At 66.1% G+C, this 56048-nt stretch carries 54 protein-coding genes (2 of these 54 cut by a window edge); 16 read left to right on the top strand and 38 right to left on the bottom strand.

Translation table 11 applies throughout. From position 1 onward, the window contains the following. Positions 1-1611, bottom strand: the 5' end (the start) of a protein-coding gene (locus M6E97_RS09640; RefSeq protein ID WP_033938800.1) for a DEAD/DEAH box helicase. It extends 2736 nt beyond the left edge of the window; 1611 of the gene's 4347 nt are visible here — the first part of the coding sequence; its start codon is at positions 1609-1611; the stop codon falls past the left edge of the window. Positions 1612-1679: 68 nt separating this feature from the next. Continuing rightward, positions 1680-2063, bottom strand: a complete 384-nt coding sequence (locus tag M6E97_RS09645; protein WP_016562133.1) for a hypothetical protein — start codon at positions 2061-2063, stop codon at positions 1680-1682. A gap of 166 nt (positions 2064-2229) precedes the next feature. Here M6E97_RS09645 and M6E97_RS09650 point away from each other — a divergent pair, with 166 nt between their 5' ends. Further along, a complete protein-coding gene (locus M6E97_RS09650) occupies positions 2230-2517 on the top strand; it encodes a hypothetical protein (RefSeq protein ID WP_003091615.1) in 288 nt (95 codons plus the stop codon). A 78-nt stretch (positions 2518-2595) separates the two neighbouring features. Here M6E97_RS09650 and M6E97_RS09655 read toward each other — a convergent pair whose 3' ends face one another. The 13 genes from M6E97_RS09655 to M6E97_RS09715 form a co-directional block, all read right to left on the bottom strand. Then, positions 2596-2925: a YnfA family protein gene (locus M6E97_RS09655; protein WP_033938802.1), complete on the bottom strand. Its 330-nt coding sequence runs from the start codon at positions 2923-2925 to the stop codon at positions 2596-2598. Further along, positions 2922-3344 (bottom strand): hypothetical protein, encoded by a 423-nt coding sequence (locus tag M6E97_RS09660; protein WP_003091617.1) that lies wholly within the window; start codon positions 3342-3344, stop codon positions 2922-2924. The genes M6E97_RS09655 and M6E97_RS09660 overlap by 4 nt, the downstream gene beginning before the upstream one ends. Before the next feature lie 232 nt (positions 3345-3576). Then, a complete protein-coding gene (locus M6E97_RS09665; RefSeq protein ID WP_033938806.1) occupies positions 3577-4389 on the bottom strand; it encodes an SDR family oxidoreductase in 813 nt (270 codons plus the stop codon). 124 nt (positions 4390-4513) lie between these two features. Then, positions 4514-4813 carry a hypothetical protein gene (locus M6E97_RS09670; RefSeq protein ID WP_003091621.1) on the bottom strand — a complete coding sequence of 100 codons (300 nt, stop codon included), beginning with the start codon at positions 4811-4813 and terminating at the stop codon, positions 4514-4516. Between the two features lie 168 nt (positions 4814-4981). Next, on the bottom strand, positions 4982-6304 hold the full coding sequence (gene oprP, locus M6E97_RS09675) for an outer membrane porin OprP (RefSeq protein WP_003122437.1): 1323 nt from the start codon (positions 6302-6304) through the stop codon (positions 4982-4984). A gap of 458 nt (positions 6305-6762) precedes the next feature. Then, complete coding sequence (oprO, locus tag M6E97_RS09680; RefSeq protein WP_003104423.1) at positions 6763-8079, bottom strand: outer membrane porin OprO; 1317 nt, start codon at positions 8077-8079, stop codon at positions 6763-6765. Between the two features lie 246 nt (positions 8080-8325). Beyond that, positions 8326-8916: a DoxX family protein gene (locus M6E97_RS09685; RefSeq protein ID WP_033938810.1), complete on the bottom strand. Its 591-nt coding sequence runs from the start codon at positions 8914-8916 to the stop codon at positions 8326-8328. Positions 8917-8918: 2 nt separating this feature from the next. After that, entirely contained in the window at positions 8919-9653 is a 735-nt protein-coding gene (locus M6E97_RS09690; protein ID WP_019484735.1) for a DNA-binding domain-containing protein, read from the bottom strand. After that, positions 9650-10504: a DUF692 domain-containing protein gene (locus M6E97_RS09695; RefSeq protein ID WP_003091624.1), complete on the bottom strand. Its 855-nt coding sequence runs from the start codon at positions 10502-10504 to the stop codon at positions 9650-9652. Before M6E97_RS09695 ends, M6E97_RS09690 begins: the two co-directional genes overlap by 4 nt. A gap of 18 nt (positions 10505-10522) precedes the next feature. Continuing rightward, positions 10523-10837, bottom strand: a complete 315-nt coding sequence (locus M6E97_RS09700; RefSeq protein ID WP_033938812.1) for a hypothetical protein — start codon at positions 10835-10837, stop codon at positions 10523-10525. Positions 10838-11242: 405 nt separating this feature from the next. Further along, positions 11243-11482 carry an anti-sigma factor family protein gene (locus tag M6E97_RS09705; RefSeq protein WP_003091627.1) on the bottom strand — a complete coding sequence of 80 codons (240 nt, stop codon included), beginning with the start codon at positions 11480-11482 and terminating at the stop codon, positions 11243-11245. Continuing rightward, positions 11476-12087 carry an RNA polymerase sigma factor gene (locus M6E97_RS09710; protein WP_003091628.1) on the bottom strand — a complete coding sequence of 204 codons (612 nt, stop codon included), beginning with the start codon at positions 12085-12087 and terminating at the stop codon, positions 11476-11478. The genes M6E97_RS09705 and M6E97_RS09710 overlap by 7 nt, the downstream gene beginning before the upstream one ends. A gap of 2 nt (positions 12088-12089) precedes the next feature. Continuing rightward, positions 12090-13211 carry a beta-ketoacyl-ACP synthase III gene (locus M6E97_RS09715; RefSeq protein ID WP_003104436.1) on the bottom strand — a complete coding sequence of 374 codons (1122 nt, stop codon included), beginning with the start codon at positions 13209-13211 and terminating at the stop codon, positions 12090-12092. A gap of 490 nt (positions 13212-13701) precedes the next feature. Here M6E97_RS09715 and M6E97_RS09720 point away from each other — a divergent pair, with 490 nt between their 5' ends. After that, positions 13702-14217 carry an ankyrin repeat domain-containing protein gene (locus tag M6E97_RS09720; RefSeq protein ID WP_003091630.1) on the top strand — a complete coding sequence of 172 codons (516 nt, stop codon included), beginning with the start codon at positions 13702-13704 and terminating at the stop codon, positions 14215-14217. Between the two features lie 3 nt (positions 14218-14220). On the opposite strand, the gene M6E97_RS09725 is transcribed toward M6E97_RS09720, so the two are convergent. Further along, on the bottom strand, positions 14221-14724 hold the full coding sequence (locus M6E97_RS09725; protein WP_003130147.1) for a cysteine hydrolase family protein: 504 nt from the start codon (positions 14722-14724) through the stop codon (positions 14221-14223). Positions 14725-14803: 79 nt separating this feature from the next. Here M6E97_RS09725 and M6E97_RS09730 point away from each other — a divergent pair, with 79 nt between their 5' ends. Then, complete coding sequence (locus M6E97_RS09730) at positions 14804-15217, top strand: hypothetical protein (RefSeq protein WP_003091632.1); 414 nt, start codon at positions 14804-14806, stop codon at positions 15215-15217. A 39-nt stretch (positions 15218-15256) separates the two neighbouring features. On the opposite strand, the gene M6E97_RS09735 is transcribed toward M6E97_RS09730, so the two are convergent. The 8 genes from M6E97_RS09735 to M6E97_RS09770 form a co-directional block, all read right to left on the bottom strand. Further along, positions 15257-17905, bottom strand: coding sequence for a T6SS phospholipase effector Tle1-like catalytic domain-containing protein (locus tag M6E97_RS09735; protein ID WP_071534415.1), 2649 nt, complete (start codon positions 17903-17905; stop codon positions 15257-15259). A 14-nt stretch (positions 17906-17919) separates the two neighbouring features. After that, positions 17920-18474 (bottom strand): DUF3304 domain-containing protein, encoded by a 555-nt coding sequence (locus M6E97_RS09740; RefSeq protein WP_015502596.1) that lies wholly within the window; start codon positions 18472-18474, stop codon positions 17920-17922. Then, positions 18462-18665: a DUF3304 domain-containing protein gene (locus M6E97_RS09745; protein WP_071534414.1), complete on the bottom strand. Its 204-nt coding sequence runs from the start codon at positions 18663-18665 to the stop codon at positions 18462-18464. The genes M6E97_RS09740 and M6E97_RS09745 overlap by 13 nt, the downstream gene beginning before the upstream one ends. Next, complete coding sequence (locus M6E97_RS09750; RefSeq protein ID WP_170869240.1) at positions 18662-19012, bottom strand: DUF3304 domain-containing protein; 351 nt, start codon at positions 19010-19012, stop codon at positions 18662-18664. Before M6E97_RS09750 ends, M6E97_RS09745 begins: the two co-directional genes overlap by 4 nt. Continuing rightward, positions 18997-19518, bottom strand: coding sequence for a DUF3304 domain-containing protein (locus tag M6E97_RS09755; protein ID WP_071534412.1), 522 nt, complete (start codon positions 19516-19518; stop codon positions 18997-18999). Before M6E97_RS09755 ends, M6E97_RS09750 begins: the two co-directional genes overlap by 16 nt. Then, a complete protein-coding gene (locus M6E97_RS09760; protein WP_003138322.1) occupies positions 19515-20330 on the bottom strand; it encodes a DUF4123 domain-containing protein in 816 nt (271 codons plus the stop codon). The genes M6E97_RS09755 and M6E97_RS09760 overlap by 4 nt, the downstream gene beginning before the upstream one ends. 9 nt (positions 20331-20339) lie before the next feature. Further along, positions 20340-22406, bottom strand: coding sequence for a type VI secretion system tip protein TssI/VgrG (tssI, locus tag M6E97_RS09765; RefSeq protein WP_031635902.1), 2067 nt, complete (start codon positions 22404-22406; stop codon positions 20340-20342). 228 nt (positions 22407-22634) lie between these two features. Next, on the bottom strand, positions 22635-23072 hold the full coding sequence (locus M6E97_RS09770) for an HIT family protein (protein ID WP_003091638.1): 438 nt from the start codon (positions 23070-23072) through the stop codon (positions 22635-22637). Positions 23073-23276: 204 nt separating this feature from the next. On the opposite strand from M6E97_RS09770, the gene phoA reads away from it, so the two are divergent. Further along, positions 23277-24707: an alkaline phosphatase gene (gene phoA, locus M6E97_RS09775; protein WP_003112133.1), complete on the top strand. Its 1431-nt coding sequence runs from the start codon at positions 23277-23279 to the stop codon at positions 24705-24707. A gap of 72 nt (positions 24708-24779) precedes the next feature. On the opposite strand, the gene hrpA is transcribed toward phoA, so the two are convergent. From hrpA to fadD2, 4 genes are all read right to left on the bottom strand, one after another. Beyond that, positions 24780-28760, bottom strand: a complete 3981-nt coding sequence (hrpA, locus tag M6E97_RS09780; RefSeq protein WP_033939285.1) for an ATP-dependent RNA helicase HrpA — start codon at positions 28758-28760, stop codon at positions 24780-24782. A gap of 175 nt (positions 28761-28935) precedes the next feature. Further along, a complete protein-coding gene (locus M6E97_RS09785; RefSeq protein ID WP_009876833.1) occupies positions 28936-29145 on the bottom strand; it encodes an addiction module protein in 210 nt (69 codons plus the stop codon). Between the two features lie 122 nt (positions 29146-29267). After that, the gene (gene fadD1, locus M6E97_RS09790; protein ID WP_033939284.1) at positions 29268-30956 is read right to left on the bottom strand and encodes a long-chain-fatty-acid--CoA ligase FadD1; all 1689 of its coding nucleotides are present in this window, start codon (positions 30954-30956) and stop codon (positions 29268-29270) included. Between the two features lie 234 nt (positions 30957-31190). Next, positions 31191-32879, bottom strand: a complete 1689-nt coding sequence (gene fadD2 / locus M6E97_RS09795) for a long-chain-fatty-acid--CoA ligase FadD2 (RefSeq protein WP_034005758.1) — start codon at positions 32877-32879, stop codon at positions 31191-31193. 246 nt (positions 32880-33125) lie between these two features. Here fadD2 and M6E97_RS09800 point away from each other — a divergent pair, with 246 nt between their 5' ends. The 3 genes from M6E97_RS09800 (at position 33126) to M6E97_RS09810 (ending at position 35869) form a co-directional block, all read left to right on the top strand. Then, positions 33126-34076, top strand: coding sequence for an alpha/beta hydrolase (locus M6E97_RS09800; RefSeq protein WP_003138291.1), 951 nt, complete (start codon positions 33126-33128; stop codon positions 34074-34076). After that, entirely contained in the window at positions 34073-34543 is a 471-nt protein-coding gene (locus tag M6E97_RS09805) for a MaoC family dehydratase (RefSeq protein WP_003091647.1), read from the top strand. Before M6E97_RS09800 ends, M6E97_RS09805 begins: the two co-directional genes overlap by 4 nt. 150 nt (positions 34544-34693) lie before the next feature. Then, complete coding sequence (locus tag M6E97_RS09810; protein WP_003130346.1) at positions 34694-35869, top strand: MFS transporter; 1176 nt, start codon at positions 34694-34696, stop codon at positions 35867-35869. Here the strand turns inward: M6E97_RS09810 and M6E97_RS09815 are convergent. The 7 genes from M6E97_RS09815 to M6E97_RS09840 all read right to left on the bottom strand — a co-directional run bounded on the left by M6E97_RS09815 (position 35850) and on the right by M6E97_RS09840 (position 40611). Continuing rightward, on the bottom strand, positions 35850-36707 hold the full coding sequence (locus M6E97_RS09815; RefSeq protein ID WP_003091654.1) for an HlyD family secretion protein: 858 nt from the start codon (positions 36705-36707) through the stop codon (positions 35850-35852). The genes M6E97_RS09810 and M6E97_RS09815 overlap by 20 nt on opposite strands. Before the next feature lie 27 nt (positions 36708-36734). Next, positions 36735-36938, bottom strand: coding sequence for a DUF1656 domain-containing protein (locus M6E97_RS09820; protein ID WP_033939282.1), 204 nt, complete (start codon positions 36936-36938; stop codon positions 36735-36737). Further along, the gene (locus M6E97_RS09825; RefSeq protein ID WP_015502589.1) at positions 36925-38919 is read right to left on the bottom strand and encodes an FUSC family protein; all 1995 of its coding nucleotides are present in this window, start codon (positions 38917-38919) and stop codon (positions 36925-36927) included. The genes M6E97_RS09820 and M6E97_RS09825 overlap by 14 nt, the downstream gene beginning before the upstream one ends. Before the next feature lie 207 nt (positions 38920-39126). After that, a complete protein-coding gene (ccoM, locus tag M6E97_RS31120) occupies positions 39127-39240 on the bottom strand; it encodes a cytochrome c oxidase subunit CcoM (RefSeq protein ID WP_003091657.1) in 114 nt (37 codons plus the stop codon). Between the two features lie 248 nt (positions 39241-39488). After that, complete coding sequence (locus M6E97_RS09830) at positions 39489-39650, bottom strand: hypothetical protein (protein WP_003091659.1); 162 nt, start codon at positions 39648-39650, stop codon at positions 39489-39491. After that, positions 39647-40249: an alpha-ketoglutarate-dependent dioxygenase AlkB family protein gene (locus tag M6E97_RS09835; RefSeq protein ID WP_003091662.1), complete on the bottom strand. Its 603-nt coding sequence runs from the start codon at positions 40247-40249 to the stop codon at positions 39647-39649. Before M6E97_RS09835 ends, M6E97_RS09830 begins: the two co-directional genes overlap by 4 nt. A gap of 53 nt (positions 40250-40302) precedes the next feature. Further along, positions 40303-40611 carry a hypothetical protein gene (locus M6E97_RS09840; protein WP_003122428.1) on the bottom strand — a complete coding sequence of 103 codons (309 nt, stop codon included), beginning with the start codon at positions 40609-40611 and terminating at the stop codon, positions 40303-40305. Positions 40612-40846: 235 nt separating this feature from the next. Between M6E97_RS09840 and rapA the strand changes: the two genes are divergently transcribed. Beyond that, entirely contained in the window at positions 40847-43699 is a 2853-nt protein-coding gene (rapA, locus tag M6E97_RS09845) for an RNA polymerase-associated protein RapA (protein ID WP_003130341.1), read from the top strand. A 240-nt stretch (positions 43700-43939) separates the two neighbouring features. Continuing rightward, a complete protein-coding gene (locus tag M6E97_RS09850; RefSeq protein WP_003091672.1) occupies positions 43940-44395 on the top strand; it encodes a universal stress protein in 456 nt (151 codons plus the stop codon). 69 nt (positions 44396-44464) lie between these two features. On the opposite strand, the gene M6E97_RS09855 is transcribed toward M6E97_RS09850, so the two are convergent. Beyond that, positions 44465-46120 carry a phosphoethanolamine transferase gene (locus M6E97_RS09855; RefSeq protein WP_033939281.1) on the bottom strand — a complete coding sequence of 552 codons (1656 nt, stop codon included), beginning with the start codon at positions 46118-46120 and terminating at the stop codon, positions 44465-44467. A gap of 331 nt (positions 46121-46451) precedes the next feature. Between M6E97_RS09855 and M6E97_RS09860 the strand changes: the two genes are divergently transcribed. Next, positions 46452-48632 carry a putative bifunctional diguanylate cyclase/phosphodiesterase gene (locus tag M6E97_RS09860; RefSeq protein WP_033939280.1) on the top strand — a complete coding sequence of 727 codons (2181 nt, stop codon included), beginning with the start codon at positions 46452-46454 and terminating at the stop codon, positions 48630-48632. 3 nt (positions 48633-48635) lie between these two features. Here M6E97_RS09860 and M6E97_RS09865 read toward each other — a convergent pair whose 3' ends face one another. Beyond that, positions 48636-49526, bottom strand: coding sequence for an NAD(P)-dependent oxidoreductase (locus M6E97_RS09865; RefSeq protein WP_003113156.1), 891 nt, complete (start codon positions 49524-49526; stop codon positions 48636-48638). A 148-nt stretch (positions 49527-49674) separates the two neighbouring features. On the opposite strand from M6E97_RS09865, the gene M6E97_RS09870 reads away from it, so the two are divergent. From M6E97_RS09870 to M6E97_RS09895, 6 genes are all read left to right on the top strand, one after another. After that, complete coding sequence (locus tag M6E97_RS09870) at positions 49675-50532, top strand: putative selenate ABC transporter substrate-binding protein (RefSeq protein WP_003111582.1); 858 nt, start codon at positions 49675-49677, stop codon at positions 50530-50532. Continuing rightward, positions 50529-51332, top strand: a complete 804-nt coding sequence (locus M6E97_RS09875; RefSeq protein WP_003138286.1) for a phosphonate ABC transporter ATP-binding protein — start codon at positions 50529-50531, stop codon at positions 51330-51332. The genes M6E97_RS09870 and M6E97_RS09875 overlap by 4 nt, the downstream gene beginning before the upstream one ends. Further along, complete coding sequence (locus M6E97_RS09880; RefSeq protein ID WP_003091683.1) at positions 51326-52159, top strand: PhnE/PtxC family ABC transporter permease; 834 nt, start codon at positions 51326-51328, stop codon at positions 52157-52159. The genes M6E97_RS09875 and M6E97_RS09880 overlap by 7 nt, the downstream gene beginning before the upstream one ends. Continuing rightward, on the top strand, positions 52156-52926 hold the full coding sequence (gene phnE, locus M6E97_RS09885; protein ID WP_033939279.1) for a phosphonate ABC transporter, permease protein PhnE: 771 nt from the start codon (positions 52156-52158) through the stop codon (positions 52924-52926). The genes M6E97_RS09880 and phnE overlap by 4 nt, the downstream gene beginning before the upstream one ends. A gap of 106 nt (positions 52927-53032) precedes the next feature. Beyond that, positions 53033-53761 (top strand): hypothetical protein, encoded by a 729-nt coding sequence (locus M6E97_RS09890; protein WP_003130333.1) that lies wholly within the window; start codon positions 53033-53035, stop codon positions 53759-53761. A gap of 65 nt (positions 53762-53826) precedes the next feature. Further along, the gene (locus tag M6E97_RS09895) at positions 53827-54327 is read left to right on the top strand and encodes a hypothetical protein (RefSeq protein ID WP_003091690.1); all 501 of its coding nucleotides are present in this window, start codon (positions 53827-53829) and stop codon (positions 54325-54327) included. 57 nt (positions 54328-54384) lie between these two features. On the opposite strand, the gene M6E97_RS09900 is transcribed toward M6E97_RS09895, so the two are convergent. Then, positions 54385-56048, bottom strand: the 3' portion of a protein-coding gene (locus M6E97_RS09900) for a phosphocholine-specific phospholipase C (RefSeq protein ID WP_003113149.1). Its footprint extends 415 nt past the window's final position; only the last 1664 of its 2079 coding nucleotides appear in the window; its start codon lies beyond the right edge, outside the window; the stop codon is at positions 54385-54387.

Below are 56048 nucleotides of genomic sequence, written 5' to 3' on the forward strand. Positions count from 1 at the left end.
GTCCTCGTTGACCGTTCCCACCAGCAGGCCCTGCGGCTCCAGCAGCACGCTGTAGTCGCCGGTATCGGGAATGGTCCCGCCCGAGGTCAGCGCGGTCAGCCGCGCGCCACGGCGGCCACGGAGCAGGCCGTTGAGCGCATCGCGATGGAGATAGGCGCCGCGCACGCCGAGGCGTGAGTGGTAGCCCTCGGCGAGCATCCGCAGGACTTCGTCGAAGCGCTCGCGCTCCAGCCCGGCGTAGGGCTCGGCGCGGATCACCAGGCGATAGAGGTCGTCCTCGCGCCACTCCTGGCAGGCCACTTCGGCGACGATCTGCTGCGCCAGCACGTCCAGCGGCTGGCGCGGCAGCACCAGGCTGTCCAGCTCGCCACGGCGCACGCTGTCGAGCAGCGCCGCGCATTCCACCAGGTCGTCGCGGGAGGTCGGGAACAACCGGCCCTTGGGGGTGCCGCCGACGCTGTGCCCGGAACGCCCGACCCGTTGCAGGAAGGCGGCGATGGAGCGCGGCGACGACAACTGGCAGACCAGCTCGACGTCGCCGATATCGATGCCCAGCTCCAGCGAGGCGGTCGCCACCAGTACCTTCAATTGCCCGGCCTTGAGGCGCTGCTCGGCATCCAGGCGCAGCTCCTTGGCCAGGCTGCCGTGGTGGGCCGCCACCTGGCGGCTGCCGAGGCGTTCGGCGAGGAAGCGGGTGACCCGCTCGGCCATGCGCCGGGTGTTGACGAACACCAGGGTGGTGCGGTGCTCGCCAGCCAGGCGCGCCAGGCGGTCGTAGACCAGCTCCCAGGTGTCGTTGGACATCACCGCTTCCAGCGCCACCGGCGGTACCTCGATGCCCAGGTCGCGGGGGCGCGTATAGCCGATGTCGACGATCCGGCAGGCCGGATCGCGCGGATTGCCGCTGGCGCCGACGAGGAAGCGCGCGACCTTCTCGATCGGCTTCTGCGTGGCGGACAGCCCGATCCGCAGCAGCGGTCGCGGACACAGCGCCTGCAGGCGCTCCAGCGACAGCGCCAGGTGGCTGCCGCGCTTGCTGCCGGCCAGGGCATGGATCTCGTCGACGATCACGCTGCGCACCCCGGCAAGCATCTGCCGGCCCGACTCCGAGCCGAGCAGGATGTACAGCGATTCGGGCGTGGTGACCAGGATGTGCGGCGGGCGCTTGCGCATCGCTCCGCGTTCGACCTGCGGCGTATCGCCGGTGCGCACCGCGCTACGGATATCGACGTCGGGCAGGCCGAGACGCGCCAGTTCCTCGCGGATGCCAGCCAGCGGTTGCTCCAGGTTGATGCGGATGTCGTTGGACAGCGCTTTCAGCGGCGAGACATAGACCACCTGGGTGGCATCCGCCAACTCGCCGCCGGCGGCCAGCCCCTCCACCACCAGGGCATCGATGGCGGCGAGGAAGGCGGTCAGGGTCTTGCCCGAACCGGTGGGCGCGGCGACCAGGGTCGAAAGCCCCTCGCGGATCGCCGGCCAGGCCTCGACCTGGGCCGGCGTGGGCGCTGCGAAGTGGCGTTCGAACCACTGGCGGACGGCGGGATGGAACTCCGCCAGGGGCCGCGGAGCCGGCTCGGCGCGGCGGGCGGAAGAGGATGAAATAGGCATCATGCTCCGCACTATGGTGGCGCCGCGGGCGACTCACAAGCCCCGCCGATCGCCCGTCGGGCGCAGTTTCAGAGCCCGGCGACGAAACGGTCGAAGCGCTCGGCGTGCAGCGCTTCGCTGCCGTGCTCCTCGAGCAGCCGGCGAGCCTCGGCGGCCTTCGGCGTCTCGCCGCCGATCAGGCCGAGCAGGCGCTCGCCGCGCGGCGTGAGGACGAAGTTCTCGCCATTGCCGCCCTGCTCTTCCGGACGCGGCTCGATGAAGCCGCCCTCCAGCAGGATCGCCTCGTAGTCGGCGGCCTTCTGCTTCAACGCATCCATGTCGCCGACCCGCTGCCCGGCCTGGGAGCGTTCTTCGGCCAGGCGTTCGGCATGGGCGCGCGGGGCGAAGTTCTCATGGGCGGACTGCCGGACCTCCAGCAGCAACCGTTCGACCAGATCCCAATCGTGAGTCATGGCATACCTCCTGCGGCATAAGCGACGAGGGTCCTTCGCACCCTCTCTATGCGTGCGACCCGCAACCCGCCGCGAGGGTTCGAATCGGTCGCCGTCCGGCGTTGCGGCTGAACTTTGTCGGCTCGACCGGGCTCCACCGCTCAGGACCACCCCACAGGAGTACGCCATGAAACCGCTTTTCGCCCTCGCCAGCGCCTGCGCCCTGCTGGTCGCCACGCCGGTCTTCGCCTGTTCCGAAGCGGAGGCGGAAAAGATGGGCAAGGAAGTCGCCACCAAGGTCGCCTCGATCACCCAGAAGAACCCGCAACGGGCCAGGGAACTCAACGAGCAGTTGCGCCAGCGCCAGGAAGCCCGCTCGGAACAGAACCGGCCGAGCGATTGCGATGCCTACGCGCAGATGCTCAAGGAACTGGATCAGGAAAAAGGCGACGTGCAGCGCAACACTTCGCAGTGATCCGCCGGTTCGGGGTGCGGCGGCCCGGGACGGCGGGGTCCGACGCCCGTGACGGGCGCGCGACCCACCCCGCCTGAGTCACTGAGACAGGCGCGGGCCGAACAGCACGACGCTGGCACCGACCACGCACAAGGCCACGCCCAGCCAGTCGCTCCATAGCGGCCGCGAGCGCTCGACAAAAGCCAGCCAGAACAGCGACGCGGCGACGTAGATGCCGCCATAGGCGGCATAGGCGCGGCCGGCGAAGCTGGCCTCCACGCGGGTCAGCAGCAAGGCGAACAGGGTCAGGCTGAGCAGGCCGGGCAGCACCCAGAGGGCGCTCTTGCCCAGCCGCAGCCAGAGATAGAAAGCGTAGCAGCCGGCGATCTCGCAGAACGCCGCGAGGACGAACCAGAGGTAGTTGATCACCGCCGCCCGCCCTCCCGCTCCCAGGCGCAGCGGACCTGCAGGTCGCTCTCCTGGGGGGTATGGAAGCCACGCTCGGACTCCCAGCGAAAGGTATGGCTGCCGTTCACTTCGGTCTCCAGGTGGACCACCGCGCTGGCCCAGTAGAGGCGCCTGAGCAACGCCTCGAACTGCTCGACCCATAGGCTCCACTCGTACTCGATGGCCTGGTAGCTGGCACCGAAGTGGATGATCTGGGTCTGGTAGAGCCCGGCCCCGGACTGCTCGCAGCGGCTGAACATCTCGCGTCCGAGGAACGGCCAGGCCTCGCCGCCCGGCAGGCTGTCCAGCACGCGGCGGTTGGCGGCACGACGCATGCGCCGCTCCATCGAATCGCCCGGCCAGTCGCGGATGCAGCCATAGACGATGGATTCAGACTCCACAGGGGTACTCCAGAACAGAACGGACTCGCAGAGGCAGCCTTCTAGCACAGGGCGCGAGGCCGGAAAAGCAAAAAGCCTCGCAAATGAGCGAGGCTTCTTGTGGGGTCCAACGTACTTCGGCAGGCAGGCCGGTGACTCAAGCTACTCGATCGCACCGCCTTGGGCAAGCACTATCTGCGCCGCACCGCAATGGTGCAAAGCCGCGCCCCTGCTGGCCTGCAGCCATTTCCACTCAGGCCTGGCGCTGACGCTTGGCCTGCATCTTGCCGGCCATCGCGGTCATCTCGTCATAGATCGCCTGGGGATTCTGCTGCTTGATCCTCCAGGCCATCCGCGCCTGCTCGTGGGGCAGGATCAGGAAACTGCCCTTGGCCACTTCGGCGTGGATGTAGTCGGCGATGTCGGCGGCGCTGATCGGCGAACTCTCCAGCAACTTGCCGACCTGGTGCTTCATCTCGGGGCTCGGGCCGCGGAAAGAGTCCAGCAGGTTGGTCTGGAAGAACGAAGGACAGACCACATGGACGCCGACCTCGACCAGCGCCAGCTCTACCAGCAGGCTTTCCGAAAGCGCCACCACCCCGGCCTTGGCCACGTTGTAGTTGCTCATCGCCGGGCCCTGCATCAACGCCGCCATCGAGGCGATGTTGACGATCCTGCCCTTGCTTCGCTCCAGCAGCGGCAGGAAGGCCTTGCAGCCCTTGACCACGCCCATCAGGTTGATCGCGATCTGCCAGTCCCAGTCCTCCAGGGACAGCTCGCCGAAGAAACCGCCGGAGGCGACCCCGGCGTTGTTGACGATGACGTCGATGCCGCCGAACTTCTCTTCGCAGCTCTGCGCCAGCGCGGTCAGTTGACTGTAGTCGCGTACGTCGCAACGCTGGGTGAAGCCATCGCCACCCGCCTCGCGCACCAGTTTCAGGCTTTCCGCCAGGCCGGCTTCGTTGACGTCGGCCAGCGCCAGGCGCCAGCCGTCACGCGCCCAGCGCAGGGCGATTTCGCGCCCCAGCCCGGAGCCGGCACCGGTGATCATCATGCGGTTTTGCATAGGGGTCCTGCCTTCCTGTTCGTGTGATGAAGGCCAGTGTAACCAAGGGTTTCAGCGGCCTCCGGCTAAATCAGGAAGCTGAATGCCTCGGGCAAACCCGGACATGCCGGGCCGCGCGAGGGGCTCAGGCGAGCAGCAGGACGCAGAGCTTGCCCAGGACCAGGGCGATGCCGCAGGAAACCAGCAGGTAGGAGGCGCCATCGAGACGCCGGCGGTACAACTGGGCGAAGGAACCCACGTGATGCTGCAGGACGAACATTCCCAGTGCCACCAGGATCGCCGGGATCAGGAAGACGAATTGCCAGAAGTGTTCGACCGCCAGCGTCGCTTCGCCGTCGTCCGCGAGCAGCAGGGCGCCCCCCAGCAACTGGCCCAGCAATAGCAGCCCCCCGACGCCAATACAGGCACGTCCCCAGCCGATCATCAGTCCCTCCCAGAGCGTTTCCGAGGGACCAGCATAGCCAGATGCCGCCATGCGATCTGTGCCCTGGGTCAAGCTGGGCGGCCCGCCCGGACATCCACCAGGCAATTTCATGACGCGGGTAACATCCTGCGGAAACGAGCCCCGCCCGCCGGACGGGGCCCGACCGCCTCAGAACACGTACTGCAGGCGCATCACCAGGCCATCGCCGCTATCGTCGCCGTTGGCATTGCTGATCTTGTCGGTCTTCGCCTTGACGTAGTTGGCGGAGACCTTCACCGCCTCGTTGGCGTACCAGTTGACGCCCAGGGTATGGGTCTTGCCCTTGGCGTCGCCGACCTCGCGGGTGGCGCTGTCGACGACGATGTTGTCATCCTCGACCTTGATCGAGTCGTAGCGGTAGAACAGCTCCCAGGCGCCGATTTCCTTGTTCTCCGGCTTGATGGTGTCGAACTTGGCGCCGTCCAGCTTGTAGAGGCGCGGCTCGCCGGTGAGGGTGTAGGCCAGTTGCGCGTAATAGCCGGAGGCCTTGAGATCCTCGCGGTCGCGCTCGGCCTTGACCGTGCGCCGCAGGTACTCGGCCTGGGCCGAGAAGGCACCCAGCGCCCAGGCGCCTTCCAGGCCCCAGACCGAGTCGTCCTTCCACAGCCCCTCGACTGCCGAACTGCCGCCGAACAGGCCACGGTTGCCATTGCTGCCGGCATCGTTGCCGCCATTGGTGGAGACGCCGCGCATGCCCATGCGCGGGCGGATCCGGGTATCCACCGCGCTGTCCTCCAGGTCGCGATAGGCGTATTGCAGGCCCAGGTGCACCACGTTGCCCGGCTCGTGCAGCGGCGCGAACACGCCGCGCAGGTTGTAGCGCTTGACGCTGTCGCCGTCGGTATCGTTGTTGTTCTCGCTGAACACGCTGCCCGAGAGGAAGGCCATGCCGCCCACCACCGAGCTGGCCTGGATACCGGTACCGACGTTGTCGTTGACCCAGTCGGCGATGTCGTAGGTGAGGTTGCGCTCCAGCGCGGTGACCCATTTGGAGCTGGTGGCCTTTTCCAGGCCGAAGTCGGTGTAGAAGCGGCCGAACTTCAGGTTGACCGGATTGAAGCCGGTATAGGTGACCGAGGCTTCGTCGAAGTAGCCGGCGCTGTCGTTGCCGACGTTGCGCGACAGGTCGTAGTTGATCTGGTACTTCCAGTCACGGTAGACGGTGCCGCCGAACTCCAGGTAGGCGCGGCGGAAGTAGGCGGCATCGGCGGTATTGCCGTTGTTCGTGTAGTAGCCGTCGAAGCGGCCGTAGTCGGCCTGTAGGCGGCCGCCGAGCTTGAAGCTGAATTCCTTGTCGGTGGTGGCGACTTCGAGGCCGCCCTTGGTCTTGATCACGATGTCGGCACCGTCGGTGGTCACGGTCCCGGCCAGGCTCTGCGCGGAAATCGCCAGGCCCAGCAAACTCCAGGCAACACTGCTCCCCACCCCTTTGCACGAGTGTCTGCGAATCATCAGGTAAGTCCCCTGTTCGGATTTCGAATGGTCTTGAGCAGCGCGGAAACGGCCGGTTCTGTCGCCGGCCGGCGCTGCTGGAGGGGGATCATCTGGATGGGTTGTGACAGCGAGACTGCAAAGCGCGAAAGCTTTTGTGACAGGCAGCCGGATAGCGCCTGGATGAGGCCGTCGGATAAGGGCGCAGGCCTAGAGGCATCAGGTCCGGGCGACAGATGTAACAGCTTGTTTCATATATTGCGGCAACCTTGCGAAGATTGCATGACTGCAATGAAACTCAAGAGTTTCTGCCGATAACCGTCTGGCTTTCGGATATTCCTGCCAGTACCTGCGGGTGGACCTGTAACGAAAGAAAGACCCGGTTGCAGGCTGCCAACATCGCCACAACCGGGTAAGGAAGCGATTAAAAAGACCTCGCCGGAGCGAGGCCGAAAACAGGAGCAGATCGTTGTCGCTTCTTAGAACACGTACTGCAAACGGGTCACGAAGCCGTCGCCGTCATCGTCGCCATTGTTGTTGGTAATCTTGTCGGTCTTCGCCTTGACGTAGGCCGCGCTGATCTTCACCGCATCGTTGACGTACCAGTTCACGCCCAGGTTGTGGGCCTTGGCCTTGGTGTCGCCGACTTCGCGAGTGGCGGTATCGGCGACGACGTTGTCGTCTTCCACCTTGATGTTGTCGTAGCGGTAGAACACTTCCCAGGCGCCGATTTCCTTGTTTTCCGGCTTGACGGAGTCGAACTTGGCGCCCTCCAGCTTGTACTGGCGGGACTCGCCGGTCAGGGTGTAGGCCAGTTGCGCGTAGTAACCCTTGGCCTTGATGTCCTTGTAGGCGTTGTCATCGGCCTTCAGCTTGCGTGCCAGGTATTCGGCCTGGGCCGAGAACGGGCCCATCGCCCAGGCGCCTTCCAGGCCCCAGACGCTGTCGTCCTTGTAGGAACCGGCCGGCGAGTTGGAGACACCGCCGAAGGTCGCGCGGTTGCCGTTGTCACCGGCGTCGTTGCCGCCGCTGGTGGCGATGCCGCGCATGCCCAGGCGCGGACGGATGCGCGAGTCGAAGGCGGTGTCGTCGAGGTCGCGGTAGGCATAGTTCACGCCGACATGCAGAACATTGCCGGCTTCGTGCATCGGCGCGAACACGCCGCGGAAGTTGAACTGCTTGACGCTGTCGCCGTCGCTGTCGTCGGCGTCCTTGGCGGATACGCCGGCGGACAGGTAGGCCATGTCGGCGAGGGTCGAGTTGACCTGGGCGCCCATGCCGTCCTGGTGGGTGTTGATCCAGTCGGCCAGTTCGTAGGCGGCGTTACGCTCGGGAGCGGTCACCCACTTGGAGCTGGTGGCCTTTTCCAGGCCGAAGTCGGGGTCGAAGCGACCGAACTTCAGGTTGACCGGGTTGAAGCCGGTGTAAGTGACCGAAGCTTCGTCGAAATAGCCGTTGTCGGAGCTGCCGGTGTTGTGCGACAGGTCGAAGTTGATCTGGTATTTCCAGTCCTTGTACGCGGTGCCGCCGAGTTCGATGAAGGCGCGGCGGAAGTAGGCGGCGTCGGCGGTGTTGCCATTCTTGGTATAGAAACCGTCGAAACGGCTGTAGTCGGCCTGCAGGCGACCGCCCAGCTTGAAGCTGAATTCCTTGTCGGTGGTGGCGACTTCGAGGCCGCCCTTGGTCTTGATCACGATATCGGCGCCGTCGGTGGTCACGGTGCCGGCGAACGCCTGGGCAGATACGGCCAGAGCCAGAGCGCTGGCAACGAAGCCGAGCGAGTGCTTACGGATCATCGAAGATTTCCCCTTAATGGTGTGTGCATTGGCAACACGCGAGTGCCTGGCTACAGCGCGCCCCTTGTTCCGCGCTGGCCGTAAGGCGGCCCCTTTGTGTTGGGGGGAATCTTGGCGATGGCAGATTGCAGCCAAATTGCATGGAGATAAATGTTTCATTACATAGGAACTTTTTATCTCCAATGCGAATAACGCGAAAAGCCCTCTACTACGGGCCTTTCGGGTTATTCGATATGGGTAGAAAGCTCAGCGCAATTTTCGCGCAATCCAGAAGTCAACAGAAAGCCACTTGCCGGCGCCGCCGAAGAACAGCGCGAGCAACATCACCAGGTAGGTCGCGGCGAACTCGATGCCGTTGTTGACGATGGCGAAGCTTCCGCTCGACGTCAGCCAGTCGTAGTTGCCGTATTCGCGCAGGATTTCCCGGGCCCGCGCCAGCTTCTCGCCGGCCTCCAGCACCTGGGCGTTGGCGAACGGCGCGGACGGATCGGCGATCGCCTGCCAGCCGTTCGGCCAGTGCACGGCGAAGATCGCTACCAGCATGGTCACCATCAGCGGCAGGCTGATCCAGCGCACGGCCAGGCCGCACAACAGCAGCACGGCGCCACCGGCCTCGCTCAGCGCGGCGAGCCAGGCCAGCAGTTCGGGAAACGGCAGACCGAGTCCCCAGTCGGGATTGCCGAACCACTCGATGGTGGCCGGCATGTCCGCCAGCTTCTGGCTGCCGGCCATCCAGAACACCGGCGCCAGGTACAGGCGCAGCGCCAGCGGGGCGAGGAAATCCGCTCGACGGGTGACGTCGAGGGCATGCTGTAAACGCAAGAAGACAGTCTTCATCATCACTCCAGAGCGCCCTCGCCCATGAGGATGCCCTGGGCGTGCCAGTCCTCCAGCAAGGCGAAGGCATTTTCGAAATACTCCGCGTCGGCGCTCAGGCCGCAGCTTCCGGCCAACTCGCGCAACAACGGCAGCAGCGTCACCGGCGCCTCCCCCTCCTCGCTCAGGCGCTGCGCGAGGCGATAGGCGAATGGCGACAGGTGCAGGAAGCGCACCCGCTCCGCCGGATCGCGCCAGACCAGCAGGCAGGTCGGCTCGGCCGGCGGCTCCACCGGCCGATGGCTCGGCCCCAGGCGATGGACCGGCCAGCGATAGGCCAGCGGCCAGGCCAGTGGCGACCACGACCAGGCCTGCGGCAGCGTCTCGACAGGCGCCTCGGCCAGCGACAGGGCCAGCTCGACCCACTCGTAGTGAGCCAGCTCCAGCAGGAAGGGCGGATCGCCCTCCTCCGCGCGGTAGCCGTCCTGCAGCCAGCCGATGAACTCCTCGCCCAATTGGCTGAAGTACGGTGTGCGGCAGCGATGCTCGCGCATGAAGGCACGCACCAGGCGATGCCAGCGCGGCTCGTCGAACAACCGGCGCAGGACCGGGAAACCGCTGCTGATGAAACCGTCCAAGTTGTTGAAGAACAGTTCCTCGTAGATCGCCATGCGCTCCGTCGCGATGCCGGGCGGCAAGGCCTGCTGCGGATCGCGGATACGTGCGGCGAAACGCCGTTGCAAGGTCGTGTGGTTCATGTGCCGTACCCCAGGCTGCGCAGTTGCGCTTCACCGCTGCGCCGCTGCAGCTCGCGGATGCGATCGGTTTCGGCATACAGCTCGCTCAGTGGCGGGAGGTTGAAATCGCGCTCCAGCAACGTCGGGCGTTCGCCATGGCAGGCATAGGCATGTGCCAGCAGTTCCCAGACCGGATCGCAGACCGGCGCGCCATGGGTATCGATCTTCAGGCTGGCGCCCTGTTCGTCGTGCCCGGCCATGTGCAGGTAGGCGATCCTCCGGCTGGGCATCGCGGCGATGTAGGCGTGGGCGTCGAAACCGAAGTTGCAGGCGTTGACGTAGACGTTGTTGACGTCCAGCAGCAATTGGCAATCGGCTTCCTCCAGTACCGCGCGGACGAAATCGACCTCTTCCAGCTCGCCCGGCAAGCGCGCATACGCCGAGACGTTCTCGACGATCAACGGCCGCTCGAGGACGTCCTGTACCACCCGGACCCGTTCGGCGACCCGGCGCACCGATTCGTCGCTGAACGGCAGCGGCATCAGGTCGTAGAGCTGGCCGTCGTCGGCGCAGGCCGACAGGTGCTCGCTGTAGGCACGGATGCCATGCTGCTCGATGAAACCCTTGATCGCGCGCAGCAACGACATGTCCAGCGGGGCGTAGCCACCGAGGTTGAGAGACAGACCATGGCAGAGGAACGGCAGGCGCTCGGTCAGCTCGCGGAACTGGCGGCCGAGACGGCCGCCGATGCCGATCCAGTTCTCCGGGGCGACCTCGAGGAAGTCGACCCGGACCTCATCGCCGGCGCCGAGCGGCTCCAGCAGCGCGCGACGCAGGCCTAGCCCGGCGCCGCTGACGAATTCCCGTTGCATGGTCCGTCTCCTCAGGCCTTACGACTTCTTCTTGTCGGCGCCGCAGTTGCCTTCGCCGGCCTTCTTCTCGCCACCGCAGGAACCTTCCTTGGCCTTGCGATCCGCACCGCAGCTGCCTTCATGGCCGGCCTTGGAGGCTTCGCGCTTGCCCTTGTCGGCACCGCACTTGGCCTCGCCGCAGGAACCCTCCTTGGCCTTCTCGGCGGCAGCCACGCTGTAGCCGCTGCTCAGCTCCTGCACGGCGAAGGGATTCTGCGCGGCATGCGCGCCGACACTGGCTACGCTGAGCAGAGCAGCGCCGACGACGGAGGAAGCGAGGGAAATCTTTTTCATGGGTAACTCCTGAAGTTGGTAGCGGGCGCCGGTATGGCGTCCTCGCTCCAATGGACGGAGCACCCCCGGCGGCGTTACAGCGGAGTCGAAAAAAATTTCCCGTCCCTTTGCCTGAACTCAGGGATTGCCCCTGCTGGAGAAATATCGGTCGGCGATATCCGCCAGGTCCCAGGCGTTCTCCTCGACTTCGGATGCCCGCCCAGCGAAACGGATTGCCGCCCCTCCGTAGGGCGCATATCGCGCAGCGATATCCGCCAAGCCCAGCCACACTCCTCGACCTCGTCACGCGGAAGAGAGAGCCGCCCACGCCAGGCCGGGTCCGGTTCGCCCACGCCGGATAGCGGAAACGAAAAAGCCGCCGCCCACGAATCGCGGGCGGCGGCTTGGTGTCGAGGGTACCCCGGCTCAGCGCCGCGCGGCGTCCTTGCGCAACTCGGAGAGATGCGCGGCTAGGCGGTCGAGTTCCGGCCCCTGCCCTTCCGGCAGATGGCGCACGGTCGCCTGGGTCAGGCGCATCTGGCGGATGAAGCGCCGGCAATGCCGGCACATGAGCAGGTGGCTGCGCACCGCCAGTTGTCCACGGAAGTCCAGTTGCCCATCGAGAAAGTCGCTGGACCGGGCGACCAGTTCCTTGCAACTCAGCATTGGCCGGTCTCCTCGAAATGCTCCAGGGTGGCGAAGACCTTCAGGCGGGCGCGATGCAGCAGCACCCGGACATTGGAAAGCGTGATATCCAGGAGATCACGGATTTCCTCCAGCTCCAAGCCCTGGCGTTCGCGCAGGGTCAGCACGCTGCGCTGCAGTTCGGACAGACCGTTGAGGGTCTTGTCCAGGCAATCGCGCAGTTCGCCCTCGGTGAGCAGGGCTTCCGGCGAATCCTCGTGCCAGGCGTGCGGCGGCTGGCTCCAGTGACCGTCGGCGGCAAAGCGCTGGTCATCCACCGTACCATGGGGCCCCGGCAGGTCGTCGAGGAAAACTTCCCGGCGAACCTGGCGCAAGCGGCTCTTGGCGGTATTGGCGGTGATGGTCAGCAGCCAGGTCTTCAGGCTCGAACGCCCCTGGAACCCGTCCAGCCCGCGAACCGCCGCGAGCCAGGCGTCCTGCACCACTTCCTCGGTATGCGATCTGCCGATGATCGCCCAGGCCACGGCCCGCATGGCGCCCTGGTAGGCGCCAACCAGCTCGCGGAAGGCTCGCTGCTCGCCGGCCAGCAGGCGCGGCAGCAGCTCGGCGTCGGTAGGCGCCGCCACGATCAGTGTTTACGCAGGATCACGCTACCGATCGAGTAACCGGCGCCGAACGAGCTGAGCACCCCGATGGCGCCGCTGGGCAGGTCATCCTGGTGCTTGTGCAGGGCGATCACCGAGCCGGCGGAACTGGTATTCGCGTAGCTGTCGAGGATCACCGGCGCCTCGTGCGCCTCGGCGTCGCGGCCGAGCAGCTTGCGGGTGATCAGCAGGTTCATGTTCAGGTTGGCCTGGTGCAGCCAGAAGCGCTTGACCTCGGCGACCTGGATTTCATTGGCCGCCAGGTGCTCGCCGATCAGCTCGGCGACCATCGGGCAGACATCCTTGAACACCTTGCGGCCTTCCTGGACGAACAGCTTGTCGCGCTTGCCAATACCGCTCTCGTCGGCGCGGTTGAGGAAGCCGAAGTTGTTGCGGATGTTGTTGGAGAACTGGGTCAGCAGCCTGGTGCTGACGATGTCGAACTGGTGCTTCGACACGGCCAGGTCGGCGCGCTCGACGATCACCGCGGTGCAGGCGTCGCCGAAGATGAAGTGGCTGTCGCGGTCGCGGAAGTTCAGGTGGCCGGTGCAGATCTCCGGGTTGACCATCAGGATCGCCCGCGCCTGGCCGGTCTGGATCGCGGTGGTGGCGGCCTGGATACCGAAGGTGGCCGAGGAGCAGGCCACGTTCATGTCGTAGCCGTAGCCCTGGATGCCCAGCGCGGCCTGCACCTCCACCGCGATCGCCGGGTAGGCGCGCTGCAGGTTGGAGCAGGCGACGATCACCCCGTCGATGTCGGCGGCGCTGCGGCCGGCACGCTGCAGCGCCTCCCTGGCGGCGGCAACGGCCATCTCGCAGAGGATCGACCACTCGTCGTTGCTGCGCTCGGGAAGGTACGGAACCATGCGCTGCGGGTCGAGGATGCCTTCCTTGTTCATCACGAAGCGGCTCTTGATGCCGGACGCCTTCTCGATGAACGCCGAGCTGGACTCGGCCAGCGCCTCCAGTTCGCCCTTGGCGATGGCCTCGGCGTGCTGGTCGTTGTACTGGCGCACGAAGGTATTGAAGCTCTCCACCAACTCGTCGTTGGAGATGCTGTAGGGCGGAGTATAAAGACCGGTTCCGCTGATGACGGCTTTATGCACAGTTGTTCCTCTTCTCTCGCTGGGCCGCCGTCGAACGGGGCCGATTAGGCATAGCGGTGCCCGCCTGGGGCCGGCACCGGAAACGGGTTCGCTCGCGGCGATGCCGGGCGCTCTACGAAAAGACGTTGGCGGCGCGCTTTCGTACAGGGCCCGGGCAAGGTCGGCCATTGCGCAGTGTGCCACCGCCTCGCTTCGGCAAGCGCGCGCACCGCTCAGTGGTATCGAAGGCGACAAGGATATTCCAGAGTGCGCGCCGGGCACAGCCGATAGGCGCACGATCGGTTTATTTTCCCCGTTTTCGCCACCGATATCCGTATCGAACTGTAAAGACGACGCAACCAGGCCGGCTTCCGGTCACAGCAGGCTGGCACCTTCCCACCCCAACCATCGATTGAATTTGCCAACCCGCCCCATAGGCAATGCTCAACAGCCCACCTCGGCAAGGCCGCCTATCATTCGGCAAACCCGGTATTCACAAGGAAGCAGCCCCATGACCGATAGCCCTCGCCCAGAACTGGATATGGAAACCCAGGAGTTCGTCCACCAACTGTTCGACCTGGCCCGCCAGGGCAACAGCCAGCGCCTCGAGCAACTGCTGCAACAGGGCCTGCCGCCGAACCTGCGTAACCACAAGGGCGATAGCCTGCTGATGCTGGCCAGCTACCATGGGCACGCCGACACGGTACGCCTGCTGCTGGCCTACAAGGCCGACCCGGACCTGCGCAACCTGGCCGGGCAGACACCGCTGGCCGGCGCTGCGTTCAAGGGCGACCTGGCGATGGTCGAACTGCTCCTCGCCGGCGGCGCCGACGTCGAGGGCGCCTCGGCCGACGGCAAGACCGCACTGATGATGGCGGCCATGTTCAACCAGGCCGAGGTCGCCGCCAGCCTGCTGGCCCACGGCGCCCGTCGTGACGCCCAGGACGCCGCCGGGCTGACGCCGCTGGCGGCGGCGCGGATGATGAATGCCGAGGCCACGGTCGCGCTGCTCAGCCGGCCCCACTGAGCCTCAATCCGCCAGCACCTCGGCCAGGCTGACGACCTGGCCGAAATGATGCTTCCACAGGCGCACACCCAGCTCCCCCGAGCGATCCAGCGAGGAGCCGAGCACCAGGTCGCCGACCAGGGTCGGTTGCAGGCCGGCGTCGAACAGGGCGAAGCCGGCGGCGAGCACGCAGGTGTCGGCCTGGATGCCGCAGACCAGCACCCGTTCCGCTCGCAGCGCACGCAGATGGTCGACGAGTTCCGCCGTCGGCAGGTAGCCATGCTTGACGAAGACCCGGTCGGCCGCCACCAGGCAGGCATCGTCGAGCGGCGGTCGCCAGCCGAGCTGGCGCTGGAACGGCGTACGGGATTCGTCATGGCGCTCGACGCTGGCCACCGAGGGCATCCGCCCGAGCAGTTGGCCGATGCCTTCCAGCAGCCAGTCCGGCGGGGCGAAACAGGGTTGCACGTCGACGATCAGCAGGGCCTGGCGCATCGGTAGTCGGCTCCGGAAGAACAGGCCAGGCATTCTAGCCCACTCCGCCCCGTCGCTCCGCGCTCCAGCGAAACTGGGCTAGCCTGAGGAAACCTTTCGACGGAGAGCCTTCATGCGCCCGATGTACGCCGTAGCGATCCTTTTCCTCCTGGCTGGCTGTTCCTCGGTTCCCGCCGAGAAGACCCGGGCGATCCCCGCCGAACGCCTGCTCGGCTACCAGCAACCGGTGAGCGGTGGCGGCCGGCTGGAAGTCCACCGCGACTATGGCTACCTGGGCGGCGGCTGCTACGTGGCGTTCCTTATCGACCGCCAGGTCGCCGCGCGCATCGGCGTCGGCGAGGAAGCCAGCTTCCAGGTGCCGGCGGGCGAGCATGTGGTCGGTATCGGCATCGATACCCAGGACGACACTCTCTGCGGCAAGGGCCTGCTGAACCGCGAGCTGAGAACCCGGATCGCCGCGGACGGCAACGCGCGCTTCCGCATCGTCAGCGAGGCCAGCAGCGGGTTCGACATCCGCGCCGAATGATCCGGGGCGACAGGTCGGCCGCGTTCGCCCGGTCGAGGTTCAAAGCGATTCCATCAAGTCCTTGCCGCGCTGCAGCCAGCCCGGCGCCGAGCCGGGGCCCAGCGGTTGCGCCTGCTCCGTACCCATGTCCTGCAAGGCCTGCTTCGCCTCGGCGAGCCAGGCCGGGGTCGCCGCCGCGGGCGCCTGGGTGAGTTCGGCCTTGGCCACCAGCCCGGCCAGGCTGCCCAGGTCGCGCGCCTTGAGCGCCTCCACGGTCTGCTGAGCCAGCAGCACCTGCTGCAATGCGGGCGATTGCACCGCCGCGACCGCCAGCGGCGGCGGTGGCGGCAACTGGCCGATCTGCTCGACCTTGTCGCCAGGCTCGCGGGTGAAGGCCCGCAGGTTGTCCAGCGCCGCCCCGCCGACCATCGGCAAGGCGATCCCGGTCAGCGGGTCGAAGGCGCTGATCTCCGGCAGGCCGACCTTGCCGCTCAGCAGCGGACGCGCCAGCGATGGCAGGAACAGCCCGAGCAGCATCCGCGGATCGCGACGCTTGACGCTGAGGCCGACGCTGGCCAGCATCACCCCGACGCCTACCACCCGCCCGGCGGTGGCCAGTACCGAGAGCCGCTTGTTCGACTCGTTGTCGAAATGCACCAGGCGATAGCGGAAGTAGTCGGTGAAGGGTTCTCGCGGGCCTATCGCCGAAGTGTTCATGAACCAGGCGCGGGAGTCGTGCACCTGTTCGTCGAATAGCGCCACCAGTTTTTCCTGGCCCGGCGCCACCCGGTCGGGAGCGCTGAACAACTGGTGGTAGCGCGCGCTGCCGTCGCGGTGGATCTGGCTGTATTCCTCGGCTTCGTCTTCCTCGTTGATCAGGAATACGGTGCCGCCGAGCAGCAGGTCGATCACTCCCCCCACCGTCATGCCGTCGTCGAGCACGCCCCAGTCGCCCTTGTAGTCATGGGCGAATTCGGCGGCGGCGCCGAGCAGTTGGCGCTGGTCCAGCGGCGGGTCGAACTGCTTCTCCACCCGCAGGTCGCGCAGTTGGTCCTCGCCGCCGATCAGCGCCACGTTGCGATCCCACTCCGCCTGTTCGGCGGCGCTCATCGGCGGGAGCGGCTCGCCCTGCTGGGCGGCCGCGTACTCCCGGCTACGCCGCTTGTGCAGGGCCTCCCAGGCCTTCTGCTGGGCTTCCAGCATGTCCGGCGGGACATTGGCGAAGAACGCCTTGCTGCGCAGCCCGCCGGCATAGCGGTCGATGCGCCAGGCGGTGATCAACGCGGTCTCGCGACGGATCACCTCTTCCAGGGGGCCGGCCTTGGCCTGGGCCTGCCAGGCGTTGAAACGGGTGGCGAGTTCTTCGGAGACGCTGAACTCCGCTTCAATCTTGGGCACCATTACCCGCCAATCTTCATGAAAGTCTGGATGGACGGCAGGTGCTGGAACTTGCAAAGGAGCACCTGCCTCGAAAGCCTCCGCATACATATGCTGCAACGCTATCTGGGATAGCAGAAATTCCGAACCTCCCACAGCTTTCCCCTGGTTGCCGACGCCATAACCGCCACCAACATCCGAGTGAACACCAGGATAAGCATATTCCACCGTCCACTTCCGGTAGCAGGAGGGCCCCGTCCGACGTCCGTTGGCATCCATGTCACGACGGCGGATCGAATCGAGTGGAAAACTGGCACGCTGCTCATGACAGGAAACCAGATGCACGCAACGTTTCAGAAAAGAACAGTCTTCCGGCAGGATGGTCGGCAGGCACTGGGAGAGGGCCTCATCGGGCAGGCGCATGGTGTCATCGGCCCAATCCATATGCCCGGCAGCGAACGGCGCACTATCCGCCAGCCCAACTGCCGCCACGGTATCGAAAAGGCCGAGGAACTCGATCGAGATCGGCAGACCGGCAAAGCGATATTCCACCCGACCATCGGCATCGCTGACCCGGGTTAGCTCCTGCAGCCAGTTGGCAAAGGCTCGTGCTTCTGCCGCCCCACGGGAGAATCCGTAGACATACAAGCGCATGGCCAGGATATGCGGTTTCTGTCCAGAGTTCTGACGCTGTCGAAGCTTTTCTTCCAGTTCCTTGAGTTTTGGCTCCAAGGCAGCTCGGCGTTTTTTCTCGCCGTTTTCCAATAAACCACCAGTGAGCGTACTGACGGTCCAGTTAGTGGACATTTCTTCTACTAGGCCCTGAACCTCATTTAGTTTAAGCCTACTTTTTAATAAAGTATAGAAAAGAGCATCAACTAACTGAACCAGCCCCCAGTTTATTCGATTTTCGCCTCCCTCAGCACCAATTAACCCCATGTTTGAAGGCGTAAATTCTTTAATATCCGGAAACACCGTACCCACACCTGGGCAATAGTACTTAAAAATCCCCCTACTGTTTATATCATCGCCGGCCCCAATACTTGCATGAATTAGCCTAGCGACATTACTGCAAGATGGAGAAACCGATGAATCATCAGCCTTATCGTTATTATTAGTCCCATCAAAACCAAGTGTAATATGGATAGCTTTACAGCAAGGCGCACCACCGACTACGTCACCTTCAGAAAGCCTTTTTTGCTCTTGCACCCTTGAAAAAACCCGTTCATCGCTCTGCTGCTTTAATATATTTTCTGATAATTTTTTAGAATCATAAATCAGGCGCCCTGCCACAGGATGGGTGGGTGCTATATGAAATCCAAAATTAGGCATCTTCCCACCTGCCTTCAGTTAGCCGGACATATCGTTGACTTTCTCATCTCGAAATAGGCCTTATCAGGATATTTTGGATGATTTGGCCCATAACAAGTCGTAGAAACAGCCACCTCGTCACACGGCAAGAAGTGCACCTGCAGCAAGCACACCTTTTCATCATACCTAGGCACATTCACAGTCGCCTTGTGACGGGTGTAACTTGAGGCATGCCTCAAATAATCACTCTCATCCAACCGCCCATATTTATCTCGTTTTATAACGGCACGGGGATTGGGATCCTTCTCCCATTCCACAATAACTTTCAAATTTGGATTCCATCTCTTTGGAATTACCCCGCAACAAACTTGACTACCATCTCCCTGATAAGGACCTAAGTTCGGTCCGCCAGCACCATTCACCGTAAATTCGTTAATCGCCGCCGGAGTATGGTTGTAACCCATGATAGGTGCAGACAGCACTTCAGGCCCAGCTTGGCATGCCACCAGCCCAAAGAAGGTGCTGAGAAAAACCACCAGCCCAATGGACTTTTTATTTCCCACACAGATCAAGTTCATCAACTTCTGCATGACATACCCCTCATATCAAAGTAACCTTTATTCGGATATTCAGGATGAAACGGCGTATAACAGGCAGCTGAAGTAGCAACCTTATCACATGGAAGAAAGTGTATTTTTAGCGAACAAATCTCCTTACTATCACAAGAAGGTATATCGACAGTTTCCTTATGACGAACATACAAGAGTCCATGCCCTCTCATACGTTTTCTCCAGCCATCTGAAAATATCTTTCCGGCCAGTCTTTATAAGCCCCTGGCTCAGGATCTACCTCCCGCTCTACGGTTGCCTTCAAGCCCGGCTTCCAAACTCTAGGAACGACACCACAACATACCTGCCCTGCTCCCCCCTGAAATGGACCAAGGTTTAATCCGCCAGCACCATTTACACTGAATCTGTTAATAGCCGCCGAAGTATGGTTGTATCCTCCGATAGGAACAGACACCATATCAGGGCCTGCCTGGCACGCTTGTAAAAACAAAAAACCTATCAGTAAAGCAATCAGCCAAACAGGTGTCCTTAACCCCTTTGCATTCAAGAGCTTTTGCATGAAGGCTCTCTCTTCTGAAAATACTTTCTATCTGGATACTCTGGATGCCCCTGGCTGTAATAGGTTGTTGAGACCGCGACCTGGTCGCACGGGAGGAAATGCACCTGCAACAGGCATATTTTTTCACTACATCTAGGTATATCCACGATCATCTTGTGTCGGGTGTAGCTTGAGGCATGTCTCAAGTAATCATCTTTATCCAGCCGTCCATATTTATCTCGCCTTATAGCGGCGTGCGGTTTGGGATCTTTCTCCCATTCCACGACAGCTTTCAAATTTGGATTCCACTTCTTTGGAATCACTCCGCAACAAACCTGGCTACCATCCCCCTGATAAGGGTCTAAACGCGGTCCACCCGCCCCATTCACCGAAAACCAATTGATCGCCGCGGACGTATGGTTGGAACCCATCACCGGCGCCGCCAGCATGTCTGGCCCGCTCTGGCAGCCTGCGGCCAGCAGGGGCCCCGGAAGCAGGGCGGGAAGGCCGATGCCATGCGCGTTCATGCGCGACTCGTTCCCGCCGGGGAAAAGCCGGGGCCGGGGGTCTGTTCGCGCAGCCACTGGGCGACGAAGGCATCGCGCTGGTCGAAGTCCTGCAAGCCCTGGCGGTCGGCGGCCAGGTGCGCCTGGACCAGATGCTGGAGCAGGCTTTCCTGGCCGCCCAGGCCATGCTCGCGGGGCAGCACGAAGTATTCGCGGCGGTAGGCTTCGGCCTCGCTCCAGGCGCGCAAGGCGGCGACTTGATGCGCTTCCAGGCGGAGGGCCGCTTGCAGCGGCGGCGTCTCGTGGGCCTGGTAATGACCGGCCAGCGCCCTCGGCCGGCCGTCGCGGTCCAGCCAGTGCCAGCTGGAAACCGGGGCATGCAGGTAACGGCTCTGCCGGGGGTCGAGCATGTCGCTGACGGCCATGAACAGGCCCGGATCGTAGAAACGCAGCACGCCGCTGGAACGGCCCTGGTTCCACTCGGCCTGGGTGCAGCTGCGCAGGTGCTCGCCCAGGCGCGGCAACGGCCAGGGGCTGAACAGGAGCATCAGGTGGCGGCGGCAGTCGATGCGTTCGAGCAGTTCGTCCAGCCAGCCCGCGTGGCCGTCTTCCAGGCGCAGCAGCAGTGGGCCCTCGTCGGCCAGGGCGGCCTCCGGGGTTTGCTCCAGCAATTTGAACAGCGCCGGAGGATCGCTTTGCCGCGCATGCTCGGTAAGCAAGGGATAGTCGTCCAGCCCGGTAGCGTCGACCAGCACATCGATGTGGGTCTGCAAGCCGCGATCGCGGGAGCGCTGCCACAGCTCGCTGGCCCAATGGCGGGGGTTCGGCGTCATCGCGGTTCCTCAGCGCTCGGCGAGCGCCTGGCCTCTTTTCTTCGCCTGTAGCAGGCACTCTTCGCAAACCGGTTGCCGCGGCGGCAGGTTGGCCGCGACCGCCTCGGGTGGCGCGCCGGGGCTGTCCTGGTCGGCCATGCCCGGCACCCGCGGCATCTTGATCGCGATCCCCGAGCCGCTTCCCGGCGCGCCGCCTGCATTGATCCGTGCCAGCGGGCCGCTGATGGCGATGCCGCTTGCGTCAAGCCGGATGAAGCTGCCGCCGGCCTTCACCGTCAGTTCGCTGTCAGCCTCGATCACCATCTTCTGCCCGGCCTTCAGGTGGATCTCGCGCCCGGCCCTGGCCAGGTAGGCACGACCGAGCTTCACGTGCTGGCTGTCGCCGACCGTCAGATGGTCATCGGCCTTCAGCTCGACCTTGCGCTCTCCGTGCACGGTGTGATGCTCCTCGGCCTTGAACTCGCTGTAGCTGTTCGCCTCCACGGTGTCGTGGCGTTCGTGGCCGACGCGGATCTTCTGGTCGTGCTCGATGTTCTCGTCCCAGTCGCGCTGGGCATGGACGAAGATCTGTTCCTGGCCCTTGCGATCCTCGATGCGCAGCTCGTTGTAGCCACCACCGCCAGGGCTGCTGAGGCTCTTGAAGACGCTGCGGGTCTGGTTCGCCGGCAACTCGTAGGGCACCGGGTGGGCGGCGTGGTAGACGCAGCCGCTGACCAGCGGCTGGTCGGGATCGCCTTCGAGGAAGTCCACCAGCACTTCCATGCCGACCCGCGGAATGACGATGCCGCCATAGCCGTTTCCGGCCCAACCGCTGGCTACGCGCAGCCAGCAACTGCTCTTGTCGTCGCCCTGGCCCTCGCGGTCCCAGTGGAACTGCACCCTGACCCGGCCGTAGCGGTCGCAGTGGATTTCCTCGCCCGGCGGGCCGGTCACCACCGCGGTCTGGCTGCCCAGCACGCGCGGCTTCGGGTGCTCCAGCGGCGGGCGGAAGAACACCTCCCAGGGCGTGGCGAGGAAGCGGTTGCGGTAGCCCTGCTGGAAGTCGTCCGTGCTGGCCGACGTGTCGGAGGTAACGTTCTCTTCCAGCACCTGCGGCTGCTTGCCTTCGTGGAAGATTTCGCTGAGCAGCCACAGGTCGTTCCACTCCGCGCGCGGGTGCTCGGCGATCTCCAGGAAATGCCCGCTGACCAGCAGCGGCTGGTCGCTGACCCCTTCGCCCAGGCGCCGGTCGGCGCGGTGCCGCTCCAGGGCGCGCTGGCTGAGCAGCTTGCCGCGCTGGCGATCGACGAAGCGACCGGGGTAGTCGTAGTCCTCCAGGTCCGGCTCGGCCGGGGCGTCGGCAGCGGGGCGATTGCCGGCCTCCAGCAGCAGCCGCGGCTTCTCGAAGTCGTAGTCGCGGCGAGTGGTGCGCGTGGTGCGGCTGGCCAGGCGCAGGCTGAAGCGCTTGATCACCGGTTCGTCGGCGACCAGCCCACTGTCGTGCACGTAGGCGGTGGGACGGCCCAGGCGGGGGAACACCGTCTGGTCGTCGCCGAACACCAGCAGGTGCGCCTCGGCGCTGTGCCGGAAATGGAAATGGATGCCCTCTTCGGCACAGAGGCGCTGGACGAAATGCAGGTCGCTTTCGTCGTACTGCACGCAGTATTCGCGCTCGGGATACCGGGTGCCGAGCTGGAAGCGGTAGGCGTCGGCGAGGATGCCGTGCTCCTCGAGGATCAGGGCGACGATCTGCGGCACCGTGAGGTGCTGGAAGATCCGCTGGTTGTTGCGCTGGGCGAGGTAGGCCAGGTGTGGGACGAGGGTGAGGCGATAGCGGGTCAGGCGCTTGCCGGCATCGCCCTGGGCAGCGCCGTAGACCAGGCCGTGGACACCCTGGCCCTGCGGGGTGAAGGCGAGGAAGGCGGGCCGGTGCAGGAACGTTTCGAGGTCGAGGCCGGCACGCTCTCCGACCAGTTCGAGTTCGAAACGGTAGGGGCGACTGATGCCTTCGTGGCCGTTGAAGGCGAGGACCTGCAGGTCATGGCGGAGGCCGTCGAGGCTGAGGCTGAAGTGAGTCTGGTTGGCCGGGTTGAACATCCGCTGTCCCCTGTTTCTCGAAAAACCTGCACGGCTGGCGTCCCTGTTCGCCGTGGTCGCTCCGAAGAGCGGGATAGCGCGGATGCTACGTCAAAAAAACTGTGCAAATTGTTGCGCACATCGCCGGAAAACCGCGGCGCGCCTGACCCTCGACAGTATGTAACAAAATATTTCAGAGAAATCCAACGAGCGAAGGACCGCCCCCGTCCCGGGCCGGCCCTTGCGCAATCAGCCTTGCAGACGCTGCGCCAAACGCTCCTGAAGTTGTGCGAGCACTTCCGGGTCGCCCTGCTTCGCCGCATGGATGCCGAGGTTCTCGCCACTGAAGCGCGGGACGATGTGGAAATGGATGTGGAAGACCGTCTGCCCGGCGGGGGCGCCATTGAACTGGGCGACCTGCACGCCGTCCGGCTGCACCTCCTCGACCAGGGCGCGGGTCAGGCGCTGGACCACGGCCATGACCTTGGCCAGGTTCTGCGCATCGATCTCGAGCAGGTTGCGCGCCTCGGCGTGCTTGGGAATCACCAGGGTATGCCCGTAGGACTGCGGGAACAGATCGAGGAAGGCGAGCACGTCCTCGTCTTCGTAGACCTTGTAGCAGGGAGCTTCGCCGCGAATGATCTTGGCGAAGATGTTCTGGGAATCGTAAACGCCGTGCAAACTCATGGAGGCTTTCCTTGAACGAACCGGAATAGACCTGCGCACCATACCGGCTCGCTCCCCGCTCGTCACGACGTGATGCGTCGCGCGCTCCACACACTTCGAAAGAAATTGTCACAAGCCCGTCATCACCCTTCCCTACTTTCGTAGCACTCGCCGGATGGCCCTGCCGTCTCGCACAGCCACCTCCTCAACATAGGGAAATGCGTCATGACCCCAGGTTATCCCCTCGCCCTCTCTCTTGCCGTATCCATGGCCGTGCTCGGCAGCGCCTTGCCGGCCCAGGCGCGCCAGGACGATCCGTCGCTGTTCAACCGCCAGGCCCGTGGCGAACTCAGCGAGTACGGCGGCGCACGGCGCGTCGAGCAGGACCTGACCCAGGCCCTGAAGCAGTCGCTGTCGAAGAAGAAGGCGAAGAACGTGATCCTGCTGATCGGCGACGGCATGGGCGACTCCGAGATCACCGTGGCGCGCAACTACGCGCGCGGCGCGGGCGGCTACTTCAAGGGTATCGATGCGCTGCCGCTGACCGGCCAGTACACCCACTACTCCCTGCACAAGGACAGCGGCCTGCCGGACTACGTGACCGATTCCGCCGCCTCCGCCACCGCCTGGACCACCGGGGTCAAGTCGTACAACGGCGCAATCGGCGTGGATATCCACGAACAGCCACACCGCAACCTGCTGGAGCTGGCCAAGCTCAACGGCAAGGCCACCGGCAACGTCTCCACCGCCGAGCTGCAGGACGCCACCCCGGCCGCCCTGCTCGCCCACGTCACCGCTCGCAAGTGCTACGGCCCCGAAGCCACCAGCAAGCAGTGCCCGAGCAATGCCCTGGAGAACGGCGGCGCCGGCTCGATCACCGAGCAATGGCTGAAGACCCGCCCTGACGTGGTCCTCGGCGGCGGCGCCGCGACCTTCGCGGAAACCGCCAAGGCTGGCCGCTATGCCGGCAAGACCCTCCGCGCCCAGGCCGAGGCCCGCGGCTACCGGATCGTCGAGAACCTCGACGAGCTGAAAGCCGTGCGCCGCGCCAACCAGAAGCAGCCGCTGATCGGCCTGTTCGCGCCGGGCAACATGCCGGTGCGCTGGCTCGGTCCGACCGCCACCTACCACGGCAACCTGAACCAGCCGGCGGTGAGCTGCGAGGCGAACCCGAAGCGCACCGCCGACATCCCGACCCTGGCGCAAATGACCAGTAAGGCCATCGAGCTGCTGAAGGACAATCCGAACGGCTTCTTCCTGCAGGTCGAGGGCGCGTCCATCGACAAACAGGACCACGCCGCGAATCCGTGCGGCCAGATCGGCGAGACCGTCGACCTCGACGAAGCCGTGCAGAAGGCCCTGGCCTTCGCCAAGGCCGATGGCGAGACCCTGGTGATCGTCACCGCCGACCACGCCCACTCCAGCCAGATCATCCCGCCGGAAACCGCCGCGCCGGGGCTGACCCAACTGCTCACGACCAAGGACGGCGCGCCGCTGGCGATCAGCTACGGCAACTCCGAGGAAGGCTCCCAGGAGCACACCGGCACCCAGTTGCGCATCGCCGCCTACGGCCCGCAGGCCGCCAATGTCACCGGCCTGACCGACCAGACCGACCTGTTCTTCACCATCCGTCGCGCACTGAACCTGCGCGACTGATCGGACCAGAACGAAAAAGGCGCGCCGGTTTCGACCGGCGCGCCTTTTTCATTTCGCGCGGCATCCCTGGAACTAGCCCTCGACCTGGCTCCACTGCTTGGCCAGGCGCTTGTCCGAGACCGGCAGCCGGGTTCCCAGTTGCTGGGCGAACAGCGAGACCCGGTACTCCTCCAGCATCCAGCGATACACCTGCAACTCGGCGTCGCGCTTGCCTTCCTGGGCGTGCTTGGCGAGGCGCGCCTGGTATTGCGCCCAGAGTTCGCCCAGCTCGCCGCTCCACACCCGGTCGCGCTGGACCTGGCCGGCGACCTTGTCCAGGCGCTGCTCGATGGCCTTGAGGTAACGCGGATACTCCTTCAACCACTCCAGCGGGGTGGCGCGGACGAACCCCGGATACACCAGGTTGGCCAGTTGGCCCTTGACGTCGTTCAGCGGCACGGTCATGGCCAGCTCGACCTTGCCCTTGAAGCGCTTCTGCAGGCCGTGCCAGAGCTTGAGGATATCCAGCACCAGGCGTGCCAGGCGCTCGGCGTGCTCGTTCCAGGCAGCGCGCTTGCGCTCGGCCAGCGCGGCCAGGGCGGCGCCGTCGCGCGGCAGGCTTTCGCCCTGCAGCACGCAACTGTCGAGACTGGCCAGGAGGATGTCCTCGACCAGCGCCTCGACCCGTCCCAGCTCGCGGTACAGCAGGCCCATCTCGGTCTGCCCCGGCAGCTTGGCGCGCAGGTACTTGGCCGGCTCGGCCAGTTGCTGCAACAGCAGTCGTTGCAGGGCGCGGCGGTGTTGGTAGTCGGCCTCGGCCTGGGTCGGGAAGCGCCCTTCCTTGACCTCGCCCTGCTCCTCCACCAGCGCCGGGTATACCGTCATCGACAATCCGGCGACCTTCTGCTGGGCCTTCTCGGCGACGCTGGCGAAGGCCTTGGCCTCCACCGGACGCTGCTGTTCCTTGTCGGCCTGGGGTATCGCCAGGGCCGCCTGGCTGGCTTCGGCGAAACGCGCGGTGAGTTCGGCCAGGTCGCGGCCCTCGCCGAGGAACTTGCCCTGGGCGTCGACCACCTCAATGTTCATCCGCAGGTGATCGTCCAACTGCGTCGCCGCCTCGGCCCAGGCCTCGTCGGCTACCCGCACGCCGGTCATGCGCTGAAGCTCGCGGCCCAGCGCCTGCGGCAACGAACCTTCGCCGAAGGTGATGCGCTCCAGGGCGGCGCGGACGAAGTCCGGTACCGGCACGAAGCTCTTGCGGACCGCCTTCGGCAGGTTGCGCACCAACGCCACCGCCTTGTCGTAGAGCAGGCCGGGCACCAGCCAGTCGATGCGTTCGGCCGGCAATTGCGGCAGCAGCGGCGCCGGTACCCGCACGGTGACGCCGTCGCGCGCGGTGCCGGGCTCGAACTGGTAGCTCAGCGACAGGTGCAGATCGCCCAGGCGCAGGCGATCCGGGTACTGCGCCGCAGTGACTTCGCTGGCTTCGCGGGCCAGCACGTCTTCCTCGCGCATCAGCAGCAGGTCCGGCTGGTTCTGCCGCTCGCGGGCGTACCATTTCTCGAAACTGGCGGTCTGGTAGATATCCGCCGGCAGGCGCGCGTCGTAATAGGCGAACAGGGTTTCCTCGTCGGCCAGGATGTCGCGCCGGCGTGCCTTGGCTTCCAGCTCGTCGAGCTTTTCCAGCAACTGCCGGTTGGCGCTCAGGCACCTGGCGCGGCTGTTGATCTCGCCGCGCACCAGGCCTTCGCGGATGAACAGCTCGCGCGCCACCGGCGGGTCGATCGGACCATAGTGCACCGGACGTCGACCGATGACGATGAGGCCGTAGAGGGTGACCTGCTCGAACGCCACCACCTGGCCACGACGCTTCTCCCAGTGCGGCTCGAAGTGGTTGGTCTTGATCAGGTGCCCGGCCAGCGGCTCCAGCCAGTCCGGCTCGATCTTCGCGACCATTCGGGCGAACAGCTTGGTGGTCTCCACCAGTTCCGCGGCCATGATCCATTGCGGGCGCTTGCGAGCGATGCCGCTGGACGGATGGATCCAGAAACGTCGCTGGCGAGCGCCGAGGTAGTCGCCTTCCTCGGCCTTCTGCCCGATCTGGCTGAGCAGGCCGGACAGGATCGCTTTGTGGACCGCCGCGTAATCGATCCCCGGTACCTCGCGTTCGTTGTCGGCCGACGCGCCTTTCTTCGCCTCCGGCTTGCGCGCCTCGGCCTTGGCCGGACGCCCGAACGGCAGCTTCAGTTCGCGGCAGATCAGGGTCAGTTGGCGGTGGGCGTCGCGCCACTCACGCAGGCGCAGGTAGTTGAGGAAGTTCTTCCGGCACCAGCTGCGCAGGGCGTTGGAACCCAGCGCCTGGCGCTGCTCCTCGAAGCCACGCCAGAGATTGATCAGCGCGGCGAAGTCGGAATCCGGATCCTTCCATTGCGCGTGCGCCTGGTCGGCGGCCTGCTGCCGCTCCACCGGACGCTCGCGCGGGTCCTGCACGGACAGCGCGCTGGCCACCGTCAACACTTCCTCGAGGCTACCCTGCTGGGCCGCCTCCAGCAGCATGCGGCCCAGCCTCGGGTCGATCGGCAGGCGCGCCAGTTGGCGCCCCAGCGGGGTCAGCTGGCCTTCGCGGTTGACCGCCGACAGTTCCTGCAGAAGGGTGAAGCCGTCCTTGATCGCCTTGCCGTCCGGCGGCTCGATGAAGGGGAACGCCTCGATGTCGCCGAGGCGCAGGTGCAGCATCTGCAGGATCACCGCGGCCAGGTTGGTGCGGAGGATTTCCGGGTCGGTGAAGGCCGGACGCGCGTTGAAGTCCTCCTCGCTGTAGAGGCGCACGCATATGCCCGGCTCGACCCGTCCGCAACGGCCCTTGCGCTGGTTGGCGCTGGCCTGCGACACCGCCTCGATGGGCAGCCGCTGGACCTTGGCGCGGTAGCTGTAGCGGCTGATCCGCGCGGTGCCGCTGTCGATCACGTAACGGATGCCCGGCACCGTCAGCGAGGTTTCCGCGACGTTGGTGGACAGCACGATCTTGCGTCCCGGGCGCGGCTGGAAGATCTTCTGCTGCTCGGCCGGGGTCAGTCGCGCGTACAGCGGCAGCACTTCGGTGTGGCGCAGGTTGGCCTTGCGCAGCATCTCCGCGGCGTCGCGGATCTCCCGCTCGCCGGGGAGGAACACCAGCACGTCGCCGGGCCGCTTGCCGACCTCGCGTTCGTGGGCGGCGATCTCGTCGAGGGCGGCGAGGATGCCCTGGTCCACCGACAGGTCGTCCTCGACCCGGTTGCCCTCCTCGTCGGTTTCCGCCGCCAGCGGCCGGTACCAGGTCTCCACCGGATAGGTGCGGCCGGAAACCTCGATCACCGGGGCGCCGTCGAAATGCCGGGAGAAACGCTCCAGGTCGATGGTCGCCGAGGTGATGATCAGCTTCAGGTCCGGACGCCGGTGCAACAGGGTCTTCAGGTAGCCGAGGAGGAAGTCGATGTTCAGGCTGCGCTCGTGGGCTTCGTCGACGATCAGCGTGTCGTAGCGCTCCAGGTAGCGGTCGTGCTGGGTCTCGGCCAGGAGGATGCCGTCGGTCATCAGCTTGACCAGGGTGCTGTCGTCGCTCTGGTCCTCGAAGCGCACCTGGTAGCCGACCAGCGCGCCCAGCGGCGTGCCGATCTCTTCCGCGACCCGCGTCGCCACGCTGCGCGCCGCCAGCCGACGCGGCTGGGTATGGCCGATCAGGCCGTGGATGCCGCGACCCAGCTCCAGGCAGATCTTCGGCAACTGGGTGGTCTTGCCCGAGCCGGTCTCGCCGGCGATCACCACCACCTGGTGGGCGGCGATGGCGGCCTTGATCTCGTCGCGCTTGGCGGCGATCGGCAGGCTGTCGTCGTAGCGGATCGCCGGCACGCTGGCGCGCCGCGCCTCGACCTTGGCGCAGGAGGCCTGGAAGCGCTCGACCCACTGCGCCAGGCGCGCGTCGTCGGGCTGCTTGCGCAGTTCGTGGAACTGCCGGCGCAAGCGGTGGCGGTCGCTGATCTGGGCCTGGTCGAGGCGCCGGACGAGTTGGTCGAGGGAAGGAGTCTGGTCGGTCATCTAGGCTTTTCGAATGCTGTGAGCGTGCCGCAGTCGCGGAGGACGGGAAGAAGCTCCGGCCACTGCCGAGGCGAAAAATATTCGGAATTGTCGCAGATTTGAGCGGAAGAGGACGAATCCCGGTTAACGCTCGCTGCCGCGATACGGCCGACGCTGCTGGTGGGCAATGGCCCTCTCAGCGCCCCAGTCGCTTGAGCATCTCGGCCAGCGGCAGCGCATCGGCGGTGCCCGCCCGGCAGTCGGCGAGGCGATCCTCGGCCACTCGCAGCCATTGGCGCTCCACCTCGGGGCCGGCGCGATGCAGCAATGCCTGGATCAGTTCCAGACGCCGGCTGATCGGCAGACGGCGTATTTCTTCGGCCAGGGCAGGATCGAGGCGGGCCATGGGGGTTTCCTCCGGCAGGTGATGCGCTGCAGGCACGTCCGCACAGGCCCGCTCACCCCGCAACCGACTGCCTGCAACGAAGAAGCCCCGCATCGGCGAGGCTTCTTCAGGCAACGGCGGACTTACTTCTGGCCCGCTTTCTTCAGCTCTTCGTCGCGCAGTTCGCGGCGCAGGATCTTGCCGACGTTGGTGGTCGGCAGGCTGTCGCGGAACTCCACGGCCTTCGGCCGCTTGTAGCCGGTCAGGTTGTCATGCATGTGCTGCATGACCTGTTCCTTGGTCAGGGTCGCCCCCGGCTTGACCACCACGAAGACCTTGATCGACTCGCCGGACTTCTCGTCGGGGATGCCGATCGCGGCACACTGCAGGACGCCCGGCAGGGTCGCCAGCACGTCTTCCAGCTCGTTCGGGTAAACATTGAAGCCGGAGACCAGGATCATGTCCTTCTTCCGGTCGACGATGCGCATGTAGCCGTCTTCCTGGATGATCGCGATATCGCCGGTCTTCAGCCAACCATCGGCGTCGAGGATCTCGTCGGTGGCTTCCTGGCGCTGCCAGTAGCCCTTCATCACCTGCGGGCCTTTCACGCAGAGTTCGCCGCGCTCGCCCAGGGGCACTTCCTGGCCGTCGTCGCCGATCACCTTGCACAGGGTCGAGGGCACCGGAATACCGATGGTGCCGACCTGGATGTTCTGGAACGGGTTGACCGATACCACCGGCGCGGTCTCGGTCATGCCGTAGCCTTCGCAGATGGCGCAGCCGGTGACTTCCTTCCAGCGCTCCGCGGTGGCCAGTTGCAGCGCCATGCCGCCGGAGAGGGTCAGCTTCAGCGCGGAGAAGTCCAGCTTGCGGAAGGTCTCGTTGTTGCACAGGGCGACGAACAGGGTGTTCAGTCCGACGAAGCCGGTGAACCTCCACTGGCCGAGGTCCTTGAGCATCGACGGCAGGTCGCGCGGGTTGGTGATCAGGATGTTGTGGTTGCCGGTGAGCATCATCGCCATGCAATGGAAGGTGAAGGCATAGATGTGGTACAGCGGCAGCGGCGCGATGAGGATCTCGCAGCCCTCGTTGAGGTTGGCGCCCATCAGCGCCTTGCACTGCAACATGTTGGCCACCAGGTTGCGGTGGGTCAGCATGGCGCCCTTGGCGACCCCGGTGGTGCCGCCAGTGTATTGCAGTACGGCGACGTCGTCGGCCTGCGGCGCGGCTTCCTGGAACGACTTGCCGGCGCCCCTGGCCAGCGCGTCGGTCAGCTTGGTGGCTTGCGGCAGGCTGTAGGCCGGCACCATCTTCTTGATGTGCTTGACCACGAAGTTGACGATGAAGCGCTTCAGCGGCGGCAGGATGTCGCCGACTTCGGTGACGATCACCTGCTTGACGCCGGTCTTCGGCAGTACACCCTCGACCAGGTGGGCCATGTTGGCCAGGCAGACCACCGCCTTGGCGCCGGAGTCGTTGAACTGGTGTTCCAGCTCACGCGCGGTGTACAGCGGGTTGGTGTTGACCACGATGAGGCCGGCGCGCATGGCGCCGAAGACCACGATCGGGTATTGCAGGACGTTGGGCAACTGGACGGCGATGCGGTCGCCGGGCTTGAGATCGGTGTGCTGCTGCAGGTAGGCGGCGAAGTCGCCGGACAGCTTGTACAGCTCGCCGTAGGTCAGGGTCTTGCCCAGGTTGGTGAACGCGGGCTTGGTGGCAAAACGTTGGCAGGACTCCTTCAGTACCGACAGGATGTTCGGGTACTGGTCGGGATTGATCTCGGCAGCAATACCCGCTGGGTACTTGTCCTTCCAGAAGTTTTCGATCATGGAAGCCCACTCCTAAGCAACAGCTAATCTTCACCGCTCATGGCGGCATCTTGTTGTGATCTGCTCGCTAACCCTGGACCCAGGGCTATTAGGCGCGCCGAGATTATCAGCTTTGCCAGAGGCAGACCAGCACCAAACATGACCTATTCGGTCAAAAAAATGACCGAGACATTAGTCTCGGTCACGGTCTTTCCTGTCCCCGGCAAATGCCCGTTTCAGAGCCTTGTAAGGCTATCAGGCGATTTCGCGCAGCTCACGACGGAGGATTTTACCCACAGGCGTCATCGGTAATGCATCCTTGAGCACAATCTGTCGCGGAATTTTGTATCCGGTGAGGTTTTCCTTGCAGTAGGCCTTGAGCTCCTCGACCGACAGGCTGGGGTCGCGGGCCACCACGAACAGCTTCACCGCCTCGCCGGACTTCTCGTCGGGAATGCCCACCGCCGCGCAACTGGCCACCTTCGGATGGGCCATCACCACGTCTTCGATCTCGTTGGGGTAGACATTGAAGCCAGAGACCAGGATCAGGTCCTTCTTGCGATCGACGATACGCACGAAGCCGTCCTCGTCGATCACCGCGATGTCGCCGGTCTTCAGCCAGCCTTCGGCATCGAGAATCTCCTCGGTGGCCTCGGGACGCTGCCAGTACCCCTTCATCACTTGCGGACCTTTCACACAGAGTTCGCCACGTTCGCCGACAGGCAGCTCGTTGCCCTGCTCGTCGATCACCTTGAGCGCCGTGCCCACGACCGGAATCCCCACCGTGCCCAGGCGCGCCTGCTCGCCGTAGGGGTTGGTGGTCACCACCGGCGAGCATTCGGTGAGGCCATAGCCTTCCACCACGGTGCAGCCGGTGACGCCCTTCCAGCGCTCGGCGGTGGCGCTGACCAGTGCAGTGCCGCCGGAGTTGGTGAGCTTCAGGTTGGAGAAATCGACGTCCTTGAACCCGGGGTGCTCCATCAACGCGACGAACAGGGTGTTGAGGCCGAGCAGCGCGGAGAAACGCCACTTCTTCAGTTCCTTGATGAAACCGGGGATGTCGCGCGGGTTGGTGATCAGCACGTTATGGTTGCCGCTGACCATCATGCACATGCAGTTCGCGGTGAAGGCATAGATGTGGTAGAGCGGCAGCGGCGCGATCATCACCTCCTGCGCCTCCTTCATCAGCGGCAGGCCATCTTTGCCGAGCTGGGAAAGCTGGGCGTGGACCTGCAGCATGTTCGCCACCAGGTTGCCGTGGGTGAGCATCGCCCCCTTCGAGACCCCGGTGGTGCCGCCGGTGTACTGCAACACGGCGACATCCTCCAGGCCGACCCTGACCGGCTGCAGGGCATGGCCCTGGCCTTGCTTCAAGGCCTGCCTGAACGGCAGCGCCTGGGGCAAGCGATAATCGGGGACCATCTTCTTCACCGACTTCACCACGCTGTTCACCAGCCAACCCTTCAGCGCCGGCAACAGGTCGCCCATGCGCGCCTCGATCAGGTACTCGATCCGCGTATCCGGGAGCACTTCCTCGACCAGCTTGCCGAACACGTTCAGGTAGACCAGCGCACGCACGCCGGCGTCCTTGAACTGGTGGCGCATTTCGCGGGCGGTGTACAGCGGATTGGTGTTGACCACCACCAGCCCCGCGCGCAAGGCGCCGAACACCGCGATGGGATATTGCAGGACATTGGGCATCTGCACCGCGATGCGGTCGCCGGGCTGGAGATCGGTCTGTTTCTGCAGGTAGGCGGCGAAGGCGGCGGACAGATGATCGAGTTCGGCGTAGCTGAGCGTCACGCCGAGATTGCTGAAGGCCGGGCGGTCGGCGAATTTCTTGCAGGAGCGCTCGAAGACCTCGACCACGGAACGGTAGGCGCCGAAGTCGAGACTGTCGGGTACGCCGGCCGGGCGTTTGTCGTTCCAGAATTCAGGTTGCATTTATTCTTGTCCTCTTACCTGAGCGGGTCTGGCCCGCGTGTGCGGGGTATCGGGCAACTTAGCAGTTGCATCGGACAGCGCAAATACTCCTCCTGCCCTTATTGATAGTGTGAATCTCCAGCCTGTCGCTCTTCGCCGCCCGCCATTCCAGAGCGGCCCGTGCCCAAGGGTGGCGCTTTTCCGGGACGAAACCGCGCACGCTGCTAGAATGCGCCGGAACGCGTCCGCCCGGCACAAGGAACGAACATGCCCGCCGCTGCCTACTGGCTCCCCGCCAGCGACGAAACCCCGCTGTACACCCGCCACTGGCCGAGCGCAACGGCCGTCGGCGCGGTGATGCTGTCCCACGGCATGGCCGAGCACGCCGGTCGCTACGAGCGTCTCGCCGCCGCGCTGAACGCTGCCGGCTACCACTTCTATGCGATCGACCAGCGCGGCCACGGCCGGACCGCCGAAGCCGACGAGCTGGGCCACTTCGCCGACCAGGGCGGCTGGGGCAAGGTGGTCGGCGACCTGGCCAGCCTGAACCACCATATCCGCCAGCAGCACCCGGAACTGCCGATCTTCCTGCTGGGCCACAGCATGGGCAGCTACATCTCCATGGCCTACCTGCTGCACCACAGCTGCAGCCTGCAAGGGGCGATCCTTTCCGGCTCCAACTACCAGCCGCAAGCGCTCTACCGGGTCGCCCGCCTGATCGCCCGCTTCGAGCGCTGGCGCCAGGGGCCGCTGGGCAAGAGCGCGCTGATCGACTTCCTCTCGTTCGGCTCGTTCAACAAGGCGTTCAAGCCCAATCGCACGGCCTTCGACTGGCTCAGTCGCGATCCGCAGGAAGTCGACAGGTACGTGGCCGACCCGCTGTGCGGCTTCCGCTGCAGCAACCAGTTGTGGGTGGACCTGCTCGGCGGCCTGGCCGATATCACCCCGCCCACCCACCTGCGGCAGATCGATGCCGGCCTGCCGCTGCTGGTCATCGGCGGCGAACGCGACCCGGTCAGCCAGGGCAGGCGCCTGGGCGACCTGGCCGACGCCCTGCGCGGCGCCGGGCTGCGCCAGGTGACCCTGAAGACCTATCCCGAGGCCCGTCACGAGCTGTTCAACGAGAGCAACCGCGACGCGGTCACCCAAGACCTGATCGACTGGCTGGAACAGGCCCTGCGCCACCGCCGGGATCATTCGACAAAGGAGAGAACATGAGCCAGGTCCAGAACATTCCCTACGCCGAGCTAGAGGTCGGGCAAAAGGCCGAGTACACCAGCAGCATCGCCGAGCGCGACCTGCAGTTGTTCGCCGCAGTCTCCGGCGACCGCAACCCGGTGCATCTGGACGCCGCCTACGCGGCCACCACCCAGTTCAAGGAACGCATCGCCCACGGCATGCTCAGCGGCGCCCTGATCAGCGCGGCGATCGCCACCGTGCTGCCCGGTCCAGGCACCATCTATCTCGGCCAGACCCTGCGCTTCACCCGTCCGGTCAAGCTCGGCGACGACCTGAAGGTCGAACTGGAAGTCCTCGAGAAGCTGCCGAAGAACCGCGTGCGCATGGCCACGCGGGTGTTCAACCAGGCAGGCAAGCAGGTGGTCGACGGCGAAGCGGAGATCATGGCGCCGGAAGAGAAGCTCAGCGTCGAGCTGGCCGAACTGCCGCCGATCAGCATCGGCTGAGCGGCTTTCCCTACCGTCGGGCCATCCGGCCCGACGGACTTGCCGGGCCGCCGCGCGCTGCTCTACCCTGTCCGCTGTCTTACCTCAATCACCAGGGATAACCGAAGGCACTCCACCGCCCGAAACCCCTTACCGGGAATCGGAGCCGCCATGGACCTTCGCTTGCTGTTGCTATCCCTGACCACCTTCGCCGCCGGCCTGGCGGAAAGCATCCTGATCGGCATCCTGCCGCCCCTGGCCGAAGACCTGCGGGTCTCCATCAGCCTGGCCGGCCAGCTCACCACCCTGTTCTCCCTCGGCTTCGCCCTCGCCGCACCGCTGCTCGGCTGGCTGACCCGGCGCATCGAACGCCGCCGCCTGCTGCTGGCGACCCTGCTGCTGTTCGCCCTCAGCAACGCGCTCGCCGCCCTCGCTCCGGGCTATCTCGGCCTGCTCCTGGCTCGCCTGGGAATGTCGGCCTGTTGCGGGCTGCTGATCGTCCTCGCCAGCCTGCTCGCCGCCGAGCTGGCCGCCCCGGCCCAGCGCGGCCGGGCGATCGGCCTGATCTTCATGGGCATCAGCGGTTCGCTGGTGTTCGGCGTGCCACTGGGCGTACAGATCAGCGACTGGTTCGGCTGGCGCTGGATCTTCGCCGGCATCGCGGTCTATTCGCTGCCCTTGTGCCTGCTGCTCTGGCGCTACCTGCCGCAACGCCAGGCCGGCGACCTGCCCGGCCGCGAAGGCTACCTGCGGCAGTTGCGCCAGCCCGCGCTGTGGCTCGCGCAACTGGTATCGATCCTGTTGCTCGGCGGGCACTTCACCCTGTTCGCCTATTTCACCCCGTACCTGGCGAGCATGGCCGGTATTCGCTCGCCCGGCGAGATCAGCCTGATCCTCCTGCTGATCGGCCTGGCAGCGCTGAGCGGCGGCTATATCGGCGGCTGGCTGGCCGACCGCCTCGGCCACCGGCGCGCCCTGCGTCTGGTGCCGGCGGCCTTCGCCCTGGCGCTGGCGGCGGTGCCGCTGAGCCTGGGCAGCATCGGGTTCCTGCCGGTACTGATGGTCTGGAGCGCGATCAGTTGGATGATCTCGCCGGTGGTGCAGAGCTTCCTGCTGCGCAGCGATCCGGCCAGCGGTTCCGCCGGCGTCGCCCTGAACACCTCGGCCATGCACCTGGGCGTGGGCCTCGGCGCGGCGCTGGGCGGCCTGGTGGTGGCGGCACTGGGAGTCGCCGCGACGCCCTGGGTCGGCCTCGCCCTGGTGCTGGCGGCGCTGGCCTGCGCGCTTGGCGCCAGCACGCTGGATGGCGCCACGCAAGCGCTGCCGCTCAGTCCCCCTGCACGGTGACGCTGGCGGTCATCCCGGCGCTCAGGTGGACATCCGCCGGCACCTGGTCGAGGCGGATGCGCACCGGAATGCGCTGCGCCAGGCGCACCCAGTTGAAGGTCGGCTCGACATTGGCCAGCAACTGGCCGTCCGGCGTCGAGTTGCGGTCGGTGATACCGCTGCTGATGCTCTCCACCGTGCCGTCGATCGGCTGATCGCCGCTCATCAGGCGGACCTGGGCGCGCATGCCGACGCGGATGCCGGGCAGCTTGGTTTCCTCGAAGTAGGCGACCACATAGAAGGACTGCTGGTCGACCAACGCCATCACCGCCTGGCCCGCCGTGGCGTAGTTGCCCTGGGCCAGGCGCAGGTTGGTCACCTGGCCGTTGCGCGCGGCGCGCAGTTCGCTGCGCTTGAGGTTGAGTTCGGCGATCTTCACCTGGGCCAGCGCTTCCTGGTACTCGCTGCGAGCGATGGCGGCATTGATCTGGGCGTTTTCCTTGTCCTCGGCGCTGATCGCGCCGATGCCCAGGCGGCTGCGCCGGGCCGCCTCGTTCTGGCGCAACAGGTATTGCTGGTGACGGGTCTCGGCGACGGCGCGGGCCTGCTCCAGGTTGGCCTGGTAGCGTTCCTGGTCGATGCGCATCAGCACGTCGCCGACCTTGACCACCTGGTTGTCCTTGACCTCCAGGTCGGTCACCCAGCCGGACACGTCCGGCGCCACCACCACCACGTCGGCCCGTACCCGGGCATCGCGGGTCCAGGGCGAGAGCATGTAGTAGCGCCAGAGCCAGATGCCGGCGAGGACAGCGGCAGCGACCACCAGCAGGGTGACGACGACGCGAAGCGATGCACGCATGCGAATCTCCTTCTCGGGGCGACGGATTCAGGACGTGGCCGCCCAGGTAATGCCACTCAACATCAAAATGAACAGGGCGCAGTCGAACAGCGCCTCGTGCCAGACCCAGCGACGCAACGGCGTTTTCTGGATCAGCACCCGCAGCGCGGCGGTGGCCGCCAGCGCCAGCAGGGCATAGACGAACAGCGGGCTGAGGTAGACGCCGCCCCAGGCCGACTCATGCAGACTCATGGCTTTCCTCCTGATGGCACCACTGCTGCCAGGTGAACAGCAGTTGCGCCAGGGCCGCGCGCGCCAGGCGGCTGGCTTCGTCGTCGTGGCGAGCGTCGCGCTCCAGGGCTTCGCGCAACGGCAGGCTGATCCGTTCCAGGCGGTCGCTGCGCGGCCCCGCGGGACCGGCCTCAAGCAGCTCGCCCAGTTCCCCGAGGAAGCGGTCGCGCGCCTTGCGCAGGACGCCACGGGCGCCTTCCAGGCAGGCCCGCAGGTGGATCAGTTCGTTACCCAGGTCGAGCGCCAGGAGGCCATCGTCCCAACGCCGCCGCTCCTGCTCCGGCAACAGGTTGGCGTGCCGCGCCAGGCGCAACAGGCGGTCGGCCATGCGCCCGCCGAACCAGTTCTCCGCCTGCGCCAGCGGGCGCCGGGTGAGGCGGCCGAGGTCGACGCAGGTGGCATCCAGCAGGCGTCGGGTCAGCCAGCCCGGACGCAAGGTCAGCAAGCGGAAGATCACCACCGCGAAGCCGACTCCGATCAGTACGCCCTGGGCGGAATTCAGCAGGGTCGCGAGGTCGTAGTCCATCTGGTTGCGCGGCGCGACCAGGACGATGAAGTGGATCGCGAACGAGGTGGCGGTGCCGGCGGTGACCGGTACGGCCATGCCCAGGGTGGCGAAGAACAGCGGCACGCCCATCGCCAGGCAGAGCAGCGGGAAGCCATTCCACTGCGGCAGCAGCCACTGGCTGACCAGCATCGCCGCCGGGATCGCGTAGACGATGCCGCGCAGGAAGCTCAGGCCGATGGCCACCGCGTTGTCGCGGTTGGCGAACAGGCTGCACACCACCGCCGCCAGCAGCATCGCGCCGGACGCCGCCGGCCACGCGGTATAGATCCAGTAGATCGACAGCCCGAGCAACGCCAGGGCGCTACGCGCGCCGTAGAACAGCGCCATCTGCAGGTCGCGGTGCCAGGACAGGGTGCCGGCGCTGCCCACCCGCCCCTCGACCTCGCCGCTGGCCACCGCGCGCATGCCCTTCTCGGCATTCACCGCCTTGAGCAGCAGCACCGAGCAGCGGGTCAGCAGGTAACGCTGGTCGTTGCTCCACTGCGGCTCGACCGCGACCTGCGCCAACTCCTCGCGCAGCGCCTGCATCGACGCCGGATCGGCCCCTTCCAGGGCGCTGGCCAGCGCGGCCAGCCAGCGCTCCACCTGGCGCTCTTCCTCTTCGCTCAGCCGCGCCCGTTGCCGGGCCACGCCGCGCGCGGTGCGCAACAGGCTGAGCAGGTCGCGCGAGAGCAACGCCAGGGCGCCGGCCCGGCGCCGCCCGCGCTCGCCTTCGAACCAGGCATGGTCGCGCTGCGCATCGACCTCGACGATCTTGCTCAGCGCGTTGAGCAGCCCCTGCGGCTGCCGCTGGCGCGGGTCGATCTCGCCGCGCGCGGCCTGCATGCCCAGCAGCCAGGTGGCGTGGGCCTGCTTGTCGAGGTTCTGCTCGACCCGCTGCGGCCAGAGGATCGCACTGACCGCCGAGGCGCAGATGATCCCCAGGCAGATCTCGGTACAACGCGCCACCGCCTGCTCGAAGACCAGCAGCGGCTGGTCCACCGCCGGCAGGCCAATGATCGCCACCGTATAGCCGGAAAGTACGAAAGCATAGGAAACGTGGTTGCGCAGGGAGGTCGAGGCCGCCGTGCAGAGCCCCAGCCAGAGCGAGATGGCCAGCAGGAACAACCAGGGCGCCTGGGCGAACAGCGCGATCATCAGCACCGACATCGCGGTGCCGACCAGGGTGCCGAGCAGGCGGAACAAGCCCTTCGCCACCACCATGCCGGACAACGGCTGGGACACGATCAGCACGGTCATCAGCGCCCATTGCGGCTGCTCCAGGTCGAAGCGAAAGGCGCACCACAACGCCAGGCCGCCGGCCAGGAGCGTCTTGATGGCGAACTTGAGCGCCAGCGTCGAGGGTGCCAGGAACGGCTTCCAGTGAATGGGCACAGGGTCTTCCGAAACGGGGTCTACATCAGCATAGATAGCCGGCGAACGCCGAGGCGATATGTGCAGCCTATATTATTAGGCTGCTAACAATATCGTCCAGCGACATTCGTAGTATCCCGATCGCTGCGCCGGTGTTTTTCCAGGCGCAAAAAAACGGGCGACCGAAGTCGCCCTAAGTGCCTTGCGTGCTCTGTGTATCCGGGAGGATCAGCCTTTGCGGCTATGGGAATCCTTCCAGATGAAGTAACCGACCCCACCGAAGAAAGCGACCATGAGGCCTACTGTAAGAATCCCTGCGAGAACCACTTCGTCGATGAACATGTTGATGGCCTCCAGTTGCCGGTTGGGTGTTGCTCGATGGGCTCAGATTAGCGAGGCGCGGCGGCGCAATATTGACCTGGATCAATCGCCCGGACGGGCTTTTTCGGCCAGGTGCATGACACTGACCCAGGTCAAGTTTCGCAGGAGGGAGAATGCGGTCGGACGCCGCAGATAACCGGGAGAAACCTGCCCGATCGCCGCACGTTGCCCGCAGGAATGCGCCGCCGGCGAACGCGGCGGCGGAGGCTTCAGCGCTTCTTCGGCTTGCCTTTCGGCTTCTTCCGCGGCTTGCCCAGCGGCAACACCTGTTCGAAGGCCTTGCGGACCTCCTGCAGGCGCTTCTCGTGCACGTCGTGGATGCGCTTGTCGCGCTCGGCGCTGAGGTCGATCACCTTGTCGTCGTCGTTCATGGCTGGGGGTACACCAGGCGGAAGGTCAGGTTCAAACGGGGCATGCAGGAGCGGCGGGTCTTCGCCACCTGATGTTGCCAATGATGCTGGGTTGCGCCGCGCATGACCAGCAGGCTGCCATGGGTCAGTTCCAGGGAATGGGCGATGCGGGTCTGGCCCTTGCGCCGCAGGTCGAAGCGGCGGCTGCCGCCGAGACTGAGCGAGGCGACCAGCGGATCGCGGCGCAGCTCTGGCTCGTCGTCGCTGTGCCAGCCCATGGAGTCCTGGCCGTCGCGGTAGTAGTTCAGCAGCACGCCGTTGACCCGCTGGCCGACCTCGCGCTCCACGCGCTCACGGATCTCGCCGAGCAACGCGGTCCATGGCAGCGGCCGGTGGACCTGGCCGGAATAACGGTAGGCGGCTTCCGCGTCACCGTACCAGGCCACCAGGCGCGGGGTCGGGCGCTCCTCGCCATGGATGCGCAGGATCGGCTGTTCCCAGGGCGTTTCCTGTTCCAGGCGCAACAGCCAGGCGCTCGCCAGCGGCGCATCCAGCCAATGCGGGAGATAGCGCAGGTCGGCGTCCGGCAGGGTCAGGGGTGCGTCGGCGAACAGGTCCATGGGCCGCAGGTTACTACGCCGCAAGGCCGCTGCTGAAGCCTGGAAAACCAGGGTTACACTTCGATGTCGATCAATTGTCCCTTGCGCGGCGGCTCGTCCGCCTGGGCGCTCTCCCCCGCTTCGTCAGCCGGCGCCTCGTCCCCCTCGTCGCTCCGCGCGTGCGCCTCGCCGCCCTGGCGGCGCTGGCGACGGCGGTATTCCTCTTCCAGCCAGCTTTCCTCGTCGCGCTCCTGGCGCAAGGCGACGCCATCGCTGCCCGCGCCAGCCTGGGTCGGCGCGACCGGCGGCGTGGCCGGACGGGGCTTGGGCGGGTCCTGCTGGACGGTGACCGGGATCAGGCCCTGGGGGATCGGCGGAAGCATGCAGGCAACCTCTCTGGGTAGTGCCGCGTCATGGGTTCTCGCAGCGTGCCGGTTTGCGGCGTTCTTCTACAAGGGTTATCGGTCGACCCGCCGCTCGACTTGAGAACCAGCCGCCAGGCGGTCGCTCCCGTACCGACGGACGGCTCTCCGACGAAGCCCTGGCGCAACACGCAATCCATCGCCAAGCGTCGCTCAACGCCACGCGTTGCGGTACCATACCCGGCTTTTTTGGGAGGTGGACATGGCGCAGTATCAACCGGGGCAACGCTGGATCAGCGACAGTGAAGCGGAATTGGGCCTGGGGACCATCCTGGCCCAGGATGGCCGCCTGCTCACCGTGCTCTATCCGGCGACCGGCGATACCCGCCAGTACGCCTTGCGCAATGCGCCGCTGACCCGCGTGCGCTTCGCCCCCGGCGATGAAGTGACGCACTTCGAAGGCTGGAAGATGACCGTCCGCGAGGTCGAGGAAAGCGAGGGCCTATTGGTCTACCACGGCCTCACCGCGCAGAACGAGCAGCGCACCCTGCCGGAAACCCAGCTCTCCAACTTCATCCAGTTCCGCCTCGCCAGCGACCGCCTGTTCGCCGGACAGATCGACCCCCTGCCCTGGTTCTCCCTGCGCTACCACACTCTCGAACGCCGCAGCCAACTGCTCCAGTCCTCGCTCTGGGGCCTCGGCGGCGCCCGCGCCCAGCCGATCGCCCACCAGTTGCACATCGCCCGCGAAGTCGCCGACCGCATGGCGCCGCGCGTCCTGCTGGCCGACGAAGTGGGCCTGGGCAAGACCATCGAGGCCGGCCTGATCATCCATCGCCAGTTGCTTTCCGGCCGCGCCGGGCGGGTGCTGATCCTGGTTCCGGAAAACCTCCAGCACCAGTGGCTGGTGGAGATGCGCCGGCGCTTCAACCTGCAGGTGGCCCTGTTCGACAAGGAGCGCTTCGCCGAAAGCGATGCCAGCAATCCCTTCGAGGACAGCCAGTTGGCCCTGGTCGCCCTGGAGTGGCTGAAGGAAGACGAACGCGCCCAGGACGCCCTGTTCGCCGCCGGCTGGGACCTGCTGGTGGTCGACGAAGCCCACCACCTGGTCTGGCACCAGGACCAGGTCAGCGCCGAATACGCGCTGGTCGAGCAACTGGCGGAGATCATTCCAGGCGTCCTGTTGCTCACCGCGACCCCGGAGCAACTCGGCCAGGACAGCCACTTCGCGCGCCTGCGCCTGCTCGATCCGAACCGCTTCCACGACCTCGAAGCGTTCCGCCGGGAGAGCGAGCAATACCGCCCGGTCGCCGAAGCGGTGCAGGAACTGCTCGACCACGGCAATCTTTCGGCCGGCGCGCGCAAGGCCATCCACGGCTTCCTCGGCAGCGAGGGCGACGAGCTGCTGGCCAGCGTCGAGGGCGGCGATGAAGACGCCCGCTCGCGCCTGGTCCGCGAACTGCTCGACCGCCACGGCACCGGCCGCGTGCTGTTCCGCAACACCCGCGCCGCCGTGCAGGGCTTCCCCCAGCGCGAGCTGCACGCCTATCCGTTGCCGATGCCGAGCCAGTACCAGGAACTGCCGGCCGGCGAACACCCGGACCTGTATCCGGAAGTGAATTTCCAGCAACAGTGGGAAGACGGCGACGACAACAATCGCTGGTGGCGCTTCGACCCGCGCGTCGAGTGGCTGATCGATACCCTGAAGATGCTCAAGCAGTTCAAGGTCCTGGTCATCTGTGCCCACGCCGAGACGGCCCTCGACCTGGAAGACGCCCTGCGCCTGCGTTCGGGCATCTCCGCCACGGTGTTCCACGAAGGCATGAGCATTCTCGAGCGCGACCGCGCCGCCGCCTACTTCGCCGACGAAGAGTTCGGCGCCCAGGTGCTGATCTGCTCGGAAATCGGCAGCGAAGGCCGCAACTTCCAGTTCGCCCACCATCTGGTGCTGTTCGACCTGCCGGCCCACCCGGACCTGCTCGAGCAGCGCATCGGCCGCCTCGACCGAATCGGCCAGCGACACACCATCCAGTTGCACGTACCGCACCTGGAGAACAGCGCCCAGCAGCGCCTGTTCCAGTGGTACCACCAGGCGCTGAACGCCTTCCTCAATACCTGCCCCACCGGCAACGCCCTGCAACACGAGTTCGGCCCGCGCCTGCTGCCGCTGCTCGACGGCGGCGAGGACAAGGCCTGGGACGCGCTGCTCGCCGAAGGCCGCGCCCGTCGCGAAGCCCTCGAAGCGGAGCTGCACAGCGGTCGCGACCGCCTGCTGGAGCTGAACTCCGGCGGCGCCGGCGAAGGCGAGGCGCTGGTGGAGGCCATCGAGGAGCAGGACGACGACTTCGCCCTGCCGATCTACATGGAGCGCCTGTTCGACGCCTACGGCATCCACAGCGAAGACCATTCGGAAAATGCCCTGATCCTCAAGCCAAGCGAGAAGATGCTCGACGCCGGCTTCCCCCTCGGCGACGACGAAGGCGTGACCATCACCTACGACCGTGCCCAGGCGCTGGCCCGCGAGGACATGCAGTTCCTCACCTGGGAACATCCGATGGTTCAGGGCGGCATGGACCTGGTGCTGTCCGGCTCGATGGGCAACACCTCGGTGGCGCTGATCAAGAACAAGGCGCTGAAGCCTGGCACCGTGCTGCTCGAACTCCTGTTCGTCAGCGAGGCCGTGGCACCGCGCGCCCTCCAGCTCGGCCGCTGGCTGCCGCCGCAGGCCCTGCGCTGCCTGCTCGACGCCAACGGCAACGACCTGGCCGGCCGGGTGTCCCTGGAAACCCTCAACGACCAGCTGGAAAGCGTGCCACGGGTCAGCGCCAACAAGTTCGTCCAGGCCCAGCGCGACGTGCTGGCCAAGCAGTTCGACGTGGCCGAGGGCAAGATCGTCCCGCGCCACGAGGAACGCGTGGCCAGGGCCAAGCAGCAGTTCGCCGCCGCCATGGACGAGGAACTGGCGCGCCTGACCGCGCTCAAGGCGGTCAACCCGAGCGTCCGCGACAGCGAGCTGGACAGCCTGCGCACCCAGCGCGAGGAAGGCCTGGCCCTGCTCGACAAGGCCTCCCTGCGCCTCGAGGCGATCCGCATCCTGGTCGCCGGCTGACGTCCGGCAACGGCTGCGCGAAACGAGAAGCCATGGGCCTCCCCCATGGCTTCTTTCATTTCATTTCCAGCGAAGGCCGCAACGGCGGATGGCCGCGAGCCGGGCGTCGCAGCGGAATCGCGACGGTCGCCCTGCGACTTATTGACCTCCGGCAAAGGTCCGCCGCCCGCGAGGGTCTACAGTGTCCTTGAAGTTTCAAGAACGCCCGGCGGGCGGACACTCACTCTGGAGGGACACCTTATGTACGATCGCATTCTGGTAGCCGTGGACGGCAGCCCGGTCTCCGACCGCGCCCTGGAAGAGGCCATCAAGCTGGCCGGCCTCAGCGGCGGCAAGCTGCGCGTCATCACCATCGTCGACAGCCCGCTGCGCCACCTTCCCGACTACGCGGTGTACTACAACCCCGAGCCGCTGCGCGAAGCCGCGCTGAAAGCCGCCGATGACGTCCTGGCCAAGGCCCGCGAGAAGGTCGAGGCGAGCAACGTCGAAGGCGCCACCTTCGATCGCGTCTGCCAGGAGCGCGCCAGCGAGGAAATCGCCGAGCGCATCGAACTCGAGGCCCAGGCCAGCGATGCCGACGTGGTGGTCATGGGCACCCATGGTCGTCGCGGCATGCGCCGCCTGATGCTCGGCAGCGTGGCGGAAGGCCTGATCCGCGTGGCTTCGCGTCCGGTCCTGCTGGTCCGCGACAAATAAGGCGAAAGCCGACGAAAAAGGCCGTGGGGGGGAATCCTCCACGGCCTTTTTTCTTTCAGCCCCCGTCGCTCACTGGGCTGCCCTGGGCGCGCGGCAACTGGCGAAGATGTCCAGCGCCGGCTGGTACAGCGAAGTCTGTACGTCCAGCAGGCCGAGCACCGAGTGGAACAGGTTGTCGTGGCTCAGGTCCTTGTCGTCGCGCTTGCCGTCCAGGCAACTGCGCTGGATGCCCCAGTTGCCCAGCGCCTGCGGGGCGAACCACATGACCATCGGCACGTGGATCTGCGCCTGGGGCGCGATCGAATAAGGCGCCGCGTGCAGGTAGACGCCATTCTCGCCCAGCGACTCGCCGTGGTCGGACACGTAGATCATCGCCGTATCGCGCTTGTCGGCATTCCGCTTGAGCAATTCGATCACCTTCGTCAGGAAGTGGTCGGTATAGAGGATGGTGTTGTCGTAGACGTTCACCAGCTCTTCCTTGCTGCAACTGCCGAGCTGGTTGGTCCGGCATACCGGCTGGAAGCGTTCCATCTCCTTCGGGTAGCGCTCGTAGTACTCGGGACCGTGGCTGCCATCGGAGTGCAGGACGATGATGGCGTCGTCCTGCAACCCGTCGATGTACTCCTGCAGGCCTACCAGCAGCGACTCGTCCAGGCAGTTCTTGCCGTCGCAGAACGGACTCGGCTGGTTCTTCGGGATGTCCCGGTTGGGCACCCGCAGGCAGGTGCCCTTGCAGTCGCTGTTGTTCTCCAGCCACAACACCTGCATGCCGGCACGCTGGAGAATGTCCAGCAGGCCTTCGTGGGTCTTGGCCTTCTTGTCGCTGTAGTCCTCGCGCGGGTACTGGGAGAACATGCAGGGCACCGAGACCGCGGTGGAAGTGCCGCAGGAACGGACCTGGGTGAAGTTGACGATGTCCTGCTTGCTCAGCTCCGGGTTGGTCTCGCGGGCGTAGCCGTTCAGCGAGAAATGGTCGGCACGGGCGGTCTCGCCGACCACGAACACCAGCAGCGATTTCTTCTGTCGCTGCAGCGCAGCCGGCGCCTGGCGGGCGTCCAGGCCGATCGGCTCGACCACCAGGTGCTCCTTGATCACCAGGCGCTGCTTGGCGTACTTGCCCACCGCGTAGATGTAGTTGGTCGGGTTGATGAAGTGGGTCAGCTTGTCTTCCTCGCGGAAGATCGGCGCGTAGGTGGAATAGAAGCTGCCTACCATTACCGCGACGATCAGCAGGCAGCCGAGCAGCGTCAGGATCTTGTTCAGCAGGCCGCGGAAGAACGGCCGGTAGCGTACCGGCCAGAGCCAGATCAGCAGCGAAGGCAGGACACCGAGCAACAGCAGATAGCCGAGCAGGGTTGGGTTGACCAGGTCGCCGGCCTCGGTGGCGTTGGTCTCGAAGACGTTCTGCACCATCACCGTGTCGATGCTGATGCCGTAGCTACCCATGAAGTAGGTCGCGCCGGCCGAGCACAGGGCGACCAGGGTCAAGGCCGGCTTGAGCAGCGGGCGGAAGGAAACCAGGGTCAGCAGGAGCGTGAAGGCGGCCCACAGGAACGCCGCGAACGAAGCGAAGAACGCGAAGCCCTTCAAGCCTTGCAGCGGCACCAGGCCATGCAGGGCCTTCCAGGTCGCCGCGTTGTAGAACACCACCAGAACCAGCGCGAACAGCATCACCAGCCGGGTCGAACCGATAGCCGGCAAGAAACGCTTGATACCCCCACCCATTGAAGCAACTCCTGAAACGTAACGGACCGCCGCCACCCCCGTGGCGGGGCGCCCGAACTCTATCGGGCGCCTGGTCAAAATTTCGTGAAGCCTCGCGAGCCCTCGCGGGCGCAGCGATCATGCCCGTGGCGATGGAGCCGGAACAAGCTCAGCTATGCCTTTTCTCCCTGGGAAGATGCCGAAACCGGCCGTATGTCGGCGGCCAGCGACTTCCTTCCATGCCGACCTTGCAGGCGGCTCCCGCTATCTATACTGGAAGCACAATGCCACCCCCATCCCCAGCCCGCGCCCGCGCCGTCCGCGGGTTTTCCGTGTCCAGGGAGACACCGCTATGGATTGGCAAGGCCTGCGCTTCCTCGGAGAGTCTCCCGTCGACGGCTACGTGCTGCAGAACTGCACCTATTCTCCGTCGCTGGTGGCGCTCGCCTTCCTCGTCGCCTGCCTCGCCGGGTACACGGCGCTGGACATGGTCGAGCGGGTCGGCAACAGCCTGAGCCACCCGCGCCGCTGGCAATGGGTCGGGGCGTTCTGCCTGGGCAGCGGCATCTGGGCCACGCATTTCGTCGCCATGCTCGCGTTCCACGCGCCGATCGCCCTGCGCTACGACCTGCCGATCACCGGCCTGTCGCTGCTGATCGCCGTCGCCGCCTCGTACCTGGCGATGTACATGACCGCCCGCCCGCGCTTCGGCCTGCTGCCCTGCCTGCTCGCCGCCTGCTGCATCGGCCTGGGCATCGCCGCCATGCACTACACCGGGATGGCGGCGATGCGCTCGGTGGCCACCCAGTACTACCAGCCATCGCTGTTCGCCCTTTCGGTACTGATCGCCATCGGCGCCGCCTTCACCGCCCTCGCCGCGGTCCCCTACCTGCGCGGCCGGCGCAGCGCGCGCTACCGCTACATGAAACTGATCGCCAGCCTGCTGCTGGCCGGCGCCATCGCCGCCATGCATTTCACCGGGATGGCCGCGCTGGTGCTCAGCGTACCCGCCGGCACGCCGCTGGAACTGCAAGCCAGCGCCGACTCGCTGCGCCTGGGCTGGCTCACCGGAGTGCTCGCCAGCGCCATCGCCGCCTGCGGCATCTGGGCCGCATGGTCGGAGAAACAACGGGAGCGCCGGCTCAGCGAAAACAGCCGGGTCAACGCCCTGCTCAACCAGCTCGACCACGCCCACGCCTCGCTGCGCCAGATGGCTCGCTACGACAGCCTGACCGGCCTGCAGAACCGCACGGCATTCAACGAAGTGTTCGTCCAGCACCTGGAGAACTGTCGCCTGAGAGGCAAGGGCCTGGCGGTGATGTTCCTCGACCTCGATCACTTCAAGCGGATCAACGATTCCCTCGGCCACGACTCTGGCGACGAACTGCTGAAGATCGTCTCCGAACGCATCCGCAGCGTGTTGCGCGATAGCGACGTGGTGGCGCGCTTCGCCGGCGACGAGTTCTGCGTGCTCGCCGACCTCACCCAGGACCACGAGGCGCACATCCTCTCGCAACGCCTGATGCAGAAGATGAAGGAACCCATCGCCCTGGACGGGCGCACCCTGGTGATGACCGCCAGCATCGGCGTCAGCCTCTACCCGAACGACGGCGAGCAGTGCGAGGAGCTGCTGAAGAACGCCGGCCTGGCCCTGCACCAGTCCAAGGCCTGCGGGCGCAACAACGCGCAGTTCTTCAGCCGGCAACTGCTGGTGCGGGCGACCCAGGAACTGCAGATGGAGGAGGAACTGCGCCAGGCCCTGCGCGACGACCAGCTGGAGCTGCACTACCAGCCGATCCTCGCCCTCGCCGACGGCGAGGTACACCAGTTGGAGGCATTGGTGCGCTGGCGCCATCCGACCCAGGGCCTGCTCGGTCCGGACCGCTTCATCGGCCTGGCCGAAGCCAACGGCATGATCGACCAGCTCGACGACTGGGTGCTGCGACGCGCCTGCCGCGACCTGCGCAGCCTGCACCTGGCCGGCCACGAACGGCTGCGGGTGGCGGTCAACTGCTGCGCCAGCAATCTCGGCCGGGCCAGCCTGGTCGACGAAGTCCGTCATGCGCTGGACCAGGCCGGGCTGGCGGCGCGCTTCCTCGAACTGGAGGTGACCGAGGACGCGCTGATGTACAACATCGACCAGACCATCCCGCTGCTCGAACGCCTCCGCGAGCTGGGCGTCAGCCTGTCGATCGACGACTTCGGCACCGGCTATTCGTCGCTCGCCTACCTGCGCCGCCTGCCGCTGGACGCGCTGAAGGTGGATCGCTCGTTCATCATGGACATCCCCGCCTCGCAGCGGGACATGGAAATCGCCCAGGCGATCATCGCGATGGCCCAGAAGCTCCATCTGAAAGTCGTCGCCGAGGGCGTGGAGACCCCGCAGCAACTGGCGTTCCTGCGGGAGAACCATTGCGAGCTGGTGCAGGGCTACCTGTTCAGCCGGCCGCTGCCGCTGGCGGCCCTGGAAGAGTTCCTCCGCGCCTACCGCTTCGACGCCGCGCCGCCGCTGCGCAGCCTGAACCAGGCCTGAGGTTCACTCGACGGCGGTCCGGTATTGCTCCACCAGGGTCGCCGGATCGCGTTCGAGATAGCCCTGGCTGCCGTGCAGACGCATCAACTGCGCGGCCAACCCGCTCATCGGGGTGGCCGCGCCTTGCTCGCGGGACAGCTTCACCGCGGTATCGAGATCCTTGAGCAGGGTCCGTACGTGCCACTTGACCGGCTCGTAACGGCTCTCGGCCATTTGCGGGGCGAGGATCTGCAACGGCTTCGAGTCGGCGAAGCCGCCCGCCAGCGCCGGAGCGACCAGGCTGGCGTCGACCCCGGCCCGCTCCGCCAGCGCCACCACTTCGGCGATCACCAGGGCGTTGCAGGCAACGATCATCTGGTTGCAGACCTTGGTCACCTGCCCGGCGCCCACCTCGCCCATGCGCGTCAGGCGCTGGCCGAGCCGGGAGAGGACCGGCCGCAGGCGCTCGATATCCGCTGCGCGTCCGCCGGCCATGATCGCCAGGCTGCCGCTTTCCGCGCCCGGCGTGCCGCCGGAGACCGGCGCGTCGACCCAGCGCACGCCGCAGCGCGCCTCCAGCTCGGCGGCCATCTCGCGGGTGGCGGCCGGCTCGGCGCTGGAGAAATCCACCAGCAACTGCCCGGGCCTGGCGTTCTCGACGATGCCGCCGGCGCCGAACACCACTTCGCGCACCGCCGCGGTATCGGCCAGGCAAAGCATCAGGATTTCCGCGTCGGCGGCCAGTTCGGCCGGGACCTCGACGGCTTTCGCGCCCTCGGCCGCGAGCAACTCGCGTTTGCCCGGCGAACGGTTCCACACCGCCAGCGGATAGCCGGCGGCCAGCAGCCGGCGGCACATGGGCACGCCCATCAGGCCGAGACCGGCGAAGGCAAGGGAAGGCAGGGAAGCGGACATGGCGGACTCCAATACGCAGCGAATGGGCACGGGGAGCGCCATATTACCCGCGAGGCGCCGGCGAGCAACGCCGCGACGGCTGCCCAAGCGGGCCGCGCACCACTATACTCCCCGGGTTTTTTCCGCCATTGAACCGGAGAACTCTCCCATGTTGAAACGCTCCCTGGCGCTCGCCGCCGGCATCGCCCTGTCCCTGTCCGCCGCGCTCGCCCACGCCGAAGCCCTGAAAGAACTCAAGGTCTCGGCGATCCCCGACGAAGCGCCCACCGAACTGCTGCGCAAGTTCAAGCCGCTCGGCGCCTATCTGGAGAAGCAACTCGGCATGCCGGTGAAGTTCGTCCCGGTGGCCGACTACGCCGGGGTGGTCGAGGCGCTGGCCGCCGACCGCCTGGACATGGCCTGGCTGGGTGGCTTCACCTTCGTCCAGGCGCGGCTGAAGACCGGCAACGCCATCCCCCTGGTGCAGCGCGAGCAGGACCAGCAGTTCACCAGCAAATTCATCACGGCCGATCCCCAAGTGAAATCCCTGCAGGACCTGAAGGGCAAGACCTTCGCCTTCGGCTCGGTCTCCTCCACCTCGGGCAGCCTGATGCCGCGCTACTTCATGCAGAAGGACGGCATCGTCCCCGAGCAGTTCTTCTCCCGCGTCGCCTACTCCGGCGCCCACGACGCCACCGCGGCCTGGGTCCAGGCCGGCAAGGTCGACGCCGGCGTGCTGAACGCCTCGGTCTGGCAGAAGCTGGTGGACAGCGGCAAGGTCGATACCGCCAAGGTCAAGGTCTTCGCCACCACGCCGACCTACTACGACTACAACTGGACCGTGCGCGGCAACCTCGACCCGGCCCTGGCCGAGAAGATCAAGCAGGCCTTCCTCGCCCTCGACCCGGCGAAACCGGCCGACAAGGAGATCCTCGACCTGCAGGCCGCCAGCCGCTTCATCGAGACCAATCCGGACAACTACAAGGGCATCGAGGAGTCCGCACGCGCCGCCGGCCTGCTGAAGTGAGCCTGAGCCTCGACGGCGTGGACCTGGTCCACGCCGACGGCCAACGCGCCCTCGCCGACATCCGCCTGCGCCTGGCCGCCGGCGAACGGGTGGCCCTGATCGGACCTTCCGGCGCCGGCAAGACCAGCCTGCTGCGGGTGCTCGCCAGCCAATGGCGGCCCAGCGCCGGCCGTGTCGAACTGCTCGGCGAGGAGCCCTGGGCGCTATCCGCCGCCGCCCGCCAACGCCTGCGCGCGCGCATCGGCCTGGTCCACCAGGCGCCGCCGCTGCCGCCACGGCAGCGGGTGGTCAGCGCGGTACTGGCCGGACGCCTCGGCCAGTGGCCGCTGTGGAAGAGCCTGGCCAGCCTGGTCTATCCGCTGGACCGCGCCGGCGCCCACGACGCGCTGCAACGCCTGGATCTCGGCGACAAGCTGTTCCAGCGCTGCGACCAGCTTTCCGGCGGCCAGTTGCAGCGGGTCGGCATCGCCCGGGTGCTCTACCAGCGCGCCGAGCTGATCCTCGCCGACGAACCGGTCTCGGCCATGGACCCGGTGCTCGCCGGCCATACCCTGGCCCTGCTCAACCGCGAGGCCGCCGCGCGCGGCAGCACCCTGCTGGCCAGCCTGCACGCGGTGGACCTGGCGTTGCAACACTTCCCCCGGGTGATCGGCCTGCGCGCCGGACGCATCGCCTTCGACCTGCCCGCCGGCGAAGTCGACCGCGCCGCGCTGGACGCCCTCTACGCCAACGAACAACTGCAAGCCGAGCGCGCCAGCCCGGCCAGCGAACCCGCCGTGGTGCACATCCCACGATGCTGAACGCCGCTTCTCCACCGCGCGATCCCGCCGCCCTGCCGCGCCTGCTGCTGACCCTGGCCGCGTTACTGCTGCTCTGGCCGGGGCTGCGCCTCAGCGAACTGGATATCCCCGGCCTGTTCAGCGGCGACAACGCGCGCACCATGGGCGGTTTCCTCGCCGGCTTCTGGCCGCTGGCGCACGATCCCGAGTTCCTCGCCCTGCTCGGCCGCGCGACCCTGGAAACCCTCGCCATCGCCACCGCCGGCATGGCCCTGGCCTGGCTCCTGGCGTTTCCCGCCGCACTGCTGGCGACCCGCGCCCTGTCGCTCTCGGCACTGCCGCGCGGCGGCCTGCCGGCCTGGTGGGCACGGGCACTGCGCTGGCCGGTGCGTGGCCTGCTGATCCTCCTGCGTAGCGTGCCGGAAATCGTCTGGGCGCTGCTGTTCGTCCGCGCCGTGGGCCTGGGGCCCACCGCCGGGGTGCTGGCCATCGCCATCACCTATGCCGGCATGCTCGGCAAGGTCTACGCGGAAATCTTCGAGTCGGTGGATCCGCGCCCCACCCGCGCCCTGCTGCTGGGCGGCGGATCGCGGCTGGCGGCGTTCGCCTACGGGGTGCTGCCGAACGCCGCCGGGGAAATGATTTCCTACACCGTCTATCGCTGGGAGTGCGCGATCCGCGCTTCGGTGGTGATGGGCTTCGTCGGCGCCGGCGGCCTCGGCCAGCAGATCGACCTGTCGCTGCGGATGTTCGCCGGCGGCGAGGTTGCCAGCATCCTGCTGACCTTCCTCCTGCTAGTCCTCCTCGCCGACCTGCTGAGCCGCTTCCTGCGCGGGAGGCTGGCATGAGCCGGACCTGGCGCCTGCTGCTCTGGCCGCTGCTGGTGGTGGCCGCGGTGGGCGCCTCGTTCGCCTACCTGGACATGGCCACCGCAGGTCTTTTCAGCGGCAAGGGACTGGGCCAGATGGCCGCCTACGCCAGCGAGTTCTTCCCGCCCGACCTGTCCGCCCCGCACCTGCGGGCGATTGGCCGCGGGCTGCTGGAAACCCTGGCCATGTCGGCCATCGGCACCCTGCTGGCGGCGCTGCTCGGCCTGCTCTTCGCGCTGCCGGCGGCAGGTCGCTTCGGCGTGCCGGCGCAGAGCCTGGCGCGACTCCTGCTCAATGCGCTGCGCGCGGTGCCGGAGCTGGTCTGGGGTGCGCTGATGGTGCTGGCGGCCGGGCTCGGGCCGAACGCCGGGACCCTCGCCCTAGCCCTGCACACCGGCGGCGTGCTCGGCCGGCTGTTCGCCGAAGCCCTGGAGAACACCCCGGCGCAGCCCGCCGAGGCCTTGCGCCTGGCCGGCAGCGGACGCCTCGCGGCATTCGCCTATGGCACCCTGCCGGGGGTCTGGCCGCAACTGGTGGCCTATACCCTGTACCGCTGGGAGAACAATATCCGCATGGCCAGCGTGCTCGGCTTCGTCGGTGCCGGCGGGCTCGGGCAGATGCTCTATTTCAGCCTGAGCCTGTTCCAGCAGGCCCAGGCCGCCACGGTGATCCTGGCCATGCTGGTCCTGGTGCTCGGGGTCGACAGCCTGAGCGCCTGGGCGCGGCAGCGCTGGGTCAGTCAATAACCTCCCTTAGGAAATTTCCGAATCCCGTCGAAGATCGGCCATCATCGACGGTCAGAGACATCGGGGAGGCGGCTTGCGCCTCCGCTCATCCAGGGAGAGGAAAATCATGCGTACACCACTGCTATCCGCGCTGCTGCTGGGCCTGCTGGCCCTCGGCGGCTGCAGCCTGCCCCAACAGCAGGCCGGCGCGCCGACCGAGCAGCGGCTCGGCACCCAATGGGGCGAAGGCGTCGCCTCGCCGGTCACCTCGGTGGCCCTACGACGTCTATCGGAGCAACCGGTCGATCGCCGCCAGGTGTTCTACAGCGCGAGCCGCTTCGATGGACGTGCCATCAAGGAACTGCCCCTGGCCAAGGGCCGGGTCGGCTTCGCCGTACTCGACGAGGATGGCGGCAAGTTCGACCTGGTGCAGCACCGCAGCACCCTGCAGCTCCAGGGTCGTGAAGGCCAGCGCTACCGACTGTGGCTGAACAACCTCGGCAGCGCGACCTACGAGGTGGTCGCCACGGTAGACGGCCTGGACGTGCTCAACGGCCAGCCGGGCAGCCTGAAGAACCGCGGCTATGTGCTGGAACCGGGCGAGAACCTGGTGATCGAGGGCTTCCGCAAGAGCGAACGGGAAGTCGCGGCATTCCGCTTCGCCAGTCCCGACGATGCCTACGCCAGCAACAGCGCGGCCGGCGACAGCCGCAACCTCGGCGTGATCGGCGTGGCCCTGTTCGAGCTGGACGCTCCGGCCAGCGGTCGCGAGGCGCCGGCCGACGGACCGCAGGCATTTCCCGCCGACGCCCGGAACGGCGGCGGCTACGCGCCGCCGCCGCGCTATCGCGACTGAGGCATCTTCACGAAAACTGCGCGGCGGCGTTCCTTCATAAGCAATCCATCTCACAGGAGCCGCCGATGAACCGCTTTTCACTGCCCCGCCCCGACGCACGCCAGTGCGTCGCCGGCCTGGGTTTCTCCGCCCTTCTGCTGCTGGCCTCCTCGGCCAACGCCGCCGCCTGCCGCGACATCACCAGCGTGCAGCAAAGCGCCGACGCCACGCGCAATACCTCGATGGGCGGCCACGTGACCCAGCACATCTACGGGATGACGCCGCCGTCCGGCTCGTCGCAGAAAGACAAGACCCTGTTCAAGTCGAGAGGCAACTACGACGCGGCCTGGCGCCAGTACGGATACATCGACAATCCGGTGGCCTGCAGCGGCAACAGCAAGTTCCAGGTGGTTTCCCTGGAGAAGCTGCACATGGGCAAGATCGATGCCTACTCCTGCAAGCAGGCCGACGGCCAGGGCGTCTGCACGCGCTGGGATACGTACATGGCCAAGGAGATTTCGTACGGTTTCGTCCTGAAAGACGGCAAGTGGATCCTCAATACCCTCTACCCGGTTCCCCTCGACTAGGGCGCAGGCCGTCCGCGCCGGCCGCCCCATTGCAGGGAGCCGGCGCGACCGTCCGGGTCAGAAGGTCAGCGTGCCCAGGCCCATGCCCGGGTCGCTGAAGCCGGAGCGACCATCTTCCATGCGACCGCTGAAACGCCGCAGGAAGCTGTCCGCCCCCTGCGCGCTGACGCTGAAGTCGTACCAGTTGCCGCTGCTGCGCAGCGAATAGCGGACTTCCCGACGCTGTCCCGGCGGCACGTTGACGGTACGCCGCTCGCCCTGGCGATAGACGTTGTCCTTGACCGTCAGCTTGACCGGATGGCGGCCACGGTTGATCAGTTGCACGCGCAGGTTGCCGAACAGCGGCTCGTAGTCGATCCGCACTTCCGGCAGCGGCGCCTTGCGCTCCGCCAGATCGCGCCGCAGGTTGCCGCGAAAGACCCGGAGGAAACCGTTCGGACCGTGCACTTCCAGGTGGTAGTCGCCGCTGGCGTCGCCCTGGAAGCTGTCGTGCAGGCGCTTGCGCGCGCCAACGGTGTAGCGTTTCGGCGGGTTCTCGCTGTCGAGCAGGTCGAACACCTGGAACACCGCGCCGGCCTTGCCGGTGTTGGCGAAGGTCAGGCTCAGCGCGTCTCCGCCGCTGCGGTAGCGCGCATGCACGCCCAGCTCGTAGGGCAAGGCGCGGGCCGGACGGATGCCCATTTCCTGCTTGGGCATGGCGGCCACCGCCGGCGGCTTCGGCTTCGGCAGCTTGATCTGGCTGGCGACGATGGCGTCGGCCTGGCTGGTGTCGGGCAGTTCGGGGAACGGCTCGTTGTTCGGGTTGGCGAAGTTGAACGCCGAGGTCAGGTCGCCGCAGACGGCACGACGCCAGGGACTGATATTCGGCTCCATGACCCCGAAGCGCTGCTCCAGGAAGCGGATCACCGAAGTGTGGTCGAACACCTGGGAATTGACCCAGCCGCCCTTGCTCCACGGCGAGATCACGTACATCGGCACCCGCGGGCCGAGGCCGTAGGGCTGGTTGCGATAACGGATATCGCCCTTGGTGTGCCATTCGAGGGTGGCGTCGGCGGTGGTCTTGCCGCGCAGCGTGCCGTCCTTGTTCAGGCTCGGCGCGGCCGGCGGGGCGACGTGGTCGAAGAAGCCGTCGTTCTCGTCGAACATCACCAGCAGCGCGGTCTTGCTCCAGACCTCCGGGTTGGCGGTCAGCGCGTCGAGTACCCAGGAGGTGTACTCGGCCCCCCAGATCGGGCTGGACGGGCCGGGGTGTTCGGAGTACTTGGCCGGGGCGACGATCCAGGACACCTGCGGCAGGCTGTTGGCCAGCACGTCGCGCTTCAGCGCATCGAGCTTCCAGGTGCTCAGGCCGTTGACGATCAGCGGCGAGTCAGGCGCCGCGGCGCGGTACTGGCGGAAGCCGATCAGCGGGTTGTCGGAGAAGTTGTCGGCCATGTCCTGGTAGACCCGCCAGGTGATGCCGGCGGCCTGCAGGCGCTCGGGATAGGTGGTCCAGGTGTAGCCCTGCTCCACCGGGCCGTTGCTGTCGTGGTCGTTGGTGGTTACCGGGCCGCCATGCTGGCCGAGCGGGTCGTTGGTGCCGGTCCAGAGGAACAGCCGGTTGGGGTTGGTGCCGCCCTGGAACGAGCAGTGATAGGCGTCGCAGATGGTGAAGGCGTTGGCCATCGCGAACTGGAAGGCGATGTCCTGCTCCTTGTAGTAACCCAGGGAACGCTCGGTCT

This window comes from Pseudomonas sp. B111 (genome assembly GCF_026428275.1).
GTDB lineage: Bacteria > Pseudomonadota > Gammaproteobacteria > Pseudomonadales > Pseudomonadaceae > Pseudomonas > Pseudomonas aeruginosa.

What these genes read in the sequence shown, in the direction of transcription:
- M6E97_RS09720 (WP_003091630.1), top strand. Translation starts at nt 13,702, where the DNA reads ATGACCGATAGCCCTCGCCCAGAACTGGATATGGAAACCCAGGAGTTC.
- M6E97_RS09785 (WP_009876833.1), bottom strand. Translation starts at nt 29,145, where the DNA reads ATGGCCCGCCTCGATCCTGCCCTGGCCGAAGAAATACGCCGTCTGCCG.
- M6E97_RS09865 (WP_003113156.1), bottom strand. Translation starts at nt 49,526, where the DNA reads ATGTCCGCTTCCCTGCCTTCCCTTGCCTTCGCCGGTCTCGGCCTGATG.
- M6E97_RS09880 (WP_003091683.1), top strand. Translation starts at nt 51,326, where the DNA reads ATGCTGAACGCCGCTTCTCCACCGCGCGATCCCGCCGCCCTGCCGCGC.
- fadD2 (WP_034005758.1), bottom strand. Translation starts at nt 32,879, where the DNA reads ATGCAACCTGAATTCTGGAACGACAAACGCCCGGCCGGCGTACCCGAC.
- M6E97_RS09860 (WP_033939280.1), top strand. Translation starts at nt 46,452, where the DNA reads ATGGATTGGCAAGGCCTGCGCTTCCTCGGAGAGTCTCCCGTCGACGGC.
- M6E97_RS09850 (WP_003091672.1), top strand. Translation starts at nt 43,940, where the DNA reads ATGTACGATCGCATTCTGGTAGCCGTGGACGGCAGCCCGGTCTCCGAC.
- ccoM (WP_003091657.1), bottom strand. Translation starts at nt 39,240, where the DNA reads ATGTTCATCGACGAAGTGGTTCTCGCAGGGATTCTTACAGTAGGCCTC.
- fadD1 (WP_033939284.1), bottom strand. Translation starts at nt 30,956, where the DNA reads ATGATCGAAAACTTCTGGAAGGACAAGTACCCAGCGGGTATTGCTGCC.
- M6E97_RS09770 (WP_003091638.1), bottom strand. Translation starts at nt 23,072, where the DNA reads ATGAGTTTGCACGGCGTTTACGATTCCCAGAACATCTTCGCCAAGATC.
- M6E97_RS09670 (WP_003091621.1), bottom strand. Translation starts at nt 4,813, where the DNA reads ATGATCGGCTGGGGACGTGCCTGTATTGGCGTCGGGGGGCTGCTATTG.
- M6E97_RS09815 (WP_003091654.1), bottom strand. Translation starts at nt 36,707, where the DNA reads ATGCGTGCATCGCTTCGCGTCGTCGTCACCCTGCTGGTGGTCGCTGCC.
- M6E97_RS09750 (WP_170869240.1), bottom strand. Translation starts at nt 19,012, where the DNA reads ATGCAAAAGCTCTTGAATGCAAAGGGGTTAAGGACACCTGTTTGGCTG.
- M6E97_RS09745 (WP_071534414.1), bottom strand. Translation starts at nt 18,665, where the DNA reads ATGAGAGGGCATGGACTCTTGTATGTTCGTCATAAGGAAACTGTCGAT.
- M6E97_RS09820 (WP_033939282.1), bottom strand. Translation starts at nt 36,938, where the DNA reads ATGAGTCTGCATGAGTCGGCCTGGGGCGGCGTCTACCTCAGCCCGCTG.
- M6E97_RS09855 (WP_033939281.1), bottom strand. Translation starts at nt 46,120, where the DNA reads ATGGGTGGGGGTATCAAGCGTTTCTTGCCGGCTATCGGTTCGACCCGG.
- M6E97_RS09705 (WP_003091627.1), bottom strand. Translation starts at nt 11,482, where the DNA reads ATGCTGAGTTGCAAGGAACTGGTCGCCCGGTCCAGCGACTTTCTCGAT.
- M6E97_RS09650 (WP_003091615.1), top strand. Translation starts at nt 2,230, where the DNA reads ATGAAACCGCTTTTCGCCCTCGCCAGCGCCTGCGCCCTGCTGGTCGCC.
- M6E97_RS09870 (WP_003111582.1), top strand. Translation starts at nt 49,675, where the DNA reads ATGTTGAAACGCTCCCTGGCGCTCGCCGCCGGCATCGCCCTGTCCCTG.
- M6E97_RS09800 (WP_003138291.1), top strand. Translation starts at nt 33,126, where the DNA reads ATGCCCGCCGCTGCCTACTGGCTCCCCGCCAGCGACGAAACCCCGCTG.
- M6E97_RS09730 (WP_003091632.1), top strand. Translation starts at nt 14,804, where the DNA reads ATGCGCCCGATGTACGCCGTAGCGATCCTTTTCCTCCTGGCTGGCTGT.
- M6E97_RS09835 (WP_003091662.1), bottom strand. Translation starts at nt 40,249, where the DNA reads ATGGACCTGTTCGCCGACGCACCCCTGACCCTGCCGGACGCCGACCTG.
- M6E97_RS09890 (WP_003130333.1), top strand. Translation starts at nt 53,033, where the DNA reads ATGCGTACACCACTGCTATCCGCGCTGCTGCTGGGCCTGCTGGCCCTC.
- M6E97_RS09695 (WP_003091624.1), bottom strand. Translation starts at nt 10,504, where the DNA reads ATGCAACGGGAATTCGTCAGCGGCGCCGGGCTAGGCCTGCGTCGCGCG.
- oprP (WP_003122437.1), bottom strand. Translation starts at nt 6,304, where the DNA reads ATGATTCGCAGACACTCGTGCAAAGGGGTGGGGAGCAGTGTTGCCTGG.
- M6E97_RS09740 (WP_015502596.1), bottom strand. Translation starts at nt 18,474, where the DNA reads ATGCAGAAGTTGATGAACTTGATCTGTGTGGGAAATAAAAAGTCCATT.
- M6E97_RS09725 (WP_003130147.1), bottom strand. Translation starts at nt 14,724, where the DNA reads ATGCCTGGCCTGTTCTTCCGGAGCCGACTACCGATGCGCCAGGCCCTG.
- M6E97_RS09700 (WP_033938812.1), bottom strand. Translation starts at nt 10,837, where the DNA reads ATGAAAAAGATTTCCCTCGCTTCCTCCGTCGTCGGCGCTGCTCTGCTC.
- M6E97_RS09690 (WP_019484735.1), bottom strand. Translation starts at nt 9,653, where the DNA reads ATGAACCACACGACCTTGCAACGGCGTTTCGCCGCACGTATCCGCGAT.
- tssI (WP_031635902.1), bottom strand. Translation starts at nt 22,406, where the DNA reads ATGTTCAACCCGGCCAACCAGACTCACTTCAGCCTCAGCCTCGACGGC.
- M6E97_RS09735 (WP_071534415.1), bottom strand. Translation starts at nt 17,905, where the DNA reads ATGCCTAATTTTGGATTTCATATAGCACCCACCCATCCTGTGGCAGGG.
- M6E97_RS09830 (WP_003091659.1), bottom strand. Translation starts at nt 39,650, where the DNA reads ATGAACGACGACGACAAGGTGATCGACCTCAGCGCCGAGCGCGACAAG.
- M6E97_RS09805 (WP_003091647.1), top strand. Translation starts at nt 34,073, where the DNA reads ATGAGCCAGGTCCAGAACATTCCCTACGCCGAGCTAGAGGTCGGGCAA.
- phoA (WP_003112133.1), top strand. Translation starts at nt 23,277, where the DNA reads ATGACCCCAGGTTATCCCCTCGCCCTCTCTCTTGCCGTATCCATGGCC.
- M6E97_RS09840 (WP_003122428.1), bottom strand. Translation starts at nt 40,611, where the DNA reads ATGCTTCCGCCGATCCCCCAGGGCCTGATCCCGGTCACCGTCCAGCAG.
- oprO (WP_003104423.1), bottom strand. Translation starts at nt 8,079, where the DNA reads ATGATCCGTAAGCACTCGCTCGGCTTCGTTGCCAGCGCTCTGGCTCTG.
- M6E97_RS09685 (WP_033938810.1), bottom strand. Translation starts at nt 8,916, where the DNA reads ATGAAGACTGTCTTCTTGCGTTTACAGCATGCCCTCGACGTCACCCGT.
- M6E97_RS09760 (WP_003138322.1), bottom strand. Translation starts at nt 20,330, where the DNA reads ATGACGCCGAACCCCCGCCATTGGGCCAGCGAGCTGTGGCAGCGCTCC.
- M6E97_RS09895 (WP_003091690.1), top strand. Translation starts at nt 53,827, where the DNA reads ATGAACCGCTTTTCACTGCCCCGCCCCGACGCACGCCAGTGCGTCGCC.
- hrpA (WP_033939285.1), bottom strand. Translation starts at nt 28,760, where the DNA reads ATGACCGACCAGACTCCTTCCCTCGACCAACTCGTCCGGCGCCTCGAC.
- M6E97_RS09755 (WP_071534412.1), bottom strand. Translation starts at nt 19,518, where the DNA reads ATGAACGCGCATGGCATCGGCCTTCCCGCCCTGCTTCCGGGGCCCCTG.
- phnE (WP_033939279.1), top strand. Translation starts at nt 52,156, where the DNA reads ATGAGCCGGACCTGGCGCCTGCTGCTCTGGCCGCTGCTGGTGGTGGCC.
- M6E97_RS09645 (WP_016562133.1), bottom strand. Translation starts at nt 2,063, where the DNA reads ATGACTCACGATTGGGATCTGGTCGAACGGTTGCTGCTGGAGGTCCGG.
- M6E97_RS09665 (WP_033938806.1), bottom strand. Translation starts at nt 4,389, where the DNA reads ATGCAAAACCGCATGATGATCACCGGTGCCGGCTCCGGGCTGGGGCGC.
- M6E97_RS09810 (WP_003130346.1), top strand. Translation starts at nt 34,694, where the DNA reads ATGGACCTTCGCTTGCTGTTGCTATCCCTGACCACCTTCGCCGCCGGC.